This is a genomic window from Escherichia sp. MOD1-EC5433, assembly GCF_002966005.1.
Classification (GTDB): Bacteria; Pseudomonadota; Gammaproteobacteria; order Enterobacterales; family Enterobacteriaceae; genus Escherichia; species Escherichia ruysiae.
The window spans coordinates 115,343-172,057 of the sequence record NZ_PTRL01000004.1 but is presented as its reverse complement, the minus strand read 5'-3'; the positions used below and the strand labels follow the sequence as shown (position 1 = coordinate 172,057).

Here is a 56,715-nt window from a genome sequence, read left to right as displayed (position 1 = left end):
CACAAGGTGTAATACCACATGGCAATAGCGGTAATAAACGAAACGCCCCATAAGATTTGCGTCGTTAGTGTTTGTTCGCCGAGCGTTTTAAATGTTTGAGGAGAGGATAACGCTGCACAGTACAGCAACAACGCCAGCGTCGTACTCAATAGGGCGACTAACAGCCAGGCTAACGGCCCAAGCAACCAGCCTCCAATACGTTGTGGCGTTGTGGTGGTCATACGTTCTCCAGAATAGCGACAGCAAACAGGCAAATCTAATTTTAGGGGCGTTATTATAAGGCTTTTATAACCGATCGCTACTTTCTTTATTGAACATAGTGCCAGACGGACTTTGGAACCTGGCCAAGGTCAAACAATCGACCGCCAGAGACCAGTTCAGCACGGCGGTGATCGGCTGCGCGATACATATTGATAATATCCTGATCGTCCGTCAGGGTGTAATTAAGGTGGTCGTAGAGTTTTTCCAGACTTTCGAGAGAATTGATTTTACGAAACTTTAATAAGTATTCCTGAGCAGTCATAAAAGATCCATAAAATAACTAATACCAAAGTGGTAGGTGTTATATGTTATGATAAAATTTCACCAGCGGTGAACGCTTTTGCAATAACAATAATAAGAATGTGCTGATGGCAAATATTCAGGGATGAAATACTGCTAATAAAAGAGTAACGCGCTTTACTATTCCTGACAATCGTCAACTCCATCGAGCAAGATAATAAATTCCTGGTTTAAATACCTGTCAAGTTAAAACATGCACCCGGATGGCTGCATGTTGCCTTGCAAACGCAGAGATTACTTGTGTTGCACCTGGGTACTCTGTTCTGGCGGCTGGTAGTTGTCAATGTGACTCGCCACGCCAAGAAGAATGACTGAAACAACAAGAACGATCCAACCTGTTAATTCAATAAGACGATTCATTACTGCCTACATCTATGTTGATTGATCCATTAACTAAGGCCGTAAATGTTACTTAGCAATAATTGCTCCAGCAAGATTTTTACTGATGTTTTTGCGATATTTATCTTTTTCCTTCGGAAAATTAGCTATTTTTTTGACTTAAGTTAAATAACATCCCTTATTGCAGGCAGGTTATTAAACTGTTGAGAGAGGGTAAAGGATAGTGTCAAATAGCAATCATACTTCAATGAGAGGCAATGACATGAGCGACAACATCCGTGTTGGGTTGATTGGGTACGGTTATGCGAGTAAAACCTTCCATGCGCCCCTGATTGCGGGCACGCCCGGGCTGGAGCTGGCAGTTATCTCCAGCAGTGACGAAACAAAAGTAAAGGCCGACTGGCCAACGGTTACGGTTGTCTCTGAACCGAAGCATCTCTTTAATGATCCCAATATTGACCTGATTGTCATTCCTACGCCCAACGATACTCATTTTCCGTTAGCGAAAGCGGCGCTGGAAGCGGGTAAACACGTAGTCGTTGATAAGCCCTTTACCGTGACGCTGTCACAAGCGCGGGAGCTGGATGCGCTGGCAAAAAGCCTTGGACGCGTGTTGTCCGTGTTTCATAACCGTCGCTGGGACAGCGATTTTCTGACGCTGAAAGGATTACTTGCGGAAGGTGTGCTGGGTGAGGTTGCTTACTTTGAGTCACATTTTGATCGTTTCCGTCCGCAGGTACGCGATCGCTGGCGTGAACAGGGCGGTCCTGGCAGCGGTATCTGGTACGATCTGGCACCGCATCTGCTCGATCAGGCCATTACGTTGTTTGGCTTACCTGTCAGCATGACCGTGGATTTAGCACAGTTACGCCCAGGAGCGCAGTCGACCGATTATTTCCACGCCATTTTGTCCTATCCACAGCGGCGGGTTATTTTACACGGCACTATGCTGGCAGCGGCAGAGTCGGCGCGTTATATCGTTCATGGCTCTCGCGGCAGCTATATTAAATATGGCCTCGATCCACAGGAAGAACGCTTGAAAAATGGCGAGCGTCTGCCACAAGAGGATTGGGGCTACGATATGCGTGACGGCGTACTTACCCGCGTTGAAGGTGAAGAACGTGTCGAAGAAACACTGCTCACGGTGCCGGGAAATTATCCGGCTTACTATGCTGCTATTCGTGATGCGTTGAATGGCGATGGAGAAAATCCGGTTCCGGCAAGTCAGGCAATCCAGGTGATGGAGCTGATTGAGCTGGGCATTGAATCCGCCAAACATCGCGCGACGCTGTGTCTGGCGTAAATAATGTAGACATTCTTGATGAGTTTAATGCCTGATACGACGCTTACGTGTCTTATCAGGCATGTTCTTATTTCGCTGCTACTTTTTCTTTCAGTGCGCGTTTTTCCTCTGCGCTGAGGAAAGCCATTTCCAGACCATTAATCTGCGCCTGGCGGATTTGCTCGCGGGATAACCCAGCAGCCGGCGCGGCAACGGTATATTCGTGAATGATATCCACACCCTGTACGCCTGGATCGTCAGTGTTAATGCTGGCACAAATACCATGCTCAAGGAACGTTTTCAGCGGATGTGCCGCCAGAGACGCTACGGTGCTGGTCTGAACATTTGAGGTCAGACAAGATTCAATACCAATTTGCTGTTCAGCGAGGAAATCCATCAGCGCCCGATCTTCAATGGCTTTTACGCCATGTCCAATACGCTGCGCCCCCAGTTCACGAATAGCCTGCCAGATGCTTTCTGGCCCGGCGGCTTCGCCTGCATGGACAGTAATATGCCAGCCTGCATCACGCGCGCGATTGAAGTGAGAAAGGAACAGACTCCCCGGGAAACCAAGCTCATCACCGGCTAAATCCAGTGCGGTAATCTGATCGCGGTGAGCCAAAAATGCTTCCAGCTCTTGCTGACAGGCGGCTTCGCCAAAGGTTCGGCTCATAATACCGATAAGTTTCGCCTGCACGCCAAAGGTGCGGCAGCCTTCACGTACGCCATCAATGACTGCTTCGACGACGCCAGCGACAGGCAGCTGATGCGCCATCGCCATGTAACCCGGCGAAAAACGCAGTTCAACATAGTGCAGGCCATTACGGGCGGCATCTTCTATATTTTCAAACGCCACGCGACGGCAGGCGTCGAGCGTGGCAAGAACTTTAACGCCCCAGTCAAGTTTGGTCAGAAAGCTAACCAGATCGGGTTCGTTGGCGATGACCTGAACGTGAGGGATCAACGTTTCCAGGGACTGTGCAGGAAGCGAGATATTATACTGGCGGCCAAGTTCAAGAATGGTCTGGGGACGAATGTTGCCATCAAGGTGGCGATGGATATCGGTTAATGGCAGGGTGGTATCAATCATGGTCGCACTCTTTTTCTGTATATAAAAGTGCGCACCATTATAAAAACAAAACCGGGTGAAAATCTACGATTGCGCAACGATTATTTACGTTGCGCAATCGTAATCAACGTACAGTTCGGATGGCGTTAATCAAACCGGCAACACCTTTTTCCAGTTTTGAACGCGGGCATCCGGCATTGAGACGAACAAAGCCACGACCCTCTTCACCGTAGGTATATCCCGGCATGATCGCTACTTTTTCTTGCTCAATCAGGGCTTTTTGCAATGCGTTGTCGTCTATATTTAACGGACGTAGATCAAGCCAGGCAAGATAAGTGGATTGTGGGATCTGCCAGTTGAGTTCCGGGAACGCTGCATTCATCGTATTTGCGATATATGTCAGATTGTCTTTCAGATAGACACGTAAGGCATCCAGCCACGGCGCGCCTTGTTGATAGGCGGCAATATGGGCGGTAAGCGCCAGTACGGCTGGTGAGGACAATCCATCACGACCTTTCAGTGCCGATAAATACGCCTCGCGACTATCGCTATTTTCAATGATGCCGTAGGCTCCGGTCAGAGCGGGTATGTTGAAGCTTTTTGAGCCTGAGGTCAGCAGCGCCCAGTTTCCGCGCGCCACGTTACTCCAGGGAATATGCGGTTGCTCGCCCCATACCATATCCATATGGATTTCATCGGAGATAACGCGCACATCATGCCGCTCGCACAGGTCTGCCATTATCTCCAGTTCGTCACAACTCCAGACCTTACCGGTGGGGTTCTGCGGGCTACACAGGAGCATAATTTTACACTCCGGTTTTGCCAACACCGCTTCCAGTTTGGTCATATCGCAAAACCAGCCGTCTGCCCGTTTCTCTAAAGCAACGGGCATCACGGTGCGCTGATTACCTTCGATGGCTTTGTAAAATGCGTCGTAAGCTGGGGTATGGATCACTACACCTTCACCGACAGCAGACCACTGGCGAATCAATTCCGACACCATATAGATAACAGAAGGACCATAAACTACCGACTGCGTATCAATGGCGGTGTTATGCTGGGTGGAGAACCAGTGGGCAATAGCCGCGAGAAACTCATCGTTTTTCCAGCGGCTGTAGCCAAATACACCGTGCATCAGGCGTTGATTAAGCGCCCCGATAATGCAGGGGGCGGTAGCAAAATCCATGTCTGAAATCGTGAACGGTAACAGGTCAGCAGTGCCGAAACGGTCAGCGACATAGTCCCACTGTGTACACCATGTTCCATGACGATCCACGACCTTTGAAAAATCGAACATATTTTATCCTTATGCCTGAACAGTACGCATCAGACCAGCCATTTCGTCTTTTACAGACTGAACTTGCGGCCCGATAACAACCTGCAGGTTATGTTGATTAAGTTGTACTACGCCAATTGCCCGATTGTCCTTTAGCGCCTGCACATTAACAAGCGACATATCTTTCACTGACAAACGCAGGCGGGTAATGCAGTTATCCAGGCTGACAATATTGTCGGCACCGCCTAAGGCTTCGAGAATTGCCGGAACGTTGTAACCTGATTTACCCGGCGCACCAGCAACGGCTTTTTCGATTGAGCTGGCAACTTCACTGTCGCGCCCCGGGGTTTTCAGATTGAAGCGGGTGATAGCGAAACGGAAGATGACGTAGTAAACGACAAACCAGATTGCCGCCACCACTGGCACCATGTACCACTTAGTCGACAGGCCATGCAAAATACCGAACACCACAAAGTCGATGATATTGCCGTCGGTATTACCGATGGTGACGCCGAGCACAGACATGACGGTGAAGCCGAGGCCGGTTAACAGCGCGTGGATGACGTACAGAACTGGCGCTACGAACAGGAACAGGAACTCCAGCGGTTCGGTAGTGCCGCCAACAACACAGGCGATCAGGCCAGAAATCAGCAGACCTTTAATTTTATGACGGTTTTCCGGGCGAGCACAGTGATACATGGCTAATGCAGCACCTGGCAGACCGCCGAGGAATGCAGGCATTTTACCCTGGGAGAGGAAACGCGTGGCGCTTTCAGAGAAACCGTGAGTGGTCGGGCAGCTTAATTGCGCCTGGAAGATGGTGAGTGCGCCGCTGACGGTTTGTCCACAGACTTCCTGCGTGCCGCCCGCGTCGGTAAAGCGAATTAATGCCACCAGAATGTGATGCAGACCAAACGGCAACAGCAGACGTTCACCCGTACCAAACAGCATAGGTCCGAAATCACCCGCGCTGTTGATCATATGACCTAAGCCGCTAATACCCATGGCAAAAATCGGCCAGACTAACGGAATCACCAGACCGACAAGACCCATCACCAGCGAGGAGATAATTGGCACGAAGCGCGTACCGCCGAAGAATGCCAGCGCATCCGGCAGACGGATATTATGGAAACGCTCATGCAGCATCCAGACGATAATACCGGCGATTACCGCACCGAGGATCCCGGTGTCGATCGACTGGATCCCAAGAATGCTCTGGATGTTATTGGCTTTCAGAACGGCTGCATCGGTGGTTGGCAGAATGCCTTTATTGGTCAACCAGAAATTAACCGCCAGGTTCATTACCGCATAACCCACGAAACCAGCGAACGCTGCTACGCCTTTGTTCTCGCGCGCCAGCCCTAGCGGGATCGCAATACAGAACATCACCGGCAGAAAGCTAAAAGCGAACGAGCCAATTTTACTCATCCAGGTAAAGATAGCCTGCAACACGGGGTTACCCAATGCCGGGATGAGGGTGATGACATCATGGCTACTAAGGGAACTACCAATCCCTAACATAATGCCGCAGAACGACAGTAATGCGACGGGTAACATAAAGGTTTTGCCTAACTGCTGGAAAAATTCCCACAGCGTGACTTTCGGTGCTGCTTTCGCCGTCATAAAACGACTCCTTGTTAAGAACAGTCTGGATTCAATAAATTGCGCGAGAAGATAAAACGTTTTATCAAACTTTAGTGAGGCATAAATCACATTACGCGACGATAATAGCGGGTATAAGATAAATTAAAGGTAAAACGTTTTATCTGTCACAAAATCAGGGAGTAGGTCATCTGTATGGCTACCGCCAAAAAAATCACCATTCATGATGTTGCGCTGGCTGCGGGAGTATCGGTCAGTACCGTTTCGCTGGTACTTAGCGGAAAAGGACGGATATCTACCGCTACGGGGGAACGGGTTAACGCAGCTATTGAAGAGCTGGGATTTGTGCGCAATCGCCAGGCGTCGGCACTGCGCGGCGGGCAAAGCGGCGTCATTGGTTTGATCGTGCGTGATTTATCTACGTCATTTTACGCTGAATTAACGGCCGGATTGACGGAAGCTCTGGAGGCGCAGGGGCGGATGGTTTTTTTGCTTCACGGCGGTAAAGACGGCGAGCAGTTGGCACAGCGGTTCTCACTGTTGCTCAACCAGGGCGTCGATGGTGTAGTGATTGCCGGTGCGGCGGGAAGCAGCGATGGCCTGCGGCGGATGGCAGAAGAAAAAGGTATCCCGGTGATTTTCGCTTCCCGTGCCAGTTATCTTGATGATGTCGATACGGTTCGCCCGGACAACATGCAGGCTGCACAGTTGTTGACGGAGCATCTCATTCGCAATGGACATCAGCGTATCGCCTGGCTGGGAGGGCAAAGTTCTTCATTAACCCGCGCGGAGCGGGTGGGGGGATACTGTGCGACATTATTAAAATTTGGCCTGCCGTTTCACAGCGATTGGGTACTGGAGTGCGCTTCCAGCCAGAAGCAAGCTGCGGAAGCTATCACGGCACTTTTGCGCCGTAACCCGACTATCAGCGCCGTGGTTTGTTATAACGAAACTATTGCGATGGGGGCATGGTTTGGTTTGCTAAAAGCAGGGCGCCAGAGCGGGGAAAGCGGAGTCGATCGTTACTTTGAGCAACAGGTTTCGCTGGCGGCATTTACCGATGCGACGCAAACCACACTTGATGACATACCCGTTACCTGGGCAAGTACACCTGCGCGGGAACTTGGTACAACACTTGCGGATCGCATGATGCAAAAAATCACCCATGAAGAGACGCATTCACGTAATCTTATTATCCCCGCCCGGCTCATTGCGGCGAAATAATCCTCTCTTTATCTGCTATACCTGGTAGTGTCCTTTCCTCAAGGTTAATGATAAAAAATGTGGCACACAGGCGGTGCCTTTTATTTTTACTGAAGTTCACAGGAGGTTTATGTGTTTAATTCTGACAACCTGAGACTCGACGGAAAATGCGCCATCATCACCGGTGCGGGTGCAGGTATTGGTAAAGAAATCGCCATTACATTCGCGACAGCAGGTGCATCTGTAGTGGTCAGTGATATTAACGCCGATGCAGCAAATCATGTTGTTGATGAGATTCAACAACTGGGTGGTCAGGCATTTGCGTGGCGCTGTGATATTACGTCCGAACAGGAATTATCCGCTCTGGCAGACTTTGCCATTAGTAAGTTGGGTAAAGTGGATATTCTGGTTAACAACGCTGGTGGCGGTGGTCCTAAGCCATTTGATATGCCAATGGCGGATTTTCGCCGCGCTTATGAACTGAATGTCTTTTCTTTTTTCCATCTTTCACAACTCATTGCGCCAGAAATGGAAAAAAATGGCGGTGGCGTTATTCTGACTATCACTTCCATGGCGGCAGAAAATAAAAATAAAAACATGACCTCGTATGCGTCCTCTAAAGCTGCGGCCAGTCATCTGGTCAGGAATATGGCGTTTGACCTGGGTGAAAAAAATATTCGGGTGAATGGTATTGCGCCGGGAGCAATATTAACGGATGCCCTCAAATCCGTTATTACACCAGAAATCGAACAAAAAATGTTGCAACACACGCCAATCAGACGTCTGGGCCAACCGCAAGATATTGCTAATGCGGCGTTGTTCTTGTGTTCACCCGCAGCCAGCTGGATAAGCGGACAAATTCTCACTGTCTCCGGCGGTGGGGTACAGGAACTCAATTAATTCGAATAAACCGGAAAACAACGCAACTCAGCGTTGTTTTCCGGTGCTGATGGGTTATCAGAAGAATGTCTCCATCTCGCTACTGGTTGCCACATTTCGATTGTTGGTTGACCAATTATCGTGTGAATAATACTCGAATGCGGGGGGCTTCGCACATTTGACCTGCAATGTTAGGCGCTTGCATAGCAAAGCGGTAAACTACTTATTCACGCTAACTATAATGGTTTAACGATGGATAACATGCAGACTGAAGCGCAACCGACACGGACCCGGATCCTCAATGCTGCCAGAGAGATTTTTTCAGAAAATGGATTTCACAGTGCCTCGATGAAAGCCATCTGTAAATCTTGCGGCATAAGCCCAGGAACGCTCTATCACCATTTCATTTCTAAAGAAGCCCTGATTCAGGCGATTATCCTTCAGGATCAGGAGAGGGCGGTGATCCGCTTCCGCGAACCTATCGAAGGGATTCATTTCGTTGACTATATGGTCGAGTCGATAGTGTCTCTCACTCATGAAGCCTTTGGACAAAGGGCGCTGGTGGTCGAAATTATGGCAGAAGGGATGCGCAATCCACAGGTCGCCGCCATGCTAAAGAATAAGCATCTGACGATTACGGAGTTTATCGCCCAGCGTATGCGCGATGCCCAGCAAAAAGGTGAGATAAACCCTGACATCAACACGGCAATGACCTCTCGTTTACTGCTGGATTTGACCTATGGCGTACTGGCCGATATCGAAGCCGAAGACCTGGCGTGTGAAGCGTCATTCGCCCGGGGATTACGCGCGATGATTGGCGGTATTTTAACCGCATCCTGATTCTGTCTTTTCGCGGGTCGGTGAAGACTGGCCTGCTTAATCCTGCATAGAAACTCTTTCCGTTTCGTCACAAAACCACCGTTAACACATACACAGTGGCCATATGACACGTAAATTTATCATTTAAAATCTATTCGAATGAACGTTCGATTGCTTATTTTGTGGCTTCTGTCAACGCTGTTTTAAAGATTAATGCGATCCGTATCACGCTGTGGGTATTGCAGTTTTTGGTTTTTTGATCGCGGTGTCAGTTCTTTTTATTTCCATTTCTCTTCCATGGGTTTCTCACAGATAACTGTGTACATCACAAAATTGGTTAACTAATCAGATTAAAGGTTGACCAGTATTTTTATCTTAATGAGGAGTCCCTTATGTTACGTCCTGTAGAAACCCCAACCCGTGAAATCAAAAAACTCGACGGCCTGTGGGCATTCAGTCTGGATCGCGAAAACTGTGGAATTGATCAGCGTTGGTGGGAAAGCGCGTTACAAGAGAGCCGGGCAATTGCTGTGCCGGGCAGTTTTAACGATCAGTTCGCCGATGCGGATATTCGTAATTATGTGGGTAACGTCTGGTATCAGCGCGAAGTCTTTATACCTAAAGGTTGGGCGGGGCAGCGTATCGTGCTGCGTTTCGATGCGGTCACTCATTACGGCAAAGTGTGGGTAAACAATCAGGAAGTGATGGAGCATCAGGGGGGATATACGCCGTTTGAAGCCGATGTCACGCCATATGTTATTGCCGGGAAAAGTGTACGTATCACCGTTTGTGTGAACAACGAACTGAACTGGCAGACTATCCCGCCGGGAATGGTGATTACCGACGAAAACGGTAAGAAAAAGCAGTCTTACTTCCATGATTTCTTTAACTACGCCGGGATCCATCGTAGCGTAATACTCTACACCACGCCGAACACCTGGGTAGACGATATCACCGTGGTGACGCATGTAGCGCAAGACTGTAACCACGCGTCTATTGACTGGCAGGTGGTGGCAAATGGTGATGTCAGCGTTGAACTGCGTGATGCGGATCAACAGGTTGTTGCAACAGGACAAGGCAACAACGGAACCTTGCAAGTAGTGAATCCGCACCTCTGGCAACCGGGTGAAGGTTATCTCTATGAACTGTACGTCACAGCCAAAAGCCAGACAGAGTGCGACATCTATCCACTGCGCATCGGTATCCGGTCAGTGGCAGTGAGTGGCGAACAGTTCCTGATCAACCACAAACCGTTCTACTTCACTGGTTTTGGTCGCCATGAAGATGCAGATTTACGCGGCAAAGGGTTCGATAACGTGCTGATGGTGCACGATCACGCATTAATGGACTGGATTGGGGCTAACTCCTACCGTACCTCGCATTACCCTTACGCTGAAGAGATGCTCGACTGGGCAGATGAACATGGCATCGTGGTGATTGATGAAACTGCAGCTGTCGGCTTTAACCTCTCTTTAGGCATTGGTTTCGAAGCGGGCAACAAGCCGAAAGAACTCTACAGCGAAGAGGCAGTCAACGGGGAAACTCAGCAGGCGCACTTACAGGCGATTAAAGAGCTGATTGCGCGTGACAAAAACCACCCAAGCGTGGTGATGTGGAGTATTGCCAACGAACCGGATACCCGTCCGCAAGGTGCACGGGAATATTTCGCGCCACTGGCGGAAGCAACGCGTAAACTCGACCCGACGCGACCGATCACCTGCGTCAATGTAATGTTCTGCGACGCTCACACCGATACCATCAGCGATCTCTTCGATGTGCTGTGTCTTAACCGTTATTACGGTTGGTATGTCCAAAGCGGCGATTTGGAAACGGCAGAGAAGGTACTGGAAAAAGAACTTCTGGCCTGGCAGGAGAAACTGCATCAGCCGATTATCATCACCGAATACGGCGTGGATACGTTAGCCGGTCTGCACTCGATGTACACCGACATGTGGAGTGAAGAGTATCAGTGTGCATGGCTGGATATGTATCACCGCGTCTTTGATCGCGTCAGCGCCGTCGTCGGTGAACAGGTATGGAATTTCGCCGATTTTGCAACCTCGCAGGGCATTTTGCGCGTTGGCGGTAACAAGAAAGGGATCTTCACCCGCGACCGCAAACCGAAGTCGGCGGCTTTCTTGCTGCAAAAACGCTGGACTGGCATGAACTTCGGTGAAAAACCGCAGCAGGGAGGCAAACAATGAATCAACAACTCTCCTGGCGCACCATCGTCGGCTACAGCCTCGGTGACGTCGCCAATAACTTCGCCTTCGCAATGGGGGCGCTCTTCCTGTTGAGTTACTACACCGACGTCGCTGGCGTCGGTGCCGCTGCGGCGGGCACCATGCTGTTACTGGTTCGGGTATTCGATGCTTTCGCCGACGTCTTTGCCGGACGAGTGGTGGACAGTGTAAATACCCGCAGGGGAAAATTCCGCCCGTTTTTACTCTTCGGTACTGCGCCGTTAATGATCTTCAGCGTGCTGGTATTCTGGGTGCCGACCGACTGGAGTCATAGCAGCAAAGTAGTGTATGCATATTTGACCTACATGGGCCTCGGGCTTTGCTACAGCCTGGTGAATATTCCTTATGGTTCACTTGCTACCGCGATGACCCAACAACCGCAGTCCCGCGCCCGTCTGGGCGCGGCTCGAGGAATTGCCGCTTCGCTGACCTTTGTCTGTCTGGCTTTTCTGATAGGACCGAGCATTAAAAACTCCAGCCCGGAGGAGATGGTGTCGGTGTACCATTTCTGGACGATTGTACTGGCCATTGCCGGGATGGTGCTTTACTTCATCTGCTTCAAATCGACGCGTGAGAATGTGGTACGGATCGTGGCACAGCCGTCATTGAAGATCAGTCTGCAAACGCTGAAACGGAATCGTCCGCTGTTTATGTTGTGCATCGGTGCACTGTGTGTGCTGATTTCGACCTTCGCGGTCAGCGCATCGTCGTTGTTCTATGTTCGCTATGTGCTGAATGACACCGGTCTGTTTACTGTGCTGGTACTGGTGCAAAACCTGGTCGGTACAGTGGCGTCGGCACCGCTGGTGCCAGGGATGGTCGCCAGGATTGGTAAAAAGAATACTTTCCTGATTGGCGCTCTGCTGGGAACCTGCGGTTATTTGCTGTTCTTCTGGGTTTCCGTCTGGTCGCTGCCAGTGGCGTTGGTCGCGTTAGCCATCGCTTCAATTGGTCAGGGCGTTACCATGACCGTGATGTGGGCGCTGGAAGCTGATACCGTAGAATACGGTGAATACCTGACCGGCGTGCGAATTGAAGGGCTTACCTATTCGCTATTCTCATTTACCCGCAAATGCGGCCAGGCAATAGGAGGTTCAATTCCCGCCTTTATTTTGGGATTAAGCGGATATATTGCGAATCAGGCACAAACACCGGAAGTTATTATGGGGATACGCACATCAATTGCCTTAGTCCCTTGCGGATTTATGCTACTGGCATTCGCTATAATCTGGTTTTATCCGCTCACGGATAATAAATTCAAAGAAATCGTGGTTGAAATTGATAATCGCAAACAAATGCAGCAGCAATTAATCAGCGATATCACTAATTAATATTCTATAAAAATAATCAGAACATCAAAGGTGCAACTATGAGAAAAATAGTGGCCATGGCCGTTATTTGCCTGACGGCTGCCTCTGGCCTTACCTCTGCTTACGCCGCGCAACTGGTTGACGATGAAGCGGGGCTACGTATCAGACTGAAAAATGAATTACGCCGGGCCGACAAGCCCAGTGCTGGTGCGGGAAGAGATATTTACGCGTGGGTACAGGGAGGATTACTCGATTTTAATAGTGGCTATTATTCTAATATTATTGGCGTCGAAGGTGGAGCATATTATGTTTATAAATTAGGTGCTCGCGCTGATATGAGTACCCGATGGTATCTTGACGGCGATAAAAGTTTTGGCTATGCCCTGGGCGCGGTAAAAATAAAACCGAGTGAAAATAGTTTGCTTAAATTAGGCCGCTTCGGAACAGATTATAGTTATGGCAGTTTACCTTATCGTATTCCGTTAATTGCTGGCAGTTCGCAACGTACATTACCAACTGTTTCCGAAGGGGTATTAGGTTATTGGGCTTTAACACCTAATATCGAACTGTGGGGAATGTGGCGCTCAAGAGTATTTTTGTGGACCGACTCAACAACCGGTATTCGTGATGAAGGGGTGTATAACAGCCAGACGGGGAAATACGATAAACATCGCGCACGTTCTTTTTTAGCCGCCAGTTGGCATGATGATACCAGTCGCTATTCTCTGGGCGCATCGGCACAGAAAGATGTTTCCAATCAGATACAAAGTATTCTGGAGAAAAGCATACCCCTCGACCAGAATTATGCTCTGAAAGGAGAGTTGCTCGGCTTTTACGCGCAACTCGAAGGCTTAAGTCGTAATACCAGGCAGCCCAATGAAACGACGTTGGTTAGTGGACAATTGACCTGGAGCACGCCGTGGGGAAGTGTATTTGGTAGTGGTGGTTATCTGCGTCATGCGATGAATGGCGCCGTGGTGGACACTGACATTGGCTATCCTTTTTCATTAAGTCTAGATCGTAACCGTGAAGGAATGCAGTCCTGGCAATTGGGCGTCAACTATCGTCTAACCCCGCAATTTACGCTGACTTTTGCGCCGATTGTGACCCGTGGTTATGAATCCAGTAAACGAGACGTGCGGATTGAAGGTGCGGGCATCTTAGGTGGTATGAACTATCGGGTCAGCGAAGGGGCGCTACAAGGGATGAATTTCTTTCTTGCCGCCGATAAAGGGCGGGAAAAGCGCGATGGCAGTGCGCTGGGCGATCGCCTGAATTACTGGGATGTGAAAATGAGTATTCAGTATGACTTTATGCTGAGGTGAGAAAAAACGCCGGAGAGAAAACTCTCCGGCGTTTTGGCAGTGAATTACTGTTGCGGAATGGCTGGTACAGCCGGAACGTTTAATGCTGGCATTGCAAACATACCAACAAAATCTTCCAGCGGCATTTTCTGGCCATTCAACGTGATCTGACCGTTAGCATATTGCAGGCTGGTGGTGATGGTATTGTCCTGCAAGGTGGTCAGTCGGAACATCTGACCCATTGCTGATGCACCTTCAACTTGCTGTTTTGCCAGTTTTTTAGCTTGATCTTCCTGATAACCTTCCAGCTTCGCTACCTGGGTCATCAGCTCAGTTGCCATATCAACCGGAATGGTCAGTTTTGCCTCCAGAGACTTAACCGAGCGATCAACTTCCTGAGCCAGTGTCTGCGGCGCTTCTTTAGTCGTTGCCGGATCTTTCAGGAACAGCGACAGATTCAGCGCACTTTCACCCTGACTGTTTTTCCAGCTTAACGGAGCGACAGTTATCACCGGATCGCCTTTCAACATCAGTGGCAGGGCGCTAAAGAAGGCTTCTGTCACTTTCTCCTGATAAAGTTCGGGATTGTTGGCAATCTCTGGCTGTGCCAGCAGTGCCTGAGTTTGCGCGTTATATTGCTGGCTAAACTGATGCCAGGCTTCGCCATCAATCTGACCGACTTTTAAAGTCAGCTTGCCGCTGCCCAGATCCTGATTCTGTACCTTCAGGCTATTTAGCGAATAATCCAGTTGGCTATTGATCGTTTTACCGTCATTGACCAGGTCTGATTTACCGCTGATCTCCATGCCTTCCAGCAGTGCCAGTTCTTTGCCTTCCACCGAAATGGTCATTTTTTCCAGTGACAGTTTTTGGTTGCCCACGCGCTCACCAAAACTTGCCAGCGTGCTGGAACCGTCGGTTTTCAGATTATTAAAGGTCAACTGTACTTTCTGGTTGTATTCGTTAACCGCATCTACCCGACCGCTTTGCGCCTCCCCGGAAAGGGAGATAGCTTTGCCGTCTCTGTCTGCATTTAACTGGAATTCGCCGCCGCTAAAGGCGACTTTTTCATCTTTTTGTTCGTAATTCAGTGGCTTGAGAGAGATATCTGAGCTGGAATCACCGCTGTAACCAATGCGGGAGTTAATCTCAAAAGGTGTTTCTCCTTTTGCCATATCAAACAGTGGCTTGCTCACATTGTTGTTGACAAGCGTGGTTTGAATCGACGCCATCGATGGGATCAGGTTCAGTTTTTTCAGCTGAGCCAAGGGAAAGGGACCATGATCAACAGATTCGTTGAAGATGACGCTCTGACCACTTTTAATCCACGGATTTTCTTTCCCGGCAACGGGTTTCACCACCAGTTGTAACTGGCTGCTGAACACGCCGCGATGATAGTTTTGATAACTCACTTCCAGGTTGGATTCAGGAGCCGTCAGCTTAAGTTGCGCATTCGCCTGCGCGACCATGTCTTCGAGATGGGTTTCTATTTTCTTGCCTGTGTACCATGCGCCGCCTGTCCAGACTACGCCGAGCGCAACAATGACGCCTACCGCTACCAGCGATTTATTCATAGTGATTATCCATAAAATGAAATCAGGCGGACTGGCCGCCTGAAGTGTTATAAGCCTTTAATAAGCTTAGCAAGAGATGTTAATTTTTTCAGTAAGCTCTTACAGCTTGTTGTAAACACGGGCTAAACGTCCGTGGCCTTTCACTGTCACCGGTGTCTCGTTGGCGGCAATAAACGCTGACTCACCCGGTTTAAGCTGTAACTGTTGAGAACCTTTACACAGAGTTGCTTCGCCTTCAACGCAGAACAAAATGGCGGCACTTTGCTGGCTGATGGTGGTTTCGTTATCGCTAAGGTCATGCAGCGAGAAGGCAAAATCATCCACCGGAATCGGGAAGTCCAGTTCTGCACCTTGCTTCACCGGCTGGGTCAACAACTGGTTAGCTGGTTTGGCTTCGAACTTCACGTTGGCAACCAGCTCAGGAATATCAATGTATTTAGGCGTCAGACCCGCACGCAGCACGTTATCGGAGTTCGCCATCACTTCCAGCGCCACGCCTTGCAGGTAGGCGTGCGGTGTTTCAGCGAACAGGAACATCGCTTCGCCAGGGTTCAGTTTCACCACATTCAGCAACAGCGGGGAGAACAGACCGCTGTCATCCGGGTAAAATTCAGAAATTAAACGAATCGTTTGCCACGGTTCACCCTGCTGGCTGTCGAGCGACGATTTTAAAATCGCCAGCGCGCGGGATTTCTCTTCACCCTGCATATTTAACAGGCTGGCGAACAGTTCGCTTAAACGTTCGGCATTAGGCTGTTGTAAAAAGTGAGCAATCGCCGGATGTGCACCTGCGACCGGCTGGAGCAGGGAGACAATCTCGGAAAACTCTCGAAACGCGTTCATCGCAAGGAAAGGCGTCAGCGCAAAAACCAGCTCCGGCTTGTGGTTAGGATCTTTATAGTTACGCTCGGCGGCATCCATCGGAATACCTGCGGCATTTTCTTTGGCAAAACCGATTTCAGAATTGCGTTTGTTTGGATGAACCTGAATGGAGAGCGGCTGGGCTGCGCATAATACTTTGAACAGGAAAGGCAGTTCGCCAAAGCGTCTGGCAACGGCCTCTCCAAGCAGAGTCGATTTATCACTCTCAATCACATCACGCAGTGAAACGATATCTCCTGCGGCATTGTACACACGGGAACTGCTTTTCGGATGTGCCCCCATCCACAGCTCGGCCATCGGCTGGCTGGACGGATTTTCCATACCATAAAGTTCAGTCAACGCCGTTTTGCTGCCCCAGGCATAGTTTTGCACTGAGTTAATGAGTTTTTGCATGATCAATCCCTGTTTAAATGTGGAAATTAATCCCGCTATTAAAGCAAGAATCCTACGGGAAGTAACCTGGAGCCGCAAAAAGTCGTACTAGTCTCAGTTTTTGTTAAAAAAGTGTGTAGGATATTGTTACTCGCTTTTAACAGGGCAACGGAACACCCGCCCAGAGCATAACCAAACCAGGCAGTAAGTGAGAGAACAATGTCAAACAAACCCTTTCATTATCAGGCTCCTTTCCCACTCAAAAAAGATGATACCGAGTATTACCTGCTGACCAGCGAACACGTTAGCGTATCTGAATTTGAAGGGCAGGAGATTTTGAAAGTCGCGCCAGAAGCGTTAACTCTGCTGGCGCGTCAGGCGTTTCATGATGCGTCATTTATGCTGCGTCCGGCTCACCAACAACAGGTGGCCGACATTCTGCGTGACCCGGAAGCCAGCGAAAACGATAAATATGTGGCGCTGCAATTCCTGCGAAACTCCGATATCGCGGCAAAAGGCGTTCTGCCAACCTGTCAGGATACCGGCACCGCGATTATCGTTGGTAAAAAAGGGCAGCGCGTATGGACAGGTGGTGGCGACGAAGCGGCTTTGGCTCGCGGTGTCTATAACACCTATATCGAAGATAATTTGCGCTACTCGCAAAACGCGCCGCTGGACATGTATAAAGAGGTGAATACCGGCACCAACCTGCCAGCGCAGATCGATCTTTATGCCGTTGATGGTGACGAGTACAAATTCCTCTGTATTGCCAAAGGTGGCGGTTCGGCAAACAAAACGTATCTTTATCAGGAAACCAAAGCGTTACTGACGCCGGGGAAACTGAAAAATTATCTGGTTGAGAAAATGCGCACGCTGGGGACGGCGGCCTGTCCTCCGTATCACATTGCGTTCGTTATTGGCGGAACTTCTGCGGAAACTAACCTTAAAACGGTAAAACTGGCTTCCGCTAAATACTATGACGAACTGCCAACGGAAGGGAATGAGCACGGTCAGGCTTTCCGCGATGTGGAGCTGGAAAAAGAATTGCTGATCGAAGCGCAAAATCTTGGTCTGGGGGCGCAGTTTGGTGGTAAATACTTCGCTCACGATATCCGCGTGATTCGCCTGCCGCGTCATGGCGCATCCTGCCCGGTTGGTATGGGCGTTTCCTGTTCCGCTGACCGTAATATTAAAGCGAAGATCAACCGTCAGGGGATCTGGATCGAAAAACTGGAACATAATCCAGGCAAATATATCCCTGAAGAATTGCGTAAAGCGGGAGAAGGCGAGGCGGTGCGCGTAGACCTTAATCGTCCGATGAAAGAGATCCTTGCTCAGTTGTCGCAATATCCTGTTTCTACGCGATTGTCGCTTAACGGTACTATCATCGTCGGTCGTGATATCGCCCATGCCAAACTGAAAGAGCGCATGGACAACGGCGAAGGGCTACCGCAATACATCAAAGATCACCCGATTTACTACGCGGGGCCGGCAAAAACGCCGGAAGGTTATGCCTCCGGTTCTCTTGGTCCAACAACCGCCGGACGGATGGATTCTTATGTCGATCAACTGCAAGCGCAGGGCGGAAGTATGATCATGCTGGCGAAAGGCAACCGCAGCCAGCAGGTGACGGATGCCTGTAAAAAACACGGTGGCTTCTACCTCGGTAGTATTGGCGGCCCGGCGGCAGTGCTGGCGCAGGGTAGTATTAAGAGTCTGGTATGTGTTGAGTATCCTGAACTGGGAATGGAAGCTATCTGGAAAATCGAAGTGGAAGATTTCCCGGCGTTTATTCTTGTGGATGATAAAGGAAATGACTTCTTCCAGCAGATACAGCTCACGCAGTGCACCCGCTGCGTGAAATAAACAGAGCCGTCCTTCGGGGCGGCTTTTTTACATGGCACGAAAGACCAAACATTTGTTATCAAATAGTAAATAATGAGTGAGCTAAAAGTTGCTTAACGTAAGCAAAACAGAAAGAAAAAATTAATCAGGTGAGGAGCAGTCCATGAAAACAGTACGCAGCGAAAAAGATTCGATGGGTGCGATCGATGTCCCGGCAGATAAGCTGTGGGGCGCACAAACTCAACGCTCGCTGGAGCATTTCCGCATTTCGACGGAGAAAATGCCAACCTCACTGATTCATGCGCTGGCGCTAACCAAGCGCGCAGCGGCAAAAGTTAATGAAGATTTAGGCTTGCTGTCCGAAGAGAAAGCGAGTGCCATTCGTCAGGCGGCAGATGAAGTGCTGGCGGGACAGCATGACGATGAATTTCCGCTGGCTATCTGGCAGACCGGTTCCGGTACGCAAAGCAATATGAATATGAACGAAGTGCTGGCTAACCGGGCGAGCGAATTGCTTGGCGGCGTGCGTGGGATGGAACGTAAAGTTCACCCTAATGACGACGTGAACAAAAGCCAAAGTTCCAATGATGTCTTTCCGACAGCGATGCATGTTGCGGCGCTGCTGGCGCTGCGCAAGCAACTCATTCCGCAGCTTAAAACACTGACACAAACGCTGAGTGAGAAATCGCGCGCATTTGCCGATATCGTCAAAATCGGTCGTACCCACTTGCAGGACGCCACGCCGCTGACGCTGGGGCAGGAGATTTCTGGCTGGGTAGCGATGCTGGAGCATAATCTCAAACATATCGAGTACAGTCTGCCGCACGTGGCGGAACTGGCGCTGGGTGGTACAGCAGTAGGGACGGGGCTGAATACTCATCCGGAATATGCGCGTCGCGTTGCGGATGAACTTTCGGTAATTACCTGCGCGCCGTTTGTTACCGCCCCGAACAAATTTGAAGCTCTGGCGACCTGTGATGCGCTGGTTCAGGCGCACGGCGCCTTGAAAGGGTTGGCTGCGTCACTGATGAAAATTGCCAATGACGTCCGTTGGCTGGCATCTGGCCCTCGCTGCGGAATTGGTGAAATCTCAATCCCGGAAAACGAGCCGGGCAGTTCAATCATGCCTGGGAAAGTGAACCCAACGCAGTGTGAAGCGTTAACCATGCTTTGCTGTCAGGTGATGGGGAACGACGTGGCGATCAACATGGGTGGCGCTTCCGGAAACTTTGAACTGAACGTCTTCCGTCCGATGGTTATCCACAATTTCCTGCAATCGGTACGCTTGCTGGCAGATGGCATGGAAAGTTTTAACAAACACTGTGCAGTGGGGATTGAGCCGAATCGTGAGCGAATCAATCAATTACTCAATGAATCGCTGATGCTGGTGACCGCACTCAACACCCACATTGGCTATGACAAAGCCGCCGAGATTGCCAAAAAGGCGCATAAAGAAGGGCTGACCTTAAAAGCCGCAGCCCTTGCGCTGGGCTATCTTAGCGAAGCCGAGTTTGACAGCTGGGTACGACCAGAACAGATGGTCGGTAGCATGAAAGCAGGGCGTTAATCTGCAACATACAGGTGCAGCCGTGGGATGATCAAACGAAGCGGCTGCGCCTGCGGTTTATAACGGTGCTGCACATTGTCGGCATCGTAATTCAACAACTCGCCAACGTCCGGCACGCCCGCGCCATTATCCCGATTAATCAGTGCAATCAGAGGCGTCGGGCAGGCGTGTTGTACCTGTTTTTGATCTCCCTTGTACCAGACGCGGGCAATCGGCTGCACCTTCACCGGACGTTTGATTTTTAACTTCGCGTCCTGTGGCAGGGCGGCAATATCCTGATATTCACGCTCCAGTTTTCCCTGCCACTCCTCACGCGTCCACGGTGCGACGCTGCGGGGTGATTTCAGACTTTTTTCCAGCTGCGCCAGCACTTCATCACGACGTAAATTCTTAATGATATGTTTATTCGCCCAGCCAAAACGTAAAGTTGCGGGGTCATGCAGAACGGTGAGGGTGCGGTAAGCGTTAAGTGTGATCAGCCCCGGCAAATGGCGATGCACCCATTCAAAACGCGCCGCCGTAGGAAGTTCTGACTCAACCGTGACAATATGCTCGAAAGTAGTTTTAAGTTGATTGATGCGCTGGATATGACTTACCAGCGCCGCTTGTGAAAGATTATCGACCTGATAACACAACACGCCGGGCAGACGAACAGCGGCCTTGCTGCTGCGATTTTCAGACTGTTGCTGAATAAACAAATGGCGGAAATGACGTAACGCGAGCGCCTGCGCCTCTTTGCCGAGATGTTGCTTAACTTCAATGCAGTTCAGCGGATTATGCTCATCTTCTTTTTTGACTTCCGGTAAAGAGAACACCCGGGCAACCAGCAACTTGTGCTGTTCAAGCTCAGCGGCAAATGCGGCCAGTTCTTGCTCCATCTGGCGAAAGGTAGTATTGAGTCGATCTACGAGATCGTAACGAGCCATAAAATCACCACTTAGTTACAACATACTTATTTTATAGCACAGTGGCGACGGCTTGACCACCGTGCGCGTAGCGTCAGGCAGAGGTAAATTGCGCAATGTTGTGCCATAACGGCCAGCTAAACGAGAAGCGGGCACCACCCAGTTCGCTGGTATCACAATTAACCGTTCCGCCCATAGCCAGCGCAATAGAGCGGACAATTGCCAGTCCCAGCCCGCAGCCGCCGGTTGCACGGTCACGGCTGGGGTCGAGGCGAACAAAGGGTTCAAAAATATGCTCTCGATCCTGTGGTGCAATCCCTGCACCATCATCTTCAACAATTAATGTCGCTCTGTTTCCTGTCAGTAGCAGGCTGGTTTCAACGGTTGAATGGCAGTAGCGCAGGGCGTTATTGAGCAAGTTATCCAGCACGCGCTCCATTAAGCGCATATCCAGCGCCGCATAATGACCTTGTATGATGGTTTTTATCCGTACCGTTTTATCGGGAGTTAGCGCCTGAATGTCGGTCAGATGCGTTGACAGCCACAACGGCAGGTCTGGTTCGCTAAGATGGAGCTCATTTTGCGGGCGATCGAGTCGGGCATAAGTCAGCAGTTCTTCAATTAAAGCTTCCAGTTGGCTGATATCGCGATTCAATGCCTGGGATTCTGTTGCGCTCAGGTTATCGCTCATCTCCAGTCGATAACGCAGGCGCACTAACGGCGTTCGCAGTTCGTGGGCGATACCGTCGATAAGCTGTTTTTTGCTGGCAATCAAGGCGTTGATATTGTCCGCCATCTGGTTAAACGCCACGCCAAGTCGTTCAAAACTCGAACCATCATCAAAGTGAATACGTTCATTGAGATGCCCATCGCCAAATCGTTGTGCCGCTGCTTCCAGTTTTAGCATGTCCTGCCAGTGCGGACGCATCCAGATAAACACCGGAAAGGCGAGGGAGATGGCAATAAAAGCGATCAGCGCGATATCCAGTAATCGCATTTGATGGAGGTAATAAAGATAAGGCACGGGACCGACTGCCAGCACGTAGTGGCTGCGCGGTATACGTTGCAAAAAAGTGTACTGATCGTCCAGGGCGACAATTTCGCCGCCATGCAGCCGATGCATGGAGATTTCATCGAGATGATATTTACTCAACGGTTCGACGCGCAGATCAAAAGAGAGATTTAAATCCATCTCCTTCAGTGTTTTCCCCCAGTCGTGCGGGGGGATCTCGCGCAATTCACTACGCATCAGGTATAGCGAACTGTTCATCAAATCATCCAGCGACTGTTTGCCTGCGCGTTCGGCGGTAAATTTGTACACCAGCCCAACCAACAGGGACATCACCAGAAAGCAGACAAACAGTAAAAGATAAAACTGGATAAACAGTTTTTTCATCGCTTATTCCCACGCATGAGGCGCAAACAGATAGCCTTTGTTTCGCACGGTTTTAATGCGATAAGGTTCGGCAGCGTTATCGCGCAGTTTTTTTCTTAACCGCGAAATAGCCACGTCCACGCTACGATCCAGACCGTCATAGCTGACGCCGCGTAAATTTTTCAACAACGCATCTCTGTCCATAATTTGCCCCGCGTGGGTGGCTAACTCCCAGAGCAGTTCAAAATCGGCGGTAGAAAGTGAAATTTCACGGTTAGCAAGCGTAACTACACGGTTAATGGGATCGATGGTCAACGTACCGAAATGCAATGCCTTGTAAGGAGTAAGAGGTGCTTCTTGTATACCTTTGGTCAGCGTGGTTTGCTCATTCTGACGCAAATGTAAACGTAACCGCGCCAGCAGGACTGCGGGGGGCGTCGTTTTGAGAATATAGTCGCAGGCGCCCATTTCCAGAGCCAGAATGTGGTTCATATCACTATCGAGAGATGTCAGCAGAACTATAGGCCCGCTCCATTTAGTGCGTAAATCACGACAGACAGTCATGCCGTCCTTGCCTGGTAGCATGATATCGAGGAGCACCAGATCCGGATTTTCCCGCAGAATTGTTTCTTCTGCATGGTCGCCGCGAGGTTCAATGGTTACCTGTATATCATGTTTCGCCAAATACGCGGCAATCAGTGAACCGACTTCTGCGTCATCTTCCACAAATACGATAGTGTTCATATTATTCACGGTAGATATAAAAACGTCACAATACACCGCGTTGTTTTTACTTACTATCAATCGTTCCTAAACAAGTTTGCATCAGGTATTCTACGGATGACTTGTTATGGAAGTGTTAAGGTAAAAAGATGGGGCTGGTAATCAAAGCCGCGCTTGGTGCGCTGGTGGTGGTGTTAATTGGTGTATTAGCAAAAACGAAAAATTACTATATCGCCGGGCTGATTCCGCTTTTCCCGACCTTTGCGCTTATTGCGCATTATATTGTTGCCAGCGAACGCGGCATTGAAGCCTTACGCGCAACCATCATTTTCAGCATGTGGTCGATTATTCCCTATTTTGTTTACCTGGCGTCGCTGTGGTATTTCACCGGAATAATGCGCTTGCCCGCTGCTTTTGTGGGTTCCGTTGCGTGCTGGGGGATAAGCGCATGGGTGTTGATTATATGCTGGATGAAGCTGCATTAACGCAGATGTCGACCGCCATCAAGCGGAAAACTGCGTCCGGTAACAAAGCAACTGGTGAGTAAATAATCGACCAGATCGATCACTTCTTTCTCACCAGGCGCGGTTTTCATCAGTGATTTATTCAGCGCCTGTTGACGATATTCAGCATCATCATGCTCATTAAACAGGATCAGCGATGGCGCAATAGAATTCACTTTCACTTCCGGTGCCAGCTTGCGGGCAAACGAGCGGGTCATATTATCCAGTGCCGCTTTGCTTGCAGCATACGCAATATGTTTGTCGCTACCGCGCTCCACCACATAATCGGTAAAGTGAATGATATCGCTGGCGGCGTGTCCGTGCCCACGCAGTAATCTTTCCAGCGCATGGTTGAGCAGGTATGGGGTATTAACGTGGATCTGCATCATGCAAGCCAGTACGTCGGCCAGTGGCGCACCCGGTTTTTCCGCCATCCACGCACTGGCGTTATGCAAAATAGCACGCAGGCCGTGGGTGCTTTTTAGTACCTCATCGGTAAACGCCATCACACCGTCGTTGGTTGAAAAATCAGCCTGAATACATTGCGCACCCGCATTAATCAGCCCATCAATGGCAGGATAGTGCGTCCGATAGCTGACAATCACCGGTTGCTTTTGATTAATGAAATGCCAGGCGAGGGCGAGGCCAATGCGACGGCCTCCGCCAGTAATTAATATTGGCAAGGGGTGGGTTTTACCCATCGTTATCTCCTTTGCTATCCAACGATGGGACGAACGTTATCCCACCAGCATCCAGGTCGCCGGAACTGCGGCAATTAACAACATGCTAATTAGCATCATTTCCTGACGATTCAGTACATTATCATGTGTATGCGTTTTACGCGCGTACAGGAATACCAGAAGCCCAGGTGCATACAGAACGACGGACAACAGCAGGTGCATTGGGCCAGAGGCGTACAATAACCATAAGCCATAAATGCAGGCACCGATACCTACTGCTTTATGCAGTGGACGGGTAGCGATTTTCAGCAGGAACGCGCCAACCAGGAAATAGGGCACCAGAATCATTTCTGAGGCGATGGTCAGCAATGTGTTGTAATCGGAACCGGTTAGCCAGATGAGTACCAGGCAAATTTGCACGCAGATGTTGGTCAGCCACAGTGAGGCAGACGGCGCAGCTTGCGCATTCTGACGAGCAAAAATGCGCGGGAATGCTTTATGTGTGGCCGCCAGGAAGGGGACTTCTGCCGCCATAATGGTCCAGCTTAAGTACGCGCCGCAAACGGAAACGATCAGTCCGGCAGCGATGATAATCTCGCCCCACGGCCCCATCATTTTCACCATCAGGCCGGCCATAGACGGGTTACGGATTTCAGCAAGTTCCGGGCGTGCTACCACGCCCAGCGAAAGCAGTGTTACCAGTAAATAAACGCCCAGCGCGGAAAGTACCGCCAGAAGTGTTGCTTTGCCGACATCATGTTTATTACGCGCTCGCGCAGAAACGACCACTGCACCTTCCACGCCAATGAATACCCACAGTGTGATCAACATTGTGTTTTTCACCTGTTCCCATACTGGTATGCCAAGTGCAAGGCCAGTGAAGTCGAGTTTGAAGGTGTCCAGTTTGAACATCATCATCGCCAGCACAATAAACAGACCTAGCGGCAATAATTTTGCCAACGTCGCCACCAGGTTAATGCTGGCAGCAGTCTGCACGCCGCGCAGGATCAAAAAGTGAACAATCCATAATAAGGCGGATGCACCGACAATCGATTGCCAGGTATTGCCATCGCCAAACAGGCGCAATTCCGGCGTGTCAGTAAAAAAGCTTAATGCGGAAAAGACGATCACCAGATAGGAGACGTTGGCGATAACTGCGCACAGCCAGTATCCCCATGCAGAGCAAAAACCAATCAGTTCGCCAAACCCTTCACGGGCATAGGTAAAGATACCGCCGTCAAGGTCGGGACGAATACGCGTCAGGATCAGCATAGCGAAGGCCAGTAATAAAATCCCTGCGCCGGTGATACCCCAGCCGATCAATAATGCTGCCGGGCTGGCTACCGCCGCCATATTTTGCGGCAGACTGAAAACACCTGCGCCCAGCATTGAGCTTAATACCAGCGCAGTGAGCGCGCTCAGTCCCAGTTTCTTTTCCATCTGTATCCAGTGATCAAAACGTGTTTGGAAGAATAAATATTAGGACAAAACGCATAAAAATGGTGTTTGTCACTAAGGCGCGGGATTTTACGAAGAGATGTATCGTCATGCAATGGTTAGGGGAAAATTTGTGACTAAAAATGCTAAAGGCGGCATAAAGCCGCCTTATCGTGATACTGAATAGTTATTTATACAGGTCTGCGCTGATGGTCAGGTTATTGCCACGTTCCTGCCACTGGCGAGTGATGTGGTAATACTTAGCCCCTTTCTTCGCGGCACGTTTAGCAACCTGGTAGGAAACTTCGGTCATGTTGCCGTAGTTACCTGAGAACTTAATGCTGTCGAACGGCACCATCATCGCTGCGGTCGCTTTGTTCAGTTCTTCTACTTTAGTGCCGTCAGGTAGCGTGACAGTGTAACGTCCGCCTTTTGATGACTGGGTTTCAAAGAAACGACCGACTTCGGAACTTGGTGACGCAGTAGTGGCAACGCCAGGGATTTCAACTTTCTTCGCAGCTTCGCCACCGGCAGCCAGGGCTGCACGTCCCGCGTCGGAATCCGCCGGGATCACATCCGGGCTTTGTACTACGCGTTTCTTAGCATCTTTTTTATAGATGAATGCGGTAATACGCTGGTTGCCGCCCTGGTTGGCATCGATTTGACGAACAATATAGAAAGAGTATGCGCCTTTTGCTTTCGCCGCTTTGGTGATGGCGTCATTGACTTCAGGCTGGCTACGGTAAAAGCCCTGGACGGTAACTGTATCAAACGGTTCGATCAGAACGGCCTGGTCTTTGGGCAGCTCCACCACACCATTAATCACGCGATTTTTTTCGGTTTCTGCTTTTTCAGCATCAGACTTATAGAGATCGGCAACTACACGCCAGTTACCGCTGTTACCGAAATCTGACGTATCGACAACATAAAAAGAGGCTGCTCCTTCTTTATCAGCGCGGCGGGATACGGCTTTCACCGCCTCGCCAATGGCATTGAAACGTCCGGTAACCACTACACGGTCAAAAGGTTTAACCGCTGCCGCTTGCTCCGGTGTCAGTTCTGTTGCTGCGTTAACGGAGAATGCCGTGGCAGAAAGCAGTGCCGACGCCAGGAGGGTGTTCTTAAGCTTCATAAAAATAATCCTTCGCCTTGCGCAAACCAGGTACTGGTATTGTTATTAACGAGAAACGTGGCTGATTATTGCATTTAAACGGTGTAACTGTCTGCGTCATTTTTCATATCAGACTTCTTGATTTGATTTTAAACCTGTTCGAATAACCATGTGTGATTAAAAAGTGAGCGCAGTGGCATAGGCGGCTGAAATGGCTGAATTGTATAAGTTAATTTAATGTTAACTGGTGGCTTGCGACGGGGTGATCTCATGTTTTACCTGGCTATTGAAGACAATTATCGCCCTTTATCCTGTGTTCTATGGTGTTTATCCCACTATCAAGGCTGAATCGTTAATATTTTTCGAGTTAACGCCGAAATACTGATTTTTGGCGCTAGATCACAGGCATTATTTTCAGTACGTTATAGACGTTTGTTACTAATTTATTTTAACGGAGTAACATTTAGCTCGTTCATGAGCGGCTTGTGTACCGTGAAACACAGGCAAACCATCATCAATAAAACCGATGGAAGGGAATATCATGCGAATTGGCATACCAAGAGAACGGTTAACCAATGAAACCCGTGTTGCAGCAACGCCAAAAACAGTGGAACAGTTGCTGAAACTAGGTTTTACCGTCGCGGTAGAGAGCGGCGCGGGTCAACTGGCGAGTTTTGACGATAAAGCGTTTGTGCAAGCGGGCGCTGAAATAGTAGAAGGGAATAACGTCTGGCAGTCAGAGATCATTCTGAAGGTCAATGCACCGTTAGATGATGAAATTGCACTGCTGAATCCAGGTACAACGCTGGTAAGTTTTATCTGGCCTGCGCAGAATCCGGAACTAATGCAAAAACTTGCGGAACGTAACGTCACCGTGATGGCGATGGACTCCGTACCGCGTATTTCTCGCGCCCAGTCGCTGGACGCGTTAAGTTCGATGGCGAATATCGCAGGTTATCGCGCTATTGTCGAAGCAGCTCATGAGTTTGGTCGCTTTTTTACCGGACAAATCACTGCGGCAGGTAAAGTGCCGCCGGCAAAAGTCATGGTGATTGGTGCGGGTGTTGCTGGTCTGGCGGCCATTGGTGCAGCAAACAGCCTCGGCGCAATTGTGCGTGCGTTCGATACTCGTCCGGAAGTGAAAGAACAAGTTCAGAGTATGGGCGCGGAATTCCTCGAACTGGATTTTAAAGAGGAAGCAGGCAGCGGCGATGGCTATGCCAAAGTGATGTCGGAAGCGTTCATCAAAGCGGAAATGGAGCTTTTTGCTGTGCAGGCAAAAGACGTCGATATCATTGTTACCACTGCGCTGATTCCAGGTAAACCGGCACCGAAACTGATTACCCGTGAAATGGTGGACTCCATGAAGTCGGGCAGTGTGATTGTCGATCTGGCAGCACAAAACGGCGGTAACTGTGAATACACCGTGCCGGGGCAAATCTTCACCACTGAAAATGGCGTCAAAGTCATTGGTTATACCGATCTTCCGGGGCGTCTGCCGACGCAATCCTCACAGCTTTATGGCACCAACCTCGTCAATCTGCTGAAACTGTTGTGCAAAGAGAAAGACGGCAACATTACTGTTGATTTTGATGATGTGGTGATTCGTGGTGTGACCGTGATCCGTGCGGGTGAAATTACCTGGCCGGCGCCGCCGATTCAGGTTTCAGCCCAGCCGCAGGCAGCGCAGAAAGCAGCACCGGAAGTCAAAACCGAGGAAAAATGTGCCTGTTCGCCGTGGCGTAAATACGCCTTGATGGCGCTGGCAATTATCCTTTTCGGCTGGCTGGCAAATGTTGCACCGAAAGAGTTCCTCGGACACTTCACCGTGTTCGCGCTGGCGTGCGTTGTCGGCTATTACGTGGTGTGGAATGTATCGCACGCGTTACATACACCGTTGATGTCGGTCACCAATGCGATTTCAGGGATTATTGTTGTCGGAGCACTTTTACAGATTGGCCAGGGCGGCTGGGTTAGCTTCCTTAGTTTTATCGCGGTGCTTATAGCCAGCATTAATATTTTCGGTGGCTTCACCGTGACTCAGCGTATGCTGAAAATGTTTCGCAAAAACTAAGGGGTAACATATGTCTGGAGGATTAGTTACAGCTGCATACATTGTTGCCGCGATCCTGTTTATCTTCAGTCTGGCTGGGCTTTCAAAACATGAAACGTCTCGCCGGGGTAACAACCTCGGTATCGCCGGGATGGCGATTGCTTTAATTGCAACTATCTTTGGACCGGATACTGGCAACGTTGGCTGGATCTTACTGGCGATGGTCATCGGTGGGGCGATTGGTATCCGTCTGGCGAAGAAAGTCGAAATGACCGAAATGCCGGAGCTGGTGGCGATCCTGCATAGCTTCGTTGGTCTGGCGGCGGTGTTGGTTGGTTTTAACAGCTATCTGCATCACGACGCGGAAATGGCGCCGATTCTGGCCAATATTCACCTGACGGAAGTGTTCCTCGGTATCTTCATCGGTGCGGTGACTTTCACGGGGTCGGTCGTGGCGTTCGGTAAGCTGTGCGGCAAAATTTCGTCTAAACCGCTGATGCTGCCAAACCGTCACAAAATGAACCTGGCGGCTCTGGTCGTTTCCTTCCTGCTGCTGATTGTATTTGTTCGCACGGATAGCGTCGGCCTGCAAGTCCTGGCATTGCTGATAATGACCGCCATTGCGCTGGTATTCGGCTGGCATTTAGTCGCCTCCATCGGTGGCGCAGATATGCCTGTAGTGGTGTCGATGCTGAACTCTTATTCTGGTTGGGCAGCGGCGGCGGCGGGCTTTATGCTCAGTAATGACCTGCTGATTGTGACCGGTGCGCTGGTCGGTTCTTCTGGTGCCATCCTTTCTTACATCATGTGTAAGGCGATGAACCGTTCCTTTATCAGCGTAATTGCAGGTGGTTTCGGCACAGATGGTTCTTCCACCGGTGACGATCAGGAAGTGGGCGAGCACCGCGAAATCACTGCGGAAGAGACGGCAGAATTGCTGAAAAATTCGCATTCGGTGATCATCACCCCCGGCTACGGCATGGCGGTCGCGCAGGCACAATATCCGGTGGCAGAAATCACCGAGAAATTGCGTGCCCGTGGTATCAATGTGCGTTTCGGTATTCACCCGGTTGCGGGGCGTTTGCCTGGACATATGAACGTATTGCTGGCTGAAGCAAAAGTACCGTATGACATCGTGCTGGAAATGGACGAGATCAACGATGACTTTGCTGATACTGACACTGTGCTGGTGATTGGCGCTAACGATACGGTTAACCCGGCGGCGCAGGACGATCCGAAGAGTCCGATTGCTGGTATGCCTGTGCTGGAAGTGTGGAAAGCGCAGAACGTGATTGTCTTTAAACGTTCGATGAATACTGGCTATGCTGGTGTACAAAACCCGCTGTTCTTCAAGGAAAACACTCACATGCTGTTTGGCGATGCCAAGGCCAGCGTGGATGCAATCCTGAAAGCTCTGTAACCCTGACGGCCTCTGTGGAGGCCGTTACTCTTTATTGAGATCGCTTAACAGGACGGCGATGCTTTGGCCTCCCGCCGTTTGTTCAAGCGCAATTTTGACAATAATTGTCAACGGCACGGAAAGCAGCATTCCCACCGGTCCTAACAACCATCCCCAAAAAATTAACGACAAAAAAACTACCAGTGTCGAAAGCCCCAGCCCGCGCCCCATGATGCGCGGCTCCAGAATATTGCCGAAGACCAGATTAATCAGCAGATATCCCGCCAGCACCAGTAACGCCTCATAGAAACCATTAAACACCAGTACCTGAGCGATAGGGGGGATAGCCGCGAGAACAGAACCAATGTTAGGGATGTAATTAAGCGCGAAGGCCAACAATCCCCAGACAAAAGCGAAGCGAACATCGAGTGCGGCGAGCATCGCCCAGGCGACCAGACCAGTGATGATGCTGATGGCTGTTTTCAGCACCAGGTAATGCGACACACTGTCAATGGCGCGCTGGATCGCCGCCATACCTTCGACCGGGCGCGCCATCATTTGCTGGAGTTTGCCGGGAAGTTGTGGCACTTCGAGCAGCATAAACAACACCGTCAGCAACAATAAAAATATGGATGACATGGCGTTAGATAACTGCGTCAGCAAGTTGGTGAGCAACGTCATCGCCGCGTTCGGATCAATATAATGCGCCAGTTGGTCAACCGAGACATCAATACCCGCGCGTTGTAATAAAGGTTCCAGAACTTGCAGGGGCTTTATGATTGAGCTGCGATACTGTGGCAAAGTGCGGGTCAGCTCATTGAGCGTTGAGCCGAGATAGGCCAGTAATAGCACCATCGCCATCACGATGATGACCATTAAAATCGACACAGCCAACACACGCGGCACTCGCCAGCGAACCATGCGTTGTACCAGCGGATTAAGAATGACTGCAATAAATAGGGCGAGGATAAAGGGGACGATGATATCGGCGGCAAAACGGATACCGCAGAGAATAATGACCAGCATTCCCAACATAATGACTATTTTTAGGCCATTGAGCGTGATGATCGGCTTTGCCATGCGTATCCCCGTTTTTTCTTCCTTCGCAAATAATATTTTCTTTTTAGCCGTGGCATTATAACGAAAATCAAACTACTCAGGTAAAGAAATGAAAATGTTTTGAGTTAATTCTTAAGCTATGATACAAATCAGACGTGTACAACTACCGAGGACAATTATCATCCGCGATGACGAGAAGCAACACTGCGGATAATTGTAATATTATGGACAATTTGTTCAGGACGTTATTTTCTACATTTACTCATTTCCGTACCTCAACCACCATCTTGCTCGCAGGTGAGCAACACTGGCGCAACGCGCTTTAGTCCCTTCCTCTGCCAAAGCTGGCGCTCTGCGCTGGACTGAATACTTTTCTTTTGGTTTCGCTGAGTCGAGCGAACGTTAAAATAATTCTCTTGCAGGGGAAGGACGATGTATATTTATTGGGTTTTATTAGGTCTGGCTATTGCCACAGAAATTACCGGCACGCTGTCAATGAAATGGGCGAGCGTTAGTGAGGGAAACGGCGGTTTTATTTTAATGCTGGTGATGATTTCGCTGTCATATATATTTCTCTCTTTCGCCGTGAAAAAAATAGCACTTGGCGTGGCTTATGCTCTGTGGGAAGGCATCGGTATTTTATTTATAACGCTCTTTAGTGTTCTGTTATTCGACGAAAGTTTATCGCTGCTAAAAATTGCCGGGTTAACAACCCTGGTGGCTGGGATTGTGTTGATTAAATCGGGTACTCGCAAAGTGCGTAAATCCTCACTGGAGGTGAATCATGGCGCAGTTTGAATGGGTTCACGCCGCCTGGCTGGCACTGGCAATCGTGCTGGAAATTATTGCTAACGTCTTTTTGAAATTTTCTGACGGCTTTCGCCGTAAAGTCTATGGCTTGCTCTCACTGGCGGCGGTGCTTGCGGCCTTTAGCTCACTCTCCCAGGCAGTAAAGGGCATAGATTTGTCGGTAGCGTATGCGTTGTGGGGCGGGTTTGGTATTGCCGCCACGTTAGCCGCTGGCTGGATCTTGTTTGGTCAACGTTTAAATCGTAAAGGCTGGGTTGGTCTGGTCTTGCTGTTGGCTGGAATGATTATGGTGAAACTTGCATGATGAACACGCTGCCCGACAATGCGGGCAGCGTTTGAAATGTTATTGCCGGGTCAGTTCTTCTAGTTTGTCGCGAAAACCAGTGACAGAAATGGCCCGGTTATCAGCACGCCAGCGATCTTTCGCTGCAGGAGCTGAACTTTGCACCCCAATTAACTGCCAGCCGTCATCAGTATGAAGCATCAACGGCGAACCACTGTCACCCGGTAGGGTATCGCACTGGTGCGACATTACCGAGGTTTGCGCCCAGCCGGTTATTTCGCAATTTTGATGACTGTACAACGTATCGAGATGATCTTCAGGATATCCCGCCTGAGTCACTTTACGACCCGCTGCTTTTAATGCGGCGATAAGCGCGGTTTTATCTCCCTCAAATAACGGCAATGGCGTAATACCCGAAGGCGGATTGCGCAGCACAATCAAACCGAAATCCCACGGCGCGGCTGCGGGGGGAACAATCCAGCCATCCCCATCCGGCTTTAACCGCTTCCCTAGTGTCGGATCAACGCGGCCTTCGATGTCGTGGATCTCATAGCGCCAAAGACCTTTATTCGACACAAAACGCAGCGCAACTGCTTTATCCGCTTTACCCTTCGGCGGCGTTAATAAACAGTGTCCTGCCGTTAATGCCAGGTTCGGCGCAATTAGCGTCGCCGTACATAAATTGCCGCTGGCCGTTTCTAGTTGCCCAACCGCATCCCACGGCGATTGGCTCGTGTTATTTACTGATACACGATCATCATGACCAAAAAATAGGGTGCTGACCTCATTATTGGTCGATTTATGATCGTCCGGTTTATCCGCAAACACAAATGCAGATGTCAGACTAATTGCACCCAGCACTACAGCAATAGTTATACGCATATCATACTCTGGTGAGTAATTATGATTATTAAAAGCAAACCCTCATGAATACTATAGACGGGACGGGATGAAAGTGGGAGTAAAATCAGATAACTACGCTCAGAAAAGATAAAAACGGGTGGCAATCAGGGCACATAAAATAAGGATGATAAGAATGAACTCAAAGCGATAACGGCCCACCATAGTACCCTCCGCTAAAGGCGGTGTTAAACGTTATCCGTTTAACACCGTAATTTTCAGGCGCGAGGGGGCGCGCCATTATTGCTGCCGAAAACTTACGCGGCTGGTTGTACAACTGGTTTTGCAGATTGCTGCTGGCTGTGTTTTTTGCTGTGTTTTTTGGCTGCCTGTGCTTTTTGCTCAGGCGCTTTCTGTTCATTTTTCGCTTTTTTATGATGCTTTTTAGCCGCCTGCGCTTTTTGGGCAGGCGCCGCTTTATGCTGTTTTTTATGATGCGTTGCTTTTGCAGCCGCTGCTTTGGACACTGTAGCAGTCGGAGCAGGCGTGGTCGCAGTTTCTGCAGCAAATGCGACAGAAGAGAGACCCATAGTAGCGGCAACAACCAGAGCTAATACTTTTTTCATTGTCATACCCTCAATTTTGTTTTTTATGCAACCCCACTGCGGGGCCGATGTAATGACTATATCTCTGGAAATGACAGGCTTCCGTGAGTGGTTGGTTTCGGCATGTAACGATATGTACAAAGCGAATAGCGATGACGTGGGAAATAATAACGCATTGTGACGTAAGGAGAATTTCCCACCAATATAGGTAGTATTGAATAACTTAGCTTTTTCACTACCTATAAATCGGTAGAATCACTGTGTATTAGCAATAAATGACACACAGCAAAATGAATCCGCTAATTTGGGTATTTATTATCCTGATGACGTTAGATGCCCTGCGAGAAATGGCAGGCGCTTCGTCTGTTTTAGGGTGGTTATTAACGTTGAGTTGAGCAGGCAATAAGTCCGGACAGTAATTTAACACATCGTCCGGACTTATTTTTTTCAGGCGTGCAGGCGATGATGTAAACGTGTTCCGACCAGAATAGCGACCACCAGCATCAGGGCAATAAATGCACCGACACCGTTCCAGCCATAGTTATGCCAGAAGACGCCACCTAATGTACCGGCAATGCTTGAACCCAGGTAGTAACAGAACAGATACAGCGAGGAAGCCTGACCTTTGGCGCGTTTAGCACGAGGACCAATCCAGCTACTGGCGACAGAGTGAGCGGCAAAAAATCCGCTGGAGAAAAGCATCATACCGACAAAAATCAGCCACAGTGAGCTGAACAATGTCAGGATAAGACCAAAAAGCATAACACCTGTCGAAAATAACATCACCGGGCCACGACCGAAGCGGGTAGTCATGGTGCCTGCTTTTGGCGAACTCCAGGTGCCTGTCAAATAGACCAGCGATAATAACCCAACCACTGCCTGGCTAACATGCCATGGTGAAAGCATCAACCGATAGCCGATGTAATTAAACAGCGTTACGAATGAGCCCATCAGCAAAAAGCCTTCGACGAATAATAAGGGGAGTCCCCGATCGCGCCAGTGCAGACGGAAGTTAATAAACAGTGTTTTTGGGCGCAGCGAGGAAGGACGGAAATGACGTGATTCCGGGAGAATTTTCCAGAACATTAACGCCGAGGTTAGGGCGAAACAGCCGATAGCCGCCAGCGCAATTCGCCAGTTAAAGAAGTCAGTAAATACACCGCTGATTAAGCGCCCACTCATGCCGCCAATCGAGTTGCCGCTGATATACAGCCCCATTGAAAAGGCCACAAAACTGGGGTGGATCTCTTCGCTAAGGTAGGTCATGCCAACGGCAGCTACGCCACTTAACGACAGACCAATCAAGGCGCGCATAATCAAAATGCCGTGCCAGCTGGTCATCATTGTCGAAAGTAACGTACAGATGGAGGCCAACAGTAGCGCCGTCACCATCACTGGCTTGCGACCAATGGCATCGGATAGCGGGCCAGTAAACAGCAAACCGATAGCCAGCATCGCCGTTGAAATGGACAGTGAAATACTACTGTTAGCAGGCGTTAAGCCAAATTCTTGCGAAAGCACCGGAAGAATAGGCTGCACGCAATAGAGAAGCGCGAAGGTTGCCAGCCCGGCAGAGAATAGCGCCAGAGTGACACGCATAAATTGCGGTGTACCGCGTTTAATGAATTCGTTTGGCTGGGAAAGGGGTTGCTCGTCAGTGTCGCTTGCCGGAGCGCCATCAACAGTTGTAGTACGACTCACTTGAAATCCTTGCTAATTATGCCTGTGATGTGGGATCAGGAATAGAGTAGGAAAATCGAATTGTTATGTCTAATATATTAATAATCTCAAATAAGATGTTTAAAATATGAATATTGAATTGCGTCACCTCCGTTACTTTGTTGCCGTTGCGGAAGAGCTGCATTTTGGGCGCGCGGCTGCCCGCCTGAACATTTCGCAACCGCCGCTAAGTCAGCAGATTCAGGCTCTGGAGCAACAAATTGGCGCGCGACTGTTGGCACGAACCAACCGCAGCGTGCTGCTAACGGCAGCAGGAAAGCAGTTCCTTGCTGATAGTCGGCAAATTCTGTCTATGGTGGATGACGCAGCCTCTCGCGCTGAACGTCTGCATCAGGGAGAAGCGGGAGAGTTACGCATTGGCTTTACCTCGTCGGCACCCTTTATTCGCGCAGTGTCTGATACCTTATCCCTATTTCGGTGCGAATTTCCTGATGTCCATTTGCAGACGCGTGAGATGAATACTCGCGAGCAAATAGATCCTCTTACCGAAGGGACGCTCGATATGGGGTTGTTACGAAATACCGTGTTGCCGGAGACGCTGGATCACGCGGTAATCGTGCATGAACCGCTTATGGCAATGATCCCGCACGATCATCCTTTGGCAAATAAACCGAAGGTAACGCTGGCGGAACTGGCAAAAGAACCGTTTGTTTTTTTTGATCCACACGTAGGGACGGGGCTGTATGACGACATTATTGGCCTGATGCGGCGTTATAATCTGACTCCGGTCATCACCCAAGAAGTGGGCGAGGCGATGACTATCATCGGTCTGGTTTCCGCCGGTCTTGGTGTTTCGATTTTGCCCGCCTCTTTTAAACGTGTCCAACTCAATGAAATGCGCTGGTTACCTATTGCTGAAGAGGATGCGGTTTCTGAAATGTGGCTGGTTTGGCCAAAGCATCGTGAACAAAGCCCGGCAGCACGAAACTTTCGTATTCAGCTGATGAATGCACTCCGGTGAGGGAAATTTCAGCAAAAAAAACCGAAAAATGTGCTGTTAATCACATGACGAAGTAAAAATTTGACGACGCATATTGAAGTACTTCACCATAACCTACAGATTATTTCGGAGCGCGAAAATATAGGGAGTATGCGGTGGTTGCTGAAAACCAGCCTGGGCACATTGATCAAATAAAGCAGACCAACGCGGGCGCGGTTTACCGCCTGATTGATCAGCTTGGGCCAGTTTCGCGTATCGATCTTTCCCGGCTGGCGCAACTGGCGCCAGCCAGTATCACCAAAATTGTCCGCGAAATGCTCGAAGCGCACCTGGTGCAAGAGCTGGAAATTAAAGAAGCGGGAAACCGTGGGCGTCCGGCGGTGGGGCTGGTGGTAGAAACAGAAGCCTGGCACTATCTTTCTTTGCGCATTAGTCGCGGGGAGATTTTTCTTGCCCTGCGCGACCTGAGCAGCAAGCTGGTGGTGGAAGACTCACTGGAGTTGGCGCTTCAGGACGAATTGCCACTGCTGGATCGCATAATTACTCATATTGATCAGTTTTTTATCCGCCATCAGAAAAAACTCGAGCGTCTGACATCTATTGCCATTACGTTGCCGGGAATTATTGATACGGAAAATGGCATTGTGCATCGTATGCCGTTCTATGAGGACGTAAAAGAGATGCCGCTCGGCGAAGTACTGGAGCAGCATACCGGTGTACCGGTTTATATTCAGCATGATATTAGTGCATGGACGATGGCTGAGGCTCTGTTTGGCGCATCACGCGGAGCGCGCGATGTGATTCAGGTGGTGATTGATCACAACGTGGGTGCGGGTGTGATTACCGATGGCCATTTGTTACACGCGGGAAGCAGTAGCCTTGTGGAGATTGGTCACACTCAGGTCGATCCCTATGGGAAACGCTGCTATTGCGGTAACCACGGCTGCCTGGAAACCATCGCTAGTGTTGATAGTATTCTTGAGCTTGCACAATTACGGTTGAATCAATCTATGAGTTCTATGTTACATGGGCAGCCATTAACCGTGGATTCATTGTGCCTGGCTGCGTTGCAGGGCGATCTGCTGGCAAAAGATATTATTACTGGCGTGGGGACGCACGTCGGGCGCATTCTTGCCATCATGGTGAATTTATTCAACCCACAAAAAATACTGATTGGTTCGCCGCTAAGTAAGGCTGCAGAGATCCTGTTCCCTGTAATTTCTGACAGTATCCGTCAGCAGGCGCTTCCAGCCTACAGCCAGCACATTAGCGTCGAGAGCACCCAGTTCTCTAATCAGGGGACGATGGCGGGGGCGGCGTTGGTAAAAGACGCGATGTATAACGGTTCTTTGTTGATTCGTCTGTTGCAGGGTTAACATTTTTTAACTGTTCTACCAAAATTTGCGCTATCTCAAATTGGGCCAGGAACGCATAACTTAGACTTCCAAAGTTGAATTATTTTCCTGGCTTATATTTGTGAAGCATAACGGTGGAGTTAGTGATGCTGAAGCGTTTCTTTATAACAGGTACAGACACTTCTGTGGGGAAAACGGTGGTTTCCCGCGCATTGCTACAAGCGTTAGCCTCCCAGGGAAAAACGGTTGCGGGGTATAAACCCGTGGCGAAGGGGAGCAAAGAGACACCTGATGGGCTACGTAATAAAGATGCCCTGGTGTTGCAGAGTGTTTCATCAATTGAACTGCCTTATGAAGCAGTCAATCCCATAGCGTTAAGCGAAGAAGAAAGCAGTGTGGCGCACAGTTGCCCGATCAATTACACCCTCATTTCAAATGGTCTGGCTAATCTGACTGATAAAGTCGACCATGTGGTTGTTGAAGGTACTGGCGGCTGGCGTAGCCTGATGAATGACCTGCGTCCGCTCTCTGAATGGGTGGTTCAGGAGCAGCTACCCGTGTTGATGGTGGTAGGTATTCAGGAAGGCTGTATTAACCATGCGCTTCTGACCGCACAGGCGATTGCAAACGACGGACTGCCGCTGATTGGCTGGGTGGCTAACCGTATCAACCCAGGGTTAGCACACTACGCTGAAATCATTGATGTATTGGGTAAAAAACTCCCGGCGCCGCTTATTGGTGAGCTTCCTTATCTGCCTCGCGCAGAACAGCGAGAACTGGGGCAATATATCCGTTTATCCATGCTGCGCAGTGTGCTGGCGGTAGATAGAGTCACGATGTAACGTCCGCGACATTACTGACGCAATCACACAAGCAATCAATAAACCGGGGAGTAGCTGATACTCCCCGGTCATTTCACATATCATCAGTGTCGACATAATGGGCGCATGTGTGGTCGCAGCCAGAAGTGTTGCCATCCCGGTTAACCCAAGTAAAAGCGTAATTTCTTCGCTGCCAGTAAACCATAACCCCAGGCTCCGGCCATACAACATGCCAATTGCCAGTCCGATAAATAGCGTCGGCGTAAACACCCCCCCAGGTGCGCCGGAACCACTACTGGCCAGCACGGCAACTAGCTTGCAGAGGAAGATCCCTGCAATGACCATAAACAGTGGCGGGGCAGTTAAAAAGGATTGCACCGTACTATAGCCGTTGCCCCACACGGCAGGAGTGAGCAGGGAAAGCAGACCCACGATCAAACCACCCAATGCCAGTTGCCAGGGCGGCGCAAGTTTAAGATTAACAAAACCCCGATGACTGGCGTTCATTAGCTTTAAAAACAATGGACCGCACAAGCCCATCAACACGCCCGTACTGATAATCAGTGCATAGTCGCGAGTCTGAACTATCACAGAGAGTTGCACGCTGTAGAGCAAAGCATTGCTGTGATTAAGAAGATTGCTAATAAGCAATGCCACTACGGCAGAGATCACTACTGGTCCGAGGGAGGCCAGCATCATGGTGCCAAACAAGACTTCGGCAATAAATAAACTCCCGGCAAGTGGGGCGCGATAGGCTGCTGCCATTCCCGCAGCCGCGCCACAGGCAATCCACAATTTCCACTCTTCACGTGGGGTAAAACGTTGGGCAAACCAGGAGGCAGCAAGTGCCGCCAACAGGATCATCGCACCTTCACGACCAATGGCGCTGCCGCTGGTCACCACCAGCAAAGAAGCGAAGGATTTAATCAGACTGGTGGCGTAATCAAACTGCCCATCGGTTTGTAACGCCTCCATATAATCGGTAGGTGCATGGGGGCGTTGCTGAGAGAGTTTCTGCCAGACCATCAGCAATAAACCTGCCGCCAGTCCGCCGAGCGCCGGCGTTAGCAGTCGTCGCCACGGAGAAAGGTTCGTTGCTGCATTGACCAGACTGCCGGAGTCGTTATTGAGGAACAGCCACTCCAGTAGCAGCATCGCATGACGAAACCCTGCAACGGCAAAGGCCGCCAGAATGCCTACGACCATTGCGATAAGCAGGCGGCGAAACATGGTGCGCAGATCCGGGTAGATGTGTAGATGTTGCATGAGCAGAAATGGCAAATTAAACACGGGGCTCTATTTTGCGGGAAAAGAGACCTGGTGCAAAAGCTGTGCGTGCTGTATGTGGAATTAAACGTGACGTTGTCACTTATTGGATTTGAAAGGCGTGCAGTTTACGCCTTTCGATAATACTAAGGATTATTCAGCGAAACAGGGGTTTTACCGCGACAGGGATCAGCAACTGTGACTGCCATTGTGTCAGCGTTAAACGAGCCAGCTCACCGAGCGCGCGATAAAAAGAGTGTTCCGCCTTTTCGATAAACACTTCAAGAAAACGCGTGGACCACGGTAAAAGATGCCAGGCCAACAACTCTTCACACTCGGTCTGACGACCATTCTCTGCCAGCCATGCTGCCATCAACAGCAGCGAACCAAAATGATCTTCTGGTTCGTTTTGTTTCATTTCAAACTGAATGCCTTTTTCGCGCATCCATTGACGAAGCGCCAAAGTAGAATCGCCAAACAGCACCGATTCGCGATCCAGCCAGACAGATCCCCATGGAGGAGAGGGTAACGCCCACGGCCCGACAAATAATCGTTGCCATGCCTGACTACGCGACTCTTCACATTCTTCCTTAAAAGCCGTTGCCAGCGGCGCTAATGACGTTTGTGATAAAGGCCACTGGGTGACCCAATCGTCACTGGTTAGCGCAGAAACCAGTGGAGAGGCTTCTTTACTCTCAGGAGCGTAATAAAACAGCGCGCCCAGCACGCGCGCTGCGACAGAAAAATTATCTTGTTGTGAGAAATGCGTCATTCCTATCATCCTGAAACGTGCGGTTTACCCCGCACCAATTTGTTAACCTGCGATGGTCATTCCGAGCATTATGTGCAGGCCATAAACGAGCGCACGCCCGATCATCTCAGCAGGTATCCCGGCTAGCGGGCACAGCCAGCGCATAACAATACCACACGGCAGGCCTGATATGTGCGTAAGCATCGTATCAGGCAGCCTCAGGTTTATTAATGCGATTCAGCAGGCTCATTATCATGGGTTGGCTGGGGGTGGGCAGAAACATTACCGCTGGTGGTGCGAGTGTAGAGAATTTTATGCGTGTCGTTAGCGCAATGCCCGACGACCTGTGAATCAGGCTGGTCGACCTGATCATTTGGCACAATACTTAAAGTGAAGCCACTTTCTGGTACGCCGTTATTGATAATGCGCTGTGAAATATCACTTTTTATGCGCTCACATGAATCCGACGCGGCGAGCACTGTGGATGAGGCCAGGGTGAGCAGAAGTGCGGCACTGCAGGCTAAGATTTTCATCATTGGCTCCTTACATGAATATTACTAACTAAGCATAGCATTTCACGTGTAAATTACTGTATTTACTACTATGATTGAGAATCATCTCTACTGTCTGGTGATTGATGTGAATTACAAATTACTGCCATGTTTACTCGCGATAATACTCACAGGATGTGACCGCACAGAGGTAACACTTTCATTTACGCCAGAAATGGCCAGTTTCTCTAATGAATTTGATTTTGATCCGCTGCGTGGACCGGTTAAAGATTTCACTCAGACGTTAATGAATGAGCAAGGGGAAGTGACGAAACGTGTTTCGGGGAATTTATCGGAAGAAGGCTGTTTTGATTCCCTCGAATTACTGGATCTGGAGAATAATACCGTGGTTGCCCTGGTGTTGGATGCAAATTATTACCGGGATGCACAGACACTGGAGAAAAGAGTACGTCTACAGGGAAAATGCCAGTTAGCAGAATTACCTTCTGCCGGGGTAAGTTGGGAAACTGACGATAATGGCTTCGTGGTTAAGGCCAGCAGCAAACAGATGCAGATGGAATATCGCTATGATGATCAGGGTTATCCGCTGGGGAAAACGACGAAAAGTAACGACAAAACGTTATCTGTCAGCGCCACTCCATCAACGGACCCGATCAAAAAACTGGATTACACGGCAATTACTTTACTGAATAATCAACAGGTTGGTAATGTCAAACAGACTTGTGAATATGACAGCCACGCGAATCCAGTGGACTGCCAATTAATCATTGTGGATGAGGGAGTAAAACCCGCCGTCGAACGGGTTTACACCATCAAAAATACCATTGATTATTATTAATACTATTGCGCGGTTGGTTTTAGTAGAGTCTGCCCTTGCGTTTTATGTTCCGCCAGATACTGATGCTGGAATATGCACATGCGAATAGCATTGCGATATTGACCGTTAATAAAGAATTCATGCATCAGTTCACCTTCGACCGTAAAACCGAGCTTACGATAAATATGAATCGCTTTCTCATTCTCTTTATCGACAATCAGATAAAGCTTATAGAGATTAAGAACAGTGAAACCATAATCCATCGCTAATTTCGCGGCGCGGGTTGCCAGACCTTTACCCTGGTATTCCGGGGAGATGATTATCTGAAATTCTGCGCGGCGATGGACGTGGTTAATTTCTACCAGTTCCACCAGACCTGCCTTTTCGCCATCGCATTCCACGACGAAACGACGTTCACTCTGATCGTGAATATGCTTATCGTACAGATCAGAGAGTTCAACAAAGGCTTCGTACGGCTCCTCAAACCAGTAACGCATCACGCTGGCGTTATTGTCGAGTTGATGTACATAGCGTAAATCTTCACGCTCCAGCGGACGTAGCTTAACACTGTGGGCGCTAGTCATAACGTGTCCTTACATTCCTTATATCAATAACAGGTTAGGGGATGATTACGCGACCAGTACGACGGTCCAGGCAGCGTAAAGTATTCGGCTCCCAGTAGGCATTAATATTGGCACTCTGCTCGCATTTATCGCGGCTATCAAATGCGGCGTCAGCTTTATCCCATTCTTTCTCGGTGCGTTTGTTGATTTTTTGACGCAGATTACGCGTGTCATTCCATTGCTCTTTTTCCATTGCTGCCTGCTGGCGACTCTGTGCGCTGTCGCCAGATTCAATCACCAGTTTGTTGGTTTCTGCATGGGTAGTTGCGCTAAATGCCAGTGCGCAAGGCAGCAGAAAAGCGAGCAGGCTGAGTTTTTTGCAGAGAGTGATATTCATGATTCATTCCTTACATGAATGGTTAAGGGCGATTTTACACGATCCACTGTGAACGCGAAACGTACCAGAAGGATGTCTATGTTGATGATATTATGTCGCCCTATAAATATACATGATGTCAATGAGTGACAAAGATGATTAAAACAACGTTACTGTTTTTTGCTACCGCTTTGTGTGAAATCATTGGTTGTTTTTTGCCCTGGCTGTGGCTGAAACGGAATGCCAGTATCTGGTTGTTGGTTCCAGCGGGGATTTCTCTGGCGCTTTTCGTCTGGCTGTTAACGTTGCATCCGGCAGCAAGTGGGCGAGTTTATGCAGCGTATGGCGGTGTTTATGTCTGTACGGCGCTCCTGTGGCTGCGGGTGGTAGATGGGGTGAAGCTCAGTCTCTACGACTGGACGGGAGCGATAATTGCGCTTTGCGGCATGTTGATTATTGTTGCTGGCTGGGGACGCACCTGACTTTTCTGATATGATTAATTATTTTTTATCAATAAGATACGCACTAGTCGAACCCCGGAAAAACAATAAAGCTTGACTGTTTTTAGAACTATTCACGGCGCAAATATGCGCCTTTTTTTGTGATCGCTCTGGCTTTTCTTGATCTTAATACTTGTATGGTAGTAGCTCAGTTGCGTAGATTTCATGCATCACGACAAGCGATGCAAGGAATAGAACATGAAGATCGTAGGGGCTGAAGTTTTTGTTACCTGTCCGGGACGTAATTTCGTCACCTTAAAAATCACCACCGAGGACGGTATTACCGGTCTTGGTGATGCCACTCTGAACGGGCGCGAGCTTTCCGTTGCGTCCTATTTGCAGGATCATATCTGTCCGCAACTTATAGGCCGCGATGCCCATCGTATCGAAGATATCTGGCAGTTTTTCTATAAAGGCGCTTACTGGCGTCGCGGCCCTGTCACCATGTCGGCTATTTCCGCTGTTGATATGGCGCTGTGGGACATTAAAGCCAAAGCCGCAAACATGCCGCTTTACCAACTGTTAGGGGGGGCTTCCCGTGAAGGCGTAATGGTCTATTGTCATACCACCGGTCACAGTATTGATGAAGCACTGGATGATTATGCTCGTCATCAGGAACTGGGATTCAAAGCCATCCGCGTGCAGTGTGGTATTCCCGGTATGAAAACGACTTACGGTATGTCCAAAGGAAAAGGGCTGGCTTATGAACCTGCGACCAAAGGGCAGTGGCCAGAAGAGCAGTTGTGGTCAACGGAAAAATATCTCGACTTCATGCCAAAACTGTTCGACGCAGTGCGCAACAAGTTTGGCTTTAATGAGCATGTGCTGCATGACATGCACCATCGTTTAACGCCCATTGAGGCGGCACGCTTTGGCAAAAGTATTGAAGATTATCGCCTGTTCTGGATGGAAGATCCGACACCCGCAGAAAACCAGGAGTGCTTCCGCCTCATTCGCCAACATACCGTAACGCCAATTGCGGTGGGTGAAGTCTTTAACAGCATCTGGGACTGCAAACAGCTGATTGAAGAACAACTTATCGACTATATCCGTACAACGCTGACCCACGCTGGCGGCATCACAGGTATGCGCAGAATTGCCGATTTTGCTTCGCTTTACCAGGTACGTACTGGCTCACATGGTCCTTCCGATTTGTCACCAGTCTGCATGGCTGCGGCGTTGCACTTTGACTTGTGGGTGCCGAATTTCGGCATTCAGGAGTATATGGGCTATTCAGAACAAATGCTTGAAGTCTTCCCGCACAACTGGAGCTTCGATAACGGCTATATGCATCCTGGTGATAAGCCAGGCATTGGTATCGAATTCGATGAAAAGCTGGCGGCGAAATATCCCTACGAACCTGCCTATCTGCCAGTCGCACGTCTGGAAGATGGCACGCTATGGAACTGGTAAGGAGTCATACAATAATGAAAAGTATTTTAATTGAAAAACCGAATCAACTGGCGATTATCGAACGTGAAATTCCGACCCCGGCAGTGGGCGAAGTACGAGTAAAAGTGAAACTCGCGGGAATTTGTGGATCGGATAGTCACATTTATCGCGGTCATAATCCGTTTGCAAAGTATCCGCGTGTCATTGGTCACGAATTTTTTGGCGTGATTGATGCCGTAGGTGAAGGTGTGGATAACGCCAGAGTTGGCGAACGTGTTGCGGTAGATCCCGTAGTCAGCTGCGGACATTGTTATCCGTGCTCAATGGGTAAGCCCAACGTTTGCACAACTCTGGCTGTATTAGGTGTTCACGCTGATGGCGGTTTTAGCGAATATGCAGTCGTTCCGGCGAAGAATGCGTGGAAAATTCCCGATGGAGTGGCTGATCAGTTCGCTGTAATGATCGAACCATTTACCATTGCGGCGAACGTTACTGGACACGGTCAGCCGACTGAAGATGACACCGTGCTGGTTTATGGTGCCGGCCCGATTGGTCTGACTATCGTTCAGGTATTGAAAGGTGTTTATAACGTTAAAAATGTGATTGTCGCCGATCGCATTGATGAACGACTGGATAAAGCGAAAGAGAGCGGGGCAGACTGGGTGATTAATAACAGCCAGACAACGCTTGGCGAAATATTCGCTGAAAAGGGCATCAAACCAACATTAATTATTGATGCTGCTTGCCATCCTTCCATTTTGAAAGAAGCGGTTATGCTGGCTTCTCCGGCGGCACGAATTGTGTTAATGGGCTTCTCCAGTGAACCGTCTGAAGTCATTCAGCAGGGAATTACCGGCAAGGAACTCTCTATTTTTTCTTCCCGGTTAAATGCCAATAAATTCCCGGTCGTTATCGACTGGTTAAGCAAAGGGTTAATTAATCCTGATAAATTAATTACCCATACCTTTGATTATCTGCATGTTGCTGATGCCATTTCATTATTCGAAAAGGAACAAAAGCACTGTTGCAAAGTTTTACTCACGTTTTCTGAATAATACCAATAATAGCGAATAAGCAGTACGCATCTTACCTCTTATTTAGAGATAATAATTATGACAATAGAAAAACATGAAAGAAGCACTAAGGATTTAGTGAAGGCAGCGGTATCAGGATGGTTAGGTACGGCACTTGAATTTATGGATTTTCAGTTATACTCGCTCGGTGCAGCGTTAGTATTCCATGAAATATTTTTTCCGGAATCATCAACCGCAATGGCGTTAATTCTGGCAATGGGAACCTACGGTGCTGGTTATGTTGCACGTATTGTCGGAGCATTTATTTTCGGCAAAATGGGCGACAGAATAGGGCGTAAGAAAGTGCTCTTTATTACCATCACCATGATGGGGATCTGTACTACCTTAATTGGTGTGTTGCCGACCTATGCGCAGATTGGTGTTTTTGCGCCAATATTGCTGGTGACGCTGCGTATTATTCAGGGGCTGGGGGCAGGCGCTGAAATTTCCGGTGCTGGTACGATGCTGGCGGAATATGCGCCGAAAGGTAAACGCGGCATTATCTCCTCATTCGTTGCGATGGGAACGAACTGCGGTACGTTGAGCGCAACGGCAATCTGGGCCTTTATGTTCTTTATTCTTAGTAAAGAAGAACTGCTGGCATGGGGATGGCGTATACCGTTCCTGGCGAGCGTTGTCGTGATGGTCTTTGCTATCTGGTTGCGTATGAACCTGAAAGAAAGCCCGGTCTTTGAGAAGGTTAACGACAGCAACCAACCTACAGCAAAACCTGCACCTGCTGGTAGCATGTTCCAGAGCAAATCTTTTTGGTTGGCAACGGGTCTGCGTTTTGGACAGGCAGGAAACTCAGGTCTGATTCAAACCTTCCTTGCTGGTTATTTAGTGCAAACTTTGCTGTTCAATAAAGCAATTCCCACAGATGCATTAATGATCAGTTCTATTATCGGTTTTATGACGATTCCTTTCCTCGGTTGGTTATCTGATAAAATTGGTCGTCGTATTCCTTACATCATTATGAATACTTCAGCTATTGTACTTGCGTGGCCAATGCTTTCTATCATTGTAGATAAAAGCTATGCACCGGGCACCATCATGGTTGCTCTCATTGTGATTCACAACTGTGCGGTGTTGGGATTATTTGCCCTGGAAAATATTACCATGGCAGAGATGTTCGGCTGTAAAAATCGCTTTACCCGAATGGCAATATCTAAAGAAATTGGTGGTCTTATCGCTTCAGGTTTTGGTCCTATTCTGGCCGGTATTTTCTGTACCATGACAGGATCCTGGTATCCGATTGCAATAATGATTATGGCTTATTCCGTCATCGGCTTAATTTCCGCGCTGAAAATGCCAGAAGTTAAAGACCGCGATTTGAGTGCGCTGGAAGATGCTGCAGAAGATCAACCGCGCGTTGTAAGAGCTGCGCAACCTTCAACAAGTCTGTAAATCCAGAATCCCTTCTCTTAGTGAGGAGGGATTTTTTTATTCATATAACAAACCATTCAGCTTGCCATATTGAAATTAAAGGAATTTTCATGGGAAATAATTTGTTATCAGCCAAAGCGACACTCCCTGTTTATGATCGTAATAACCTGGCGCCCAAAATTGTTCATTTAGGGTTTGGTGCATTTCATCGCGCGCATCAGGGCGTGTATGCCGATATCCTGGCAGCCCAGCATCACAGCGATTGGGGCTACTATGAAATGAACCTGATTGGCGGTGAACAGCAAATCATCGATCTAAAACAGCAAGATAATCTCTATACCGTTGCAGAAATGTCGGCTGATGCGTGGACCGCTCGCGTCGTCGGCGTCGTGAAAAAGGCGCTGCACGTACAAATAGATGGCTTAGAAGCCGTGCTGGCCGCGATGTGTGAACCGCAAATCGCAATTGTCTCTCTGACAATCACCGAAAAAGGGTATTTCCACTCTCCGGCGACCGGACAGTTAATGCTGGATCACCCGATGGTAGCTGCCGACTTGCAAAATCCCCACCAGCCGAAAACAGCAACAGGCGTGATTGTCGAGGCGCTGGCTCGCCGTAAAGCCGCAGGACTTCCAGCGTTTACCATCATGTCATGTGACAACATGCCAGAAAACGGTTACGTTATGCGTGACGTTGTCACTTCATATGCCAGGGCTGTAGATGTAAAACTGGCGCAATGGATAGAAGAAAACGTGACTTTTCCGTCGACAATGGTGGATCGCATTGTACCCGCAGTGACGGCAGAAACGCTGGACAAAATCGAACAACTTACCGGCGTGCGCGATCCGGCAGGCGTGGCCTGTGAGCCTTTCCGTCAGTGGGTTATTGAAGATAATTTTGTTGCCGGACGCCCTGAATGGGAAAAAGTCGGTGCTGAACTGGTCAGCGATGTACTGCCTTATGAAGAGATGAAACTGCGTATGCTCAACGGCAGCCATTCATTCCTGGCGTATCTGGGCTATCTGGCGGGATATCAGCACATTAACGACTGTATGGAAGATGAAAATTATCGTCATGCAGCACATGCCTTGATGTTGCAGGAACAGGCGCCCACGCTGAAAGTGCAGGGGGTGGATCTGCAAGATTATGCCGATCGACTGATTGAACGCTACAGTAACCCGGCTTTACGCCACCGGACCTGGCAGATTGCAATGGATGGTAGTCAGAAACTGCCGCAGCGGATGCTGGATTCAATTCGCTGGCATCTGGAACATGACAGCACGTTCGATCTGTTGGCGCTGGGTGTCGCTGGTTGGATGCGTTATGTTGGCGGTGTTGATGAACAGGGGAATCAGATTGAGATTAGCGATCCGTTACTACCGGTCATTCAAAAGGCTGTGCAAAGTAGCGCCGAAGGGAAAAAGCGTGTGCAGTCGTTGATGGCGATTAAGGCGATATTTGGCGATGATTTGCCGAACAATAGCTTGTTTGTTGCAAAGGTGACGGAAGCGTACTTGTCTTTATTAGCGCATGGCGCGAAAGCGACCGTAGCGAAATATATCGTGAAGTAAAAACAGCAATGCCGCCATCGGCGGCATTCACACGCTTAGTTCATGCCGAGACGAATCAGGTCCAGAGGCGCGAGTTTTTCATCACAACCTTCAACAACCACGGTTTTACCGCGACGGATTTGCTCTGCGGTCAGACCTTCAGTGTCAATCGACAGGATCTTGCCAGTGTGACCGGTGCCGCTAACCATAACACGGCTGCCAGTGGTGATTGCGTTACGGTTACGATCGTAGGTCGTCATAGGTGTTTTCTCCTTTCTGATTTACAGTCGAAGCCCACGTAACGGGCGCAATATAAATACTCCTGTCGAGTGAATATTTTTTTGTTTATGATCAAGTTCACATCTTTTTTGATGCTTGCATGAACCAGAAGAAGGTGATGGACTCTCACCCCGGATGGGATGAGAGGAAATGAATTACTCTTCGCTAAACCAGTCGCTATTTTCCTGGCGGATCAGCTGCACGGATTCACTTATTTCCTGCAAATGCAGAGTCATTGCTTTTTCTACCACATCGCCATCATGTTTTTGTAGAGCAGTAAAAATATCCATGTGTTGACGTAATAACATATCGGGCGGCGATACGTGGTCAAAGCTCATATAGCGCACGCGGTCAACAGTTGCTTTCAGGTTTTCAATGGTGTCCCACGCAAGCTGACAGTCGGCAATCTGCGTCAGAATTTGATGGAAGTTATCATCCAGCTCAAAAAAATCATCCAGCTGTTTGCGTTCAATGGCAATACGTTGTTGGTGGAGATTTTGCTCAAGCTGATAGCACTGGCTATCAGTAATCATGGTCGCCGCCCGGCGGGCAACGGCACACTCAATAGCCTGACGAATAAAACTACCGTTGCGTACCTGAGTCATGGAAATTTTATTGACGTAGCTGCCACGCTGCGGGCGAATTTGAATCAGGCCGTTTTCTGCCAGTTTAATGAAGGCTTCACGAACCGGCTGGCGTGACACATTGAAACGAACAGAAACTTCTTTTTCCGACAACGGTGTGCCCGGTGGAATTAGGCAATGGACAATGTCGCGGCGAAGAATACGATAAATTTGCTGATTGACAGGTTGTGTGGGATTAAGTTGCGTTTCGACGGTCATTCGTTCTTGCTTGTGAGTGGGTTAACTGCGTGAGTCTACCACTTTTTTGTGACAAGCAATAACCCGGCGGTTAAGCCGGGTATAAAAATTAATGGCGATGGACATTCAGTCCGGCATAGCTTTGGGTAACCGGCATCATTTCCAGGGTGTTGATGTTGACGTGAGCAGGGAGTGTGGCAACCCACCAGACTGCTTCGCTGACATCTTCTGGCGTCAGCGCAACGGTGTTTTGATAGGTTTTTTCCGCTTTATCGTCGTCGCCTTTAAAGCGGACATTAGAAAACTCGGTGCCACCCACCAGCCCCGGCTCGATGTCGGTGACGCGTACTGCCGTGCCATGCAGGTCAGTGCGCAGATTCAGGCTGAACTGACGAACAAACGCTTTTGTCGCGCCATAAACGTTACCACCAGCATATGGCCAGCTACCCGCTGTTGAGCCAATGTTAATTATATGACCATGATTACGCTCGACCATGCCAGGCAGGACAGCGCGGGTCATATACACCAGGCCTTTATTGTTGGTATCAATCATGGTTTCCCAGTCTTCAACGCTGGCTTTATGTGCAGGTTCCATACCCAGCGCCAGTCCAGCATTGTTTACCAGAATATCGATATTACGCCACTCGGCAGGAAGCGAAGTCAGCATCTCTTCAATGGCGGCGCGGTTGCGAACGTCCAGTTGGGCGATATACAAATTATCGCCCAGTTCGTCTTTTAACTCCTGCAACCGTTCCTGGCGACGGCCAGTGGCGATAACTTTATGCCCTTGTTGAATAAAACGACGCGTAATGCATTCACCAAAACCTGCCGTTGCTCCAGTTACTAAAACGATCATCTCACTGTTCCTCAACGATTTTGTGTGTCAATAACATAGCACGTGATGCTTAAGAGCGGGTAATACTGGTTTGCAAGATTGCACTCCGTTATTAGTAAGCCTACGCTATGGAACACCTCGTTTTCAGGAGTAGAAAATGTCAACGACGAATCCTTTCCTTACGCAGAGTACTCTGCCGTATATGGCTCCCCATTTTGATCAGATTGAAAATCAACACTATCGCCCGGCATTCGATGAGGGAATGCGGCAAAAGCGGGTTGAGATAGAGGCGATAGCTTTAAACCCGCAGACGCCCGATTTTAATAACACTATTCTGGCTCTCGAAAAGAGCGGGGAATTACTCACTCGTGTTACCAGCGTCTTCTTTGCCATGACCTCGGCGCATACTAATGATGAATTACAGCGTCTTGATGAACAGTTCTCGGCGGAACTGGCGGAACTGGCGAATGATATCTACCTGAATGGTGAATTATTCGCGCGGGTAGATGCTGTCTGGCAGCGGCGCGAAACGCTGGGTCTTGATAGTGAATCTATTCGTTTGGTTGAAGTTATTCATCAGCGTTTTGTTCTTGCCGGTGCCAAACTTGAAGATGCTGATAAAGCAAAATTAAAATTGCTGAACACAGAAGCCGCAACCCTGACCAGTCAGTTTAACCAGCGATTATTAGCCGCGAACAAATTCGGTGGGCTGGTGGTTGACGATGTTCAGCAACTGGCAGGCATGAGTGAGCAAGAAATTGCGCTGGCGGCTGAGGCGGCTCGCGAGAAAGGTCTGGAAAACAAATGGCTTATTCCATTGCTGAATACCACGCAACAACCGGCGCTTGCGGAACTCCGCGATCGTTCTACACGTGAAAAACTGTTCACTGCGGGGTGGACACGCGCGGAAAAAAACGATGGCAATGATACTCGTTCCATCATTCAACGGCTTGTGGAGATCCGCGCCCAACAGGCGAAACTACTTGGTTTCCCTTATTATGCCGCATGGAAAATTGCCGATCAGATGGCAAAAACACCAGAAGCAGCACTCAACTTTATGCGGGAAATTGTTCCGGCGGCACGTCAACGTGCGAGCGATGAATTAGCGTCTATACAGGCGGTTATTGATAATCAGCAGGGCGGGTTCAGCGCCCAGCCGTGGGACTGGGCATTTTATGCTGAACAGGTGCGGCGGGAGAAATTCTGTCTCGATGAGGCGCAGCTTAAACCTTATTTCGAATTAAACACGGTGTTGAATGAAGGTGTATTCTGGACCGCCAATCAGCTCTTCGGTATTAAGTTTGTCGAACGTTTTGATATTCCTGTTTACCATCCTGATGTCCGCGTATGGGAAATTTTTGATCATAATGGCGAGGGACTGGCGTTATTTTACGGTGATTTCTTCGCCCGTGATTCAAAAAGCGGCGGCGCATGGATGGGTAATTTTGTAGAGCAATCTACGCTCAATGAAACACGCCCGGTAATCTATAACGTTTGTAATTATCAGAAACCGGCAACAGACGAACCCGCATTGTTGCTGTGGGACGATGTTATTACATTATTCCATGAGTTTGGGCATACGTTGCACGGTCTGTTTGCCTGCCAGCGTTATGCCACGCTTTCTGGCACCAATACACCACGCGATTTTGTCGAATTTCCTTCGCAAATCAACGAGCATTGGGCAATGCATCCGCAGGTATTCGCGCGCTACGCCCGGCATTATCAGACCGGGAAAGCAATGCCGGAAGAGTTGCAACAAAAAATGCGTAATGCCAGCCTGTTCAATAAAGGTTATGAGATGAGCGAACTGCTTAGCGCCGCACTTCTTGATATGCGCTGGCACTGTCTGCAAGAGCATGAAGCGATGCAGGATGTGAATGATTTCGAACTGCGGGCGCTGGCGGCGGAAAATATGGATCTTCCCGCCGTACCGCCACGTTATCGCAGCAGTTATTTCGCCCACATTTTTGGTGGCGGATATGCGGCGGGATATTACGCCTATTTGTGGACGCAAATGCTGGCAGACGATGGTTATCAATGGTTTGTCGAGCAGGGCGGCTTAACGCGTGAGAATGGGCAACGTTTTCGCGAGGCGATTCTTTCCAGAGGCAACAGCGAAGATTTAGAACGCCTGTATCGTCAATGGCGCGGTAAGGCACCACAGATTGCACCGATGTTGCAACATCGCGGGCTGGACGTCTAATTTTCTGTAAATATGGCTGGTCTGGCGTGAAGCCAGGCCAGAACGTCACTCCAGTAATTTCAAAAGCTGCGCCAGTGCAAATCGAACCGCCAATGCTAATACCGTTTCGCAATCGCCATCAAAATGCATAACCGCAGTATGCATTTTTCCTTTAATATTCCATGCGAACCAGACTGTGCCTGCGGGCGTACCATCCTGCCCACCTTCAGGCCCACCGTAGCCGGTAATGGCAATACTCATATCGACATCTGCGCGCTCTTTGGCACCAGTTGCCATTTCTGCCGCTATCTTCTCACTCACTGCCGTATATTTCTCAAGAGATTGCTGACTGACGCCAAGGATTTTCATTTTGGCTTGATCGGTAAAGGTGACAAAGCCTGCGCCGTAAAACTTTGGTGTGTCTTCAGCAGCACACAGCGCGCAAGCCAACTTACCGCCAGTGCATGATTCGGCGGTAGTTAAGCGTAATTGATCAGCGATAAGTCTTTGGCTCAACGCGGATGTCAGGTTTTCAATGGTATCGCTATCTGCAAGTTGTACAATTTTATTGCTATTAATGTTCATCGTTGTTTGTCCACGTTATTAGCTGCAAAGATGATTTGCCTTTTTTGTATGTTTTTTCACTATAATAAAAATCAAATTTATAAAGCCGATTATTCTGAAAATATACTTAAGACTTAAACACAGCTTTCTTTAATCTTTTTATTGTCTTTATGAGTTAAATTTGCTGAAGATTTTGTTGCTAGCTGACTGATTTTAATTGTTTTATAATAATCAGTATGATTCTTATTTGTCAATTATAAAAATAGCAACCAGACTTAATAAGTCAAACCAAACGCAATTAAGGAGTCAGTATGAAATTTCAGGCCATTGTATTAGCAGGTTTTCTTGTCATGCCTTATGCGTTAGCGGATGACCAGGGCGGCTTAAAACAGGGTGCTGCGCCATCACCGCCACATGCAATAGAAGACGGCTATCGCGGAACTGATGATGCAAAAAAAATGACCGTTGATTTTGCGAAAACTATGCATGATGGTGCCTCAGTTTCATTACGAGGTAATTTAATTTCCCACAAGGGTGAAGACCGTTACGTTTTTCGCGATAAGAGCGGTGAAATTAATGTTGTTATTCCTGCTGCCGTTTTTGATGGACGACAAGTTCAGCCTGACCAGATGATCAACATTAGCGGGAGTCTGGATAAGAAAAGCACCCCAGCCGTGGTTCGGGTCACACATCTGCAGAAATAGTCACAAAAATAAATGCGTCTGATGGCCCAATCAATTGGGGCATCAGGCTTTGCTGTTTATGTTATTTGCCTCTGTTTTATGGCGCAAGGAAGAGATGATTTACAGAATTAAACACTTTTTTATCTGCTTATTTTGTTTTAAATCACAATGTTATCTTTAACGTCGTCTCAGATTAGGATTTCTATTAAAATATTGACGTAATTTTTCTTTTCTCTCGGTAGAATACGGCGCACAAGGAACTGTGAAAAAGGAGTGGCAATGATCAAGAAGACAACGGAAATCGATGCCATCTTGTTAAATCTCAATAAGGCTATTGACGCCCATTACCAATGGCTGGTGAGTATGTTTCACAGCGTGGTAGCGAGAGATGCCAGTAAGCCAGAAATTACGGATAACCATTCTTATGGACTGTGCCAGTTCGGTCGCTGGATTGATCATCTGGGGCCACTCGATAACGATGAATTACCTTACGTTCGGCTAATGGATTCTGCCCATCAACATATGCATAACTGTGGTCGGGAATTAATGTTGGCTATTGTCGAAAATCGCTGGCAGGACGCTCATTTTGATGAATTTCAGGAAGGGTTACTTTCTTTTACGGCAGCATTAACCGATTACAAAATTTATTTACTGACGATTCGTAGCAATATGGATGTTCTGACTGGATTACCTGGTCGTCGGGTTCTTGATGAATCCTTTGATCATCAATTACGTAATGCTGAACCACTGAATCTCTATTTAATGCTGCTGGATATAGACCGATTTAAATTGGTTAATGATACCTACGGGCATTTAATCGGTGATGTGGTATTACGCACCCTGGCAACTTACTTAGCTACCTGGATACGTGATTATGAAACGGTTTATCGCTATGGCGGCGAAGAATTTATCATCATTGTCAAAGCTGCTAATGATGAAGATGCCTGTCGTGCCGGAGTACGCATTTGCCAGCTAGTCGATAACCATGCAATCGCACATTCTGAAGGGCATATCAACATAACCGTGACCGCAGGTGTGAGCCGTGCATTTCCTGAAGAACCGCTGGATGTAGTCATCGGAAGAGCAGACCGGGCAATGTATGAGGGTAAGCAAACCGGAAGAAATCGCTGCATGTTTATTGACGAACAAAACGTGATTACCCGAGTTTAAGCGCCGTTTAACATTCATTGAGAAAAATAGTGCTACTGTGTCAATGATCCGTTACCAGTGCAGAGAAACGCCTGTTAGCGCAAAAGTAAAAACACAAATCTATCCATGCAAGCATTCACCGCCGGTTTACTGGCGGTTTTTTTTCGCCATCAGAAAAATCAGGCCCCTTGTACACAATTGTAACAAGGGGCCGGTTAGGTGAGGGATTATCTCCGTTCATTAGTCATCCCATTTGTGGCTGAAATACGCGGCCAGAAAGCCAGAAAATAAAATTATTCCCAGCACAGCTATAAAAACATTCATATTACCCAGCATTATTTGCCTCCGTTTATGGTGTGGTGTGTTTCCTCTCTTACCTTAATTTTCATCTCAATGAGAAAGATATTAGCAGAGGTAACCTAAACGAAGGCTGAATTAGAGGGTTAATGTGATGAGGAGCGGCTGTTTTTCCGATATTGTGAAGGGGATAATAAAAAACGCTGGTGAAAATGATGACGCAGTAAAGATGAATTACCAAACCCCGTCAGCTCGGCAATTTTATCGATGCTAAACGACGAATTTTGCAGATAATCCTCCACTCGCATTAATCGCTCATTGAGAAGCCAGCGGGCGGGTGTCATACCCGTTAAGGCGACAAAACGTCTTAAAAAAGTACGTTGACTCATATTCACTCGTCCGGCGAGAGAGGCAACGGTATGCGTTTGTGCCAGATTTTGCTGTAAAAAGTCGAATAATGCGCCTAACGTATGGCTTTCACGCGGCGCAGCCATCGGGCGTGTCAGGTTTTGTGGTTGCTCACCGTGGCGATGTGGCTGAATGACCAGCCGCCGGGCGACATTATTAGCAATTTCGTGACCATAATCTTTGCGCACGATATGTAAGCACAGATCGATCCCTGCTGCGCTTCCGGCGGATGTCATCACTTGTCCTTCATCCTGATATAACACATTGTCACTTACGTGAATTGAAGGGTAACGATGCTGGAGTTGTTCAGTGTAGCGCCAGTGGGTGGTCGCTTTTCGCTGGTGAAGAAGGCCTGCGGCGGCAAGGACAAATACGCCCGAGCATATCGATACCAGACGACTACCGCGTTGATGTGCTTCGCGCAACACCTGACATAGTACTTCTGGTACTGTTGCATCTATACCGCGCCAGCCTGGAATAATAATCATATCGGCTTCAGTCAGTAGCTCCAGCCCGCCATCCGCAACTACGTGGATCCCGCCAGT

59 protein-coding genes (2 of these 59 only partly in view) are annotated in these 56,715 nt (G+C 49.0%); 28 read left to right on the top strand and 31 right to left on the bottom strand.

Translation table 11 applies throughout. The features are described from left to right. The 3 genes from C3D30_RS10020 to blr form a co-directional block, all read right to left on the bottom strand. Positions 1-221 carry the 5' portion of a DUF2569 domain-containing protein gene (locus tag C3D30_RS10020; protein ID WP_010352892.1) on the bottom strand. It extends 220 nt beyond the left edge of the window, so the window shows 221 of its 441 coding nt (coding positions 1-221); it begins with the start codon at positions 219-221; its stop codon lies beyond the left edge, outside the window. 86 nt (positions 222-307) lie between these two features. Beyond that, positions 308-523 carry a transcription modulator YdgT gene (ydgT, locus tag C3D30_RS10015; RefSeq protein ID WP_000126621.1) on the bottom strand — a complete coding sequence of 72 codons (216 nt, stop codon included), beginning with the start codon at positions 521-523 and terminating at the stop codon, positions 308-310. Between the two features lie 272 nt (positions 524-795). Next, entirely contained in the window at positions 796-921 is a 126-nt protein-coding gene (gene blr / locus C3D30_RS10005; protein WP_032155957.1) for a division septum protein Blr, read from the bottom strand. A 241-nt stretch (positions 922-1,162) separates the two neighbouring features. On the opposite strand from blr, the gene C3D30_RS10000 reads away from it, so the two are divergent. Next, on the top strand, positions 1,163-2,203 hold the full coding sequence (locus C3D30_RS10000; RefSeq protein WP_001282509.1) for an oxidoreductase: 1,041 nt from the start codon (positions 1,163-1,165) through the stop codon (positions 2,201-2,203). A gap of 67 nt (positions 2,204-2,270) precedes the next feature. Here the strand turns inward: C3D30_RS10000 and add are convergent, their stop codons facing one another. The 3 genes from add to malX all read right to left on the bottom strand — a co-directional run bounded on the left by add (position 2,271) and on the right by malX (position 6,150). After that, entirely contained in the window at positions 2,271-3,272 is a 1,002-nt protein-coding gene (gene add / locus C3D30_RS09995) for an adenosine deaminase (protein ID WP_000567525.1), read from the bottom strand. Positions 3,273-3,375: 103 nt separating this feature from the next. Beyond that, positions 3,376-4,548, bottom strand: a complete 1,173-nt coding sequence (gene malY, locus C3D30_RS09990) for a bifunctional maltose regulon transcriptional repressor/cystathionine beta-lyase MalY (protein WP_105286834.1) — start codon at positions 4,546-4,548, stop codon at positions 3,376-3,378. 9 nt (positions 4,549-4,557) lie between these two features. Beyond that, the gene (malX, locus tag C3D30_RS09985; protein WP_000125486.1) at positions 4,558-6,150 is read right to left on the bottom strand and encodes a PTS maltose transporter subunit IICB; all 1,593 of its coding nucleotides are present in this window, start codon (positions 6,148-6,150) and stop codon (positions 4,558-4,560) included. Positions 6,151-6,324: 174 nt separating this feature from the next. Between malX and malI the strand changes: the two genes are divergently transcribed. The 6 genes from malI to uidC all read left to right on the top strand — a co-directional run bounded on the left by malI (position 6,325) and on the right by uidC (position 13,908). Further along, entirely contained in the window at positions 6,325-7,353 is a 1,029-nt protein-coding gene (malI, locus tag C3D30_RS09980; protein ID WP_000179524.1) for a mal regulon transcriptional regulator MalI, read from the top strand. A gap of 111 nt (positions 7,354-7,464) precedes the next feature. Beyond that, complete coding sequence (hdhA, locus tag C3D30_RS09975; protein WP_000483368.1) at positions 7,465-8,232, top strand: 7-alpha-hydroxysteroid dehydrogenase; 768 nt, start codon at positions 7,465-7,467, stop codon at positions 8,230-8,232. Between the two features lie 231 nt (positions 8,233-8,463). Further along, the gene (gene uidR, locus C3D30_RS09970; protein WP_000369705.1) at positions 8,464-9,051 is read left to right on the top strand and encodes a DNA-binding transcriptional regulator UidR; all 588 of its coding nucleotides are present in this window, start codon (positions 8,464-8,466) and stop codon (positions 9,049-9,051) included. Between the two features lie 371 nt (positions 9,052-9,422). Then, the gene (gene uidA / locus C3D30_RS09965) at positions 9,423-11,234 is read left to right on the top strand and encodes a beta-glucuronidase (RefSeq protein ID WP_105286833.1); all 1,812 of its coding nucleotides are present in this window, start codon (positions 9,423-9,425) and stop codon (positions 11,232-11,234) included. After that, complete coding sequence (gene uidB / locus C3D30_RS09960; RefSeq protein WP_105286832.1) at positions 11,231-12,604, top strand: glucuronide transporter; 1,374 nt, start codon at positions 11,231-11,233, stop codon at positions 12,602-12,604. The genes uidA and uidB overlap by 4 nt, the downstream gene beginning before the upstream one ends. Before the next feature lie 38 nt (positions 12,605-12,642). Further along, the gene (gene uidC / locus C3D30_RS09955; protein WP_105286831.1) at positions 12,643-13,908 is read left to right on the top strand and encodes a glucuronide uptake porin UidC; all 1,266 of its coding nucleotides are present in this window, start codon (positions 12,643-12,645) and stop codon (positions 13,906-13,908) included. A gap of 44 nt (positions 13,909-13,952) precedes the next feature. Here uidC and C3D30_RS09950 read toward each other — a convergent pair whose 3' ends face one another. Further along, positions 13,953-15,461: a YdgA family protein gene (locus C3D30_RS09950; RefSeq protein WP_001043388.1), complete on the bottom strand. Its 1,509-nt coding sequence runs from the start codon at positions 15,459-15,461 to the stop codon at positions 13,953-13,955. Positions 15,462-15,560: 99 nt separating this feature from the next. After that, on the bottom strand, positions 15,561-16,736 hold the full coding sequence (gene manA / locus C3D30_RS09945) for a mannose-6-phosphate isomerase (protein WP_105286830.1): 1,176 nt from the start codon (positions 16,734-16,736) through the stop codon (positions 15,561-15,563). Between the two features lie 198 nt (positions 16,737-16,934). Between manA and fumB the strand changes: the two genes are divergently transcribed. Then, positions 16,935-18,581 (top strand): class I fumarate hydratase, encoded by a 1,647-nt coding sequence (fumB, locus tag C3D30_RS09940; protein WP_000066640.1) that lies wholly within the window; start codon positions 16,935-16,937, stop codon positions 18,579-18,581. A gap of 142 nt (positions 18,582-18,723) precedes the next feature. Further along, entirely contained in the window at positions 18,724-20,127 is a 1,404-nt protein-coding gene (gene fumC / locus C3D30_RS09935) for a class II fumarate hydratase (protein WP_000860010.1), read from the top strand. On the opposite strand, the gene tus is transcribed toward fumC, so the two are convergent. The 3 genes from tus to rstA all read right to left on the bottom strand — a co-directional run bounded on the left by tus (position 20,124) and on the right by rstA (position 23,151). After that, positions 20,124-21,053, bottom strand: a complete 930-nt coding sequence (gene tus, locus C3D30_RS09930; protein ID WP_000135176.1) for a DNA replication terminus site-binding protein — start codon at positions 21,051-21,053, stop codon at positions 20,124-20,126. The genes fumC and tus overlap by 4 nt on opposite strands. Before the next feature lie 73 nt (positions 21,054-21,126). Beyond that, positions 21,127-22,428, bottom strand: coding sequence for a two-component system sensor histidine kinase RstB (rstB, locus tag C3D30_RS09925; RefSeq protein ID WP_016158225.1), 1,302 nt, complete (start codon positions 22,426-22,428; stop codon positions 21,127-21,129). A gap of 3 nt (positions 22,429-22,431) precedes the next feature. Then, the gene (rstA, locus tag C3D30_RS09920; RefSeq protein ID WP_001092493.1) at positions 22,432-23,151 is read right to left on the bottom strand and encodes a two-component system response regulator RstA; all 720 of its coding nucleotides are present in this window, start codon (positions 23,149-23,151) and stop codon (positions 22,432-22,434) included. 128 nt (positions 23,152-23,279) lie between these two features. On the opposite strand from rstA, the gene C3D30_RS09915 reads away from it, so the two are divergent. Then, positions 23,280-23,615 carry a GlpM family protein gene (locus tag C3D30_RS09915; RefSeq protein ID WP_000524884.1) on the top strand — a complete coding sequence of 112 codons (336 nt, stop codon included), beginning with the start codon at positions 23,280-23,282 and terminating at the stop codon, positions 23,613-23,615. Here C3D30_RS09915 and folM read toward each other — a convergent pair. The 3 genes from folM to ydgH form a co-directional block, all read right to left on the bottom strand. Continuing rightward, the gene (folM, locus tag C3D30_RS09910) at positions 23,612-24,334 is read right to left on the bottom strand and encodes a dihydromonapterin reductase (protein WP_105286829.1); all 723 of its coding nucleotides are present in this window, start codon (positions 24,332-24,334) and stop codon (positions 23,612-23,614) included. The two genes, C3D30_RS09915 and folM, sit on opposite strands and share 4 nt — an antisense overlap. 36 nt (positions 24,335-24,370) lie before the next feature. Continuing rightward, positions 24,371-25,753, bottom strand: a complete 1,383-nt coding sequence (locus tag C3D30_RS09905) for an amino acid permease (RefSeq protein ID WP_000412363.1) — start codon at positions 25,751-25,753, stop codon at positions 24,371-24,373. 184 nt (positions 25,754-25,937) lie between these two features. Further along, positions 25,938-26,882 (bottom strand): DUF1471 family protein YdgH, encoded by a 945-nt coding sequence (gene ydgH / locus C3D30_RS09895; RefSeq protein ID WP_000769335.1) that lies wholly within the window; start codon positions 26,880-26,882, stop codon positions 25,938-25,940. Between the two features lie 520 nt (positions 26,883-27,402). Here ydgH and pntA point away from each other — a divergent pair. Then, on the top strand, positions 27,403-28,935 hold the full coding sequence (gene pntA, locus C3D30_RS09890; RefSeq protein WP_105286828.1) for a Re/Si-specific NAD(P)(+) transhydrogenase subunit alpha: 1,533 nt from the start codon (positions 27,403-27,405) through the stop codon (positions 28,933-28,935). 10 nt (positions 28,936-28,945) lie between these two features. Further along, on the top strand, positions 28,946-30,334 hold the full coding sequence (pntB, locus tag C3D30_RS09885; protein WP_000014064.1) for a Re/Si-specific NAD(P)(+) transhydrogenase subunit beta: 1,389 nt from the start codon (positions 28,946-28,948) through the stop codon (positions 30,332-30,334). Positions 30,335-30,358: 24 nt separating this feature from the next. Here the strand turns inward: pntB and tqsA are convergent, their stop codons facing one another. Continuing rightward, on the bottom strand, positions 30,359-31,393 hold the full coding sequence (tqsA, locus tag C3D30_RS09880) for an AI-2 transporter TqsA (RefSeq protein WP_001118206.1): 1,035 nt from the start codon (positions 31,391-31,393) through the stop codon (positions 30,359-30,361). A 134-nt stretch (positions 31,394-31,527) separates the two neighbouring features. On the opposite strand from tqsA, the gene C3D30_RS20835 reads away from it, so the two are divergent. The 3 genes from C3D30_RS20835 (at position 31,528) to mdtI (ending at position 32,486) form a co-directional block, all read left to right on the top strand. Beyond that, positions 31,528-31,698: a protein YdgV gene (locus tag C3D30_RS20835; RefSeq protein WP_085948676.1), complete on the top strand. Its 171-nt coding sequence runs from the start codon at positions 31,528-31,530 to the stop codon at positions 31,696-31,698. Between the two features lie 106 nt (positions 31,699-31,804). Next, positions 31,805-32,170, top strand: a complete 366-nt coding sequence (mdtJ, locus tag C3D30_RS09870; RefSeq protein WP_000276159.1) for a multidrug/spermidine efflux SMR transporter subunit MdtJ — start codon at positions 31,805-31,807, stop codon at positions 32,168-32,170. Continuing rightward, positions 32,157-32,486, top strand: coding sequence for a multidrug/spermidine efflux SMR transporter subunit MdtI (mdtI, locus tag C3D30_RS09865; protein ID WP_000046658.1), 330 nt, complete (start codon positions 32,157-32,159; stop codon positions 32,484-32,486). Before mdtJ ends, mdtI begins: the two co-directional genes overlap by 14 nt. A gap of 39 nt (positions 32,487-32,525) precedes the next feature. Here mdtI and C3D30_RS09860 read toward each other — a convergent pair whose 3' ends face one another. The 3 genes from C3D30_RS09860 to asr form a co-directional block, all read right to left on the bottom strand. Then, positions 32,526-33,347: a trypsin-like serine peptidase gene (locus C3D30_RS09860; protein ID WP_001223110.1), complete on the bottom strand. Its 822-nt coding sequence runs from the start codon at positions 33,345-33,347 to the stop codon at positions 32,526-32,528. Positions 33,348-33,446: 99 nt separating this feature from the next. After that, positions 33,447-33,530 carry a small membrane protein YdgU gene (gene ydgU, locus C3D30_RS09855; RefSeq protein WP_000233091.1) on the bottom strand — a complete coding sequence of 28 codons (84 nt, stop codon included), beginning with the start codon at positions 33,528-33,530 and terminating at the stop codon, positions 33,447-33,449. A 92-nt stretch (positions 33,531-33,622) separates the two neighbouring features. After that, entirely contained in the window at positions 33,623-33,931 is a 309-nt protein-coding gene (asr, locus tag C3D30_RS09850) for an acid resistance repetitive basic protein Asr (RefSeq protein WP_016158226.1), read from the bottom strand. 254 nt (positions 33,932-34,185) lie between these two features. On the opposite strand from asr, the gene C3D30_RS20775 reads away from it, so the two are divergent. Then, entirely contained in the window at positions 34,186-34,305 is a 120-nt protein-coding gene (locus C3D30_RS20775) for a KPN_01571 family protein (RefSeq protein WP_353616340.1), read from the top strand. 52 nt (positions 34,306-34,357) lie between these two features. Here C3D30_RS20775 and ynfM read toward each other — a convergent pair whose 3' ends face one another. Then, complete coding sequence (gene ynfM / locus C3D30_RS09845) at positions 34,358-35,611, bottom strand: multidrug efflux MFS transporter YnfM/SxtP(Kp) (protein WP_105284848.1); 1,254 nt, start codon at positions 35,609-35,611, stop codon at positions 34,358-34,360. A 106-nt stretch (positions 35,612-35,717) separates the two neighbouring features. Here ynfM and ynfL point away from each other — a divergent pair, with 106 nt between their 5' ends. The 3 genes from ynfL (at position 35,718) to bioD (ending at position 38,787) form a co-directional block, all read left to right on the top strand. After that, positions 35,718-36,611: a multidrug efflux transcriptional activator YnfL/SxtR(Kp) gene (ynfL, locus tag C3D30_RS09840; protein ID WP_001019552.1), complete on the top strand. Its 894-nt coding sequence runs from the start codon at positions 35,718-35,720 to the stop codon at positions 36,609-36,611. A 134-nt stretch (positions 36,612-36,745) separates the two neighbouring features. After that, positions 36,746-37,966: a sugar metabolism global transcriptional regulator Mlc gene (gene mlc, locus C3D30_RS09835; RefSeq protein ID WP_000225256.1), complete on the top strand. Its 1,221-nt coding sequence runs from the start codon at positions 36,746-36,748 to the stop codon at positions 37,964-37,966. 125 nt (positions 37,967-38,091) lie between these two features. Beyond that, complete coding sequence (gene bioD, locus C3D30_RS09830; protein ID WP_000919217.1) at positions 38,092-38,787, top strand: dethiobiotin synthase; 696 nt, start codon at positions 38,092-38,094, stop codon at positions 38,785-38,787. Here the strand turns inward: bioD and clcB are convergent. The 3 genes from clcB to C3D30_RS09815 form a co-directional block, all read right to left on the bottom strand. Next, the gene (gene clcB, locus C3D30_RS09825; protein WP_105284874.1) at positions 38,740-40,032 is read right to left on the bottom strand and encodes a voltage-gated ClC-type chloride channel ClcB; all 1,293 of its coding nucleotides are present in this window, start codon (positions 40,030-40,032) and stop codon (positions 38,740-38,742) included. The two genes, bioD and clcB, sit on opposite strands and share 48 nt — an antisense overlap. Positions 40,033-40,189: 157 nt before the next feature. Continuing rightward, a complete protein-coding gene (dmsD, locus tag C3D30_RS09820; RefSeq protein ID WP_000148721.1) occupies positions 40,190-40,804 on the bottom strand; it encodes a Tat proofreading chaperone DmsD in 615 nt (204 codons plus the stop codon). A gap of 206 nt (positions 40,805-41,010) precedes the next feature. Next, positions 41,011-41,316: a DUF1161 domain-containing protein gene (locus tag C3D30_RS09815; RefSeq protein WP_000696054.1), complete on the bottom strand. Its 306-nt coding sequence runs from the start codon at positions 41,314-41,316 to the stop codon at positions 41,011-41,013. Between the two features lie 106 nt (positions 41,317-41,422). Between C3D30_RS09815 and C3D30_RS09810 the strand changes: the two genes are divergently transcribed. Then, positions 41,423-42,133: a YnfC family lipoprotein gene (locus tag C3D30_RS09810; RefSeq protein WP_077629247.1), complete on the top strand. Its 711-nt coding sequence runs from the start codon at positions 41,423-41,425 to the stop codon at positions 42,131-42,133. A 2-nt stretch (positions 42,134-42,135) separates the two neighbouring features. On the opposite strand, the gene speG is transcribed toward C3D30_RS09810, so the two are convergent. Together speG and C3D30_RS09800 are read right to left on the bottom strand one after the other, a co-directional pair. Beyond that, a complete protein-coding gene (speG, locus tag C3D30_RS09805) occupies positions 42,136-42,696 on the bottom strand; it encodes a spermidine N1-acetyltransferase (RefSeq protein ID WP_000199501.1) in 561 nt (186 codons plus the stop codon). Positions 42,697-42,730: 34 nt separating this feature from the next. After that, positions 42,731-43,072, bottom strand: a complete 342-nt coding sequence (locus C3D30_RS09800; protein ID WP_001027859.1) for a DUF1283 family protein — start codon at positions 43,070-43,072, stop codon at positions 42,731-42,733. Between the two features lie 134 nt (positions 43,073-43,206). On the opposite strand from C3D30_RS09800, the gene C3D30_RS09795 reads away from it, so the two are divergent. From C3D30_RS09795 to C3D30_RS09775, 5 genes are all read left to right on the top strand, one after another. Then, positions 43,207-43,533 (top strand): YnfA family protein, encoded by a 327-nt coding sequence (locus C3D30_RS09795; RefSeq protein ID WP_105284851.1) that lies wholly within the window; start codon positions 43,207-43,209, stop codon positions 43,531-43,533. A gap of 216 nt (positions 43,534-43,749) precedes the next feature. Continuing rightward, the gene (rspA, locus tag C3D30_RS09790; protein ID WP_105286827.1) at positions 43,750-44,964 is read left to right on the top strand and encodes a starvation-sensing protein RspA; all 1,215 of its coding nucleotides are present in this window, start codon (positions 43,750-43,752) and stop codon (positions 44,962-44,964) included. Positions 44,965-44,978: 14 nt separating this feature from the next. Next, a complete protein-coding gene (locus C3D30_RS09785; protein WP_105286826.1) occupies positions 44,979-45,998 on the top strand; it encodes a Zn-dependent oxidoreductase in 1,020 nt (339 codons plus the stop codon). Positions 45,999-46,055: 57 nt separating this feature from the next. After that, entirely contained in the window at positions 46,056-47,423 is a 1,368-nt protein-coding gene (gene ydfJ / locus C3D30_RS09780) for an MHS family MFS transporter YdfJ (RefSeq protein WP_000151240.1), read from the top strand. Between the two features lie 89 nt (positions 47,424-47,512). Beyond that, positions 47,513-48,973, top strand: a complete 1,461-nt coding sequence (locus C3D30_RS09775) for a mannitol dehydrogenase family protein (protein ID WP_105286825.1) — start codon at positions 47,513-47,515, stop codon at positions 48,971-48,973. A 35-nt stretch (positions 48,974-49,008) separates the two neighbouring features. Here the strand turns inward: C3D30_RS09775 and ydfZ are convergent, their stop codons facing one another. From ydfZ to ydfG, 3 genes are all read right to left on the bottom strand, one after another. Next, a complete protein-coding gene (gene ydfZ / locus C3D30_RS09770) occupies positions 49,009-49,212 on the bottom strand; it encodes a putative selenium delivery protein YdfZ (protein ID WP_000214710.1) in 204 nt (67 codons plus the stop codon). 174 nt (positions 49,213-49,386) lie between these two features. Further along, the gene (locus C3D30_RS09765; RefSeq protein WP_105286824.1) at positions 49,387-50,073 is read right to left on the bottom strand and encodes a GntR family transcriptional regulator; all 687 of its coding nucleotides are present in this window, start codon (positions 50,071-50,073) and stop codon (positions 49,387-49,389) included. 88 nt (positions 50,074-50,161) lie between these two features. Then, positions 50,162-50,908 (bottom strand): bifunctional NADP-dependent 3-hydroxy acid dehydrogenase/3-hydroxypropionate dehydrogenase YdfG, encoded by a 747-nt coding sequence (ydfG, locus tag C3D30_RS09760; protein WP_010346482.1) that lies wholly within the window; start codon positions 50,906-50,908, stop codon positions 50,162-50,164. Between the two features lie 136 nt (positions 50,909-51,044). Between ydfG and dcp the strand changes: the two genes are divergently transcribed. Continuing rightward, entirely contained in the window at positions 51,045-53,090 is a 2,046-nt protein-coding gene (gene dcp / locus C3D30_RS09755) for a peptidyl-dipeptidase Dcp (RefSeq protein WP_105284855.1), read from the top strand. 45 nt (positions 53,091-53,135) lie between these two features. Here the strand turns inward: dcp and C3D30_RS09750 are convergent, their stop codons facing one another. Next, a complete protein-coding gene (locus C3D30_RS09750) occupies positions 53,136-53,654 on the bottom strand; it encodes a 2-oxo-tetronate isomerase (protein WP_105286823.1) in 519 nt (172 codons plus the stop codon). Positions 53,655-53,944: 290 nt separating this feature from the next. On the opposite strand from C3D30_RS09750, the gene ydeI reads away from it, so the two are divergent. Both ydeI and dgcZ read left to right on the top strand, forming a co-directional pair. Beyond that, positions 53,945-54,337, top strand: a complete 393-nt coding sequence (gene ydeI, locus C3D30_RS09745; RefSeq protein ID WP_105286822.1) for a YdeI family stress tolerance OB fold protein — start codon at positions 53,945-53,947, stop codon at positions 54,335-54,337. A 258-nt stretch (positions 54,338-54,595) separates the two neighbouring features. Then, positions 54,596-55,486, top strand: coding sequence for a diguanylate cyclase DgcZ (gene dgcZ, locus C3D30_RS09740; protein ID WP_105286821.1), 891 nt, complete (start codon positions 54,596-54,598; stop codon positions 55,484-55,486). Between the two features lie 115 nt (positions 55,487-55,601). Here dgcZ and mgtT read toward each other — a convergent pair whose 3' ends face one another. The 3 genes from mgtT to ftrA form a co-directional block, all read right to left on the bottom strand. Further along, positions 55,602-55,706 (bottom strand): protein MgtT, encoded by a 105-nt coding sequence (gene mgtT, locus C3D30_RS20585; protein ID WP_214678006.1) that lies wholly within the window; start codon positions 55,704-55,706, stop codon positions 55,602-55,604. Continuing rightward, entirely contained in the window at positions 55,706-55,801 is a 96-nt protein-coding gene (gene mgtS / locus C3D30_RS09735) for a protein MgtS (RefSeq protein ID WP_000901364.1), read from the bottom strand. Before mgtS ends, mgtT begins: the two co-directional genes overlap by 1 nt. Positions 55,802-55,908: 107 nt before the next feature. Then, a protein-coding gene (ftrA, locus tag C3D30_RS09730; protein WP_123058524.1) for a transcriptional regulator FtrA crosses the window boundary here: on the bottom strand, positions 55,909-56,715 show its 3' portion. Its footprint extends 165 nt past the window's final position; only the last 807 of its 972 coding nucleotides appear in the window; its start codon lies off the right edge, out of view — the gene reads right to left on this strand; the stop codon is at positions 55,909-55,911.

What these genes read in the sequence shown, in the direction of transcription:
- manA (WP_105286830.1), bottom strand. Translation starts at nt 16,736, where the DNA reads ATGCAAAAACTCATTAACTCAGTGCAAAACTATGCCTGGGGCAGCAAA.
- clcB (WP_105284874.1), bottom strand. Translation starts at nt 40,032, where the DNA reads ATGCAACATCTACACATCTACCCGGATCTGCGCACCATGTTTCGCCGC.
- ydeI (WP_105286822.1), top strand. Translation starts at nt 53,945, where the DNA reads ATGAAATTTCAGGCCATTGTATTAGCAGGTTTTCTTGTCATGCCTTAT.
- pntB (WP_000014064.1), top strand. Translation starts at nt 28,946, where the DNA reads ATGTCTGGAGGATTAGTTACAGCTGCATACATTGTTGCCGCGATCCTG.
- mdtI (WP_000046658.1), top strand. Translation starts at nt 32,157, where the DNA reads ATGGCGCAGTTTGAATGGGTTCACGCCGCCTGGCTGGCACTGGCAATC.
- C3D30_RS09950 (WP_001043388.1), bottom strand. Translation starts at nt 15,461, where the DNA reads ATGAATAAATCGCTGGTAGCGGTAGGCGTCATTGTTGCGCTCGGCGTA.
- blr (WP_032155957.1), bottom strand. Translation starts at nt 921, where the DNA reads ATGAATCGTCTTATTGAATTAACAGGTTGGATCGTTCTTGTTGTTTCA.
- ydgU (WP_000233091.1), bottom strand. Translation starts at nt 33,530, where the DNA reads ATGGTGGGCCGTTATCGCTTTGAGTTCATTCTTATCATCCTTATTTTA.
- uidC (WP_105286831.1), top strand. Translation starts at nt 12,643, where the DNA reads ATGAGAAAAATAGTGGCCATGGCCGTTATTTGCCTGACGGCTGCCTCT.
- dgcZ (WP_105286821.1), top strand. Translation starts at nt 54,596, where the DNA reads ATGATCAAGAAGACAACGGAAATCGATGCCATCTTGTTAAATCTCAAT.
- fumB (WP_000066640.1), top strand. Translation starts at nt 16,935, where the DNA reads ATGTCAAACAAACCCTTTCATTATCAGGCTCCTTTCCCACTCAAAAAA.
- add (WP_000567525.1), bottom strand. Translation starts at nt 3,272, where the DNA reads ATGATTGATACCACCCTGCCATTAACCGATATCCATCGCCACCTTGAT.
- ydgT (WP_000126621.1), bottom strand. Translation starts at nt 523, where the DNA reads ATGACTGCTCAGGAATACTTATTAAAGTTTCGTAAAATCAATTCTCTC.
- mgtT (WP_214678006.1), bottom strand. Translation starts at nt 55,706, where the DNA reads ATGAACGGAGATAATCCCTCACCTAACCGGCCCCTTGTTACAATTGTG.
- ydfZ (WP_000214710.1), bottom strand. Translation starts at nt 49,212, where the DNA reads ATGACGACCTACGATCGTAACCGTAACGCAATCACCACTGGCAGCCGT.
- malY (WP_105286834.1), bottom strand. Translation starts at nt 4,548, where the DNA reads ATGTTCGATTTTTCAAAGGTCGTGGATCGTCATGGAACATGGTGTACA.
- ydfJ (WP_000151240.1), top strand. Translation starts at nt 46,056, where the DNA reads ATGACAATAGAAAAACATGAAAGAAGCACTAAGGATTTAGTGAAGGCA.
- C3D30_RS10000 (WP_001282509.1), top strand. Translation starts at nt 1,163, where the DNA reads ATGAGCGACAACATCCGTGTTGGGTTGATTGGGTACGGTTATGCGAGT.
- uidB (WP_105286832.1), top strand. Translation starts at nt 11,231, where the DNA reads ATGAATCAACAACTCTCCTGGCGCACCATCGTCGGCTACAGCCTCGGT.
- C3D30_RS09915 (WP_000524884.1), top strand. Translation starts at nt 23,280, where the DNA reads ATGGGGCTGGTAATCAAAGCCGCGCTTGGTGCGCTGGTGGTGGTGTTA.
- dmsD (WP_000148721.1), bottom strand. Translation starts at nt 40,804, where the DNA reads ATGACGCATTTCTCACAACAAGATAATTTTTCTGTCGCAGCGCGCGTG.
- malI (WP_000179524.1), top strand. Translation starts at nt 6,325, where the DNA reads ATGGCTACCGCCAAAAAAATCACCATTCATGATGTTGCGCTGGCTGCG.
- ynfL (WP_001019552.1), top strand. Translation starts at nt 35,718, where the DNA reads ATGAATATTGAATTGCGTCACCTCCGTTACTTTGTTGCCGTTGCGGAA.
- malX (WP_000125486.1), bottom strand. Translation starts at nt 6,150, where the DNA reads ATGACGGCGAAAGCAGCACCGAAAGTCACGCTGTGGGAATTTTTCCAG.
- C3D30_RS09795 (WP_105284851.1), top strand. Translation starts at nt 43,207, where the DNA reads ATGATTAAAACAACGTTACTGTTTTTTGCTACCGCTTTGTGTGAAATC.
- tus (WP_000135176.1), bottom strand. Translation starts at nt 21,053, where the DNA reads ATGGCTCGTTACGATCTCGTAGATCGACTCAATACTACCTTTCGCCAG.
- uidA (WP_105286833.1), top strand. Translation starts at nt 9,423, where the DNA reads ATGTTACGTCCTGTAGAAACCCCAACCCGTGAAATCAAAAAACTCGAC.
- tqsA (WP_001118206.1), bottom strand. Translation starts at nt 31,393, where the DNA reads ATGGCAAAGCCGATCATCACGCTCAATGGCCTAAAAATAGTCATTATG.
- dcp (WP_105284855.1), top strand. Translation starts at nt 51,045, where the DNA reads ATGTCAACGACGAATCCTTTCCTTACGCAGAGTACTCTGCCGTATATG.
- mdtJ (WP_000276159.1), top strand. Translation starts at nt 31,805, where the DNA reads ATGTATATTTATTGGGTTTTATTAGGTCTGGCTATTGCCACAGAAATT.
- folM (WP_105286829.1), bottom strand. Translation starts at nt 24,334, where the DNA reads ATGGGTAAAACCCACCCCTTGCCAATATTAATTACTGGCGGAGGCCGT.
- ydgH (WP_000769335.1), bottom strand. Translation starts at nt 26,882, where the DNA reads ATGAAGCTTAAGAACACCCTCCTGGCGTCGGCACTGCTTTCTGCCACG.
- C3D30_RS09905 (WP_000412363.1), bottom strand. Translation starts at nt 25,753, where the DNA reads ATGGAAAAGAAACTGGGACTGAGCGCGCTCACTGCGCTGGTATTAAGC.
- fumC (WP_000860010.1), top strand. Translation starts at nt 18,724, where the DNA reads ATGAAAACAGTACGCAGCGAAAAAGATTCGATGGGTGCGATCGATGTC.
- C3D30_RS09785 (WP_105286826.1), top strand. Translation starts at nt 44,979, where the DNA reads ATGAAAAGTATTTTAATTGAAAAACCGAATCAACTGGCGATTATCGAA.
- C3D30_RS09765 (WP_105286824.1), bottom strand. Translation starts at nt 50,073, where the DNA reads ATGACCGTCGAAACGCAACTTAATCCCACACAACCTGTCAATCAGCAA.
- C3D30_RS09815 (WP_000696054.1), bottom strand. Translation starts at nt 41,316, where the DNA reads ATGAAAATCTTAGCCTGCAGTGCCGCACTTCTGCTCACCCTGGCCTCA.
- C3D30_RS09750 (WP_105286823.1), bottom strand. Translation starts at nt 53,654, where the DNA reads ATGAACATTAATAGCAATAAAATTGTACAACTTGCAGATAGCGATACC.
- asr (WP_016158226.1), bottom strand. Translation starts at nt 33,931, where the DNA reads ATGAAAAAAGTATTAGCTCTGGTTGTTGCCGCTACTATGGGTCTCTCT.
- C3D30_RS09775 (WP_105286825.1), top strand. Translation starts at nt 47,513, where the DNA reads ATGGGAAATAATTTGTTATCAGCCAAAGCGACACTCCCTGTTTATGAT.
- rstB (WP_016158225.1), bottom strand. Translation starts at nt 22,428, where the DNA reads ATGAAAAAACTGTTTATCCAGTTTTATCTTTTACTGTTTGTCTGCTTT.
- pntA (WP_105286828.1), top strand. Translation starts at nt 27,403, where the DNA reads ATGCGAATTGGCATACCAAGAGAACGGTTAACCAATGAAACCCGTGTT.
- C3D30_RS20775 (WP_353616340.1), top strand. Translation starts at nt 34,186, where the DNA reads ATGACACACAGCAAAATGAATCCGCTAATTTGGGTATTTATTATCCTG.
- mgtS (WP_000901364.1), bottom strand. Translation starts at nt 55,801, where the DNA reads ATGCTGGGTAATATGAATGTTTTTATAGCTGTGCTGGGAATAATTTTA.
- rstA (WP_001092493.1), bottom strand. Translation starts at nt 23,151, where the DNA reads ATGAACACTATCGTATTTGTGGAAGATGACGCAGAAGTCGGTTCACTG.
- speG (WP_000199501.1), bottom strand. Translation starts at nt 42,696, where the DNA reads ATGACTAGCGCCCACAGTGTTAAGCTACGTCCGCTGGAGCGTGAAGAT.
- rspA (WP_105286827.1), top strand. Translation starts at nt 43,750, where the DNA reads ATGAAGATCGTAGGGGCTGAAGTTTTTGTTACCTGTCCGGGACGTAAT.
- C3D30_RS09860 (WP_001223110.1), bottom strand. Translation starts at nt 33,347, where the DNA reads ATGCGTATAACTATTGCTGTAGTGCTGGGTGCAATTAGTCTGACATCT.
- uidR (WP_000369705.1), top strand. Translation starts at nt 8,464, where the DNA reads ATGGATAACATGCAGACTGAAGCGCAACCGACACGGACCCGGATCCTC.
- ydfG (WP_010346482.1), bottom strand. Translation starts at nt 50,908, where the DNA reads ATGATCGTTTTAGTAACTGGAGCAACGGCAGGTTTTGGTGAATGCATT.
- bioD (WP_000919217.1), top strand. Translation starts at nt 38,092, where the DNA reads ATGCTGAAGCGTTTCTTTATAACAGGTACAGACACTTCTGTGGGGAAA.
- C3D30_RS09800 (WP_001027859.1), bottom strand. Translation starts at nt 43,072, where the DNA reads ATGAATATCACTCTCTGCAAAAAACTCAGCCTGCTCGCTTTTCTGCTG.